The sequence below is a fragment of the Sorangium sp. So ce375 genome, assembly GCF_051473855.1.
Taxonomy (GTDB): Bacteria; Myxococcota_A; Polyangia; order Polyangiales; family Polyangiaceae; genus Sorangium.
The window spans coordinates 4,455,245-4,512,915 of record NZ_CP150335.1 but is presented as its reverse complement, the minus strand read 5'-3'; the positions used below and the strand labels follow the sequence as shown (position 1 = coordinate 4,512,915).

The following is a 57,671-nucleotide window of genomic DNA, read 5'->3' as shown; positions in this document are numbered from 1 at the left end:
GCGGACTACTGCACCCGGAGGAACGGATCTACGGATGGGGTGTCCAGGGAACATTGGAGGACACGCCATGAAGACTGTCATCATTCGCAAGAACGCTTCGGAGTCCGACGCATGGACGCTCGCCGAGCGCCCCGCGCCCAGGCCCGGTCCGGGGCAGGTGCTCGTGCGCGTCCGCGCCGCGTCGCTCAACTACCGTGACCTCATGGTCGTGCGCGGCCTGTACGGCGGCGAGCGCAAGGAGGACCTCGTCCCGCTGAGCGACGCCGCGGGCGAGGTTGTCGCGATCGGGGCCGGGGTGCGGCGCTGGAAGGAGGGAGATCGCGTGATCTCTACGTTCTTCCCGACGTGGGATTCGGGGCCGTTCCGCGGGGAGTACCGCGCCACGGCGCTCGGCGCGGGCGGGAACGACGGGGTGCTCGCCGAGCTTGTGGTGTTCGGGGAGGACGCGATCGTCCGGGCGCCGGCGCACCTCGGGTTCAACGAGGCGGCGACGCTGACGTGCGCCGGGGTGACGGCGTGGACAGCGCTGTTCGAGTCGGGGCCGCGGCCGGCGCCCGGGGCGACGGTGCTCGTCCAGGGGACCGGCGGGGTGTCGCTGTTCGCCGCGCAGCTGGCGCGCGCGGCGGGGCTGCGGGTGATCGGGACGTCGTCCAGCGCGGCGAAGATCGAGCGGCTGCGTGCGCTCGGCGTGACCGAGGCGATCGACTACCGGAAGCAGCCGGAGTGGCACGAGGAGGTGCTGCGGCTGACGGGCGGCGAGGGGGTGGAACGGGTGATCGAGGTCGGCGGCGCGGGGACGCTGCCGCGGTCGCTGCAGGCGGTGAAGACGGGCGGGATCGTGAGCTTGATCGGGCTGCTCAGCGGGCTGGGGAGCCAGATCGATCCGATGCCGATCCTGTTCCGTGCGGTCCGCGTCGAGGGCACGGTGGTCGGGTCGCGGCAGGCGACCGTGGAGCTCGCGGCGGCGCTCGAGCTGCACGGGATCCGGCCGGTGGTTGATGAGGTCTTTCCGATCGAGCGGGCGAACGAGGCGCTCGCGAAGCTCGCGGCGGGGAAGCACTTCGGGAAGGTGGTGATCGGGCTCGAGTGAAGGGAGACGGCGGCGGGGGGCCTCTCATCGCGCTCGAGCACGGCACGGCGCCGAGTAGCGGACCGTGGAAAGGTCACGCAAGATCCCGGACGTGTCCGAGACGCTGGCGCTTGCCGAGATGGATCACGCCCCCAGCCGCCACCTGTCGAGCGGAAGGAGCAGCTTCTCCTTGATGGCCCCCTCGTCCCCGAGCGCGGCGAGATTCAGATCGAAGTAGCGATACGCGTATTCATCTCCGCCGACCCTGACCTTGTGCTCGGCCCCATTCTTCCTGTTGGCAGAGCGCGAGAGCTGGCTCCAGGCGGAGCTCCAATCGGGCTTCTTGGATCGAGTGCGGTGCAAGCCGATCCGGAGCTCGGAGGCCGCCGTCTCGGCGGGCTTGAGCCAGCTCAAGGCCCGAGCACGTCGAGGAGGCGACCGAGATCCGGGCAGCGGCTCAGCACCTCGGCGCGCCGAGCCGGACCTGGCCTGATCCGAACGCGCAGGAGATCCTCGTCGTCGCGCCCCTTCTTGTAGCGTCGCTCGGAGATGATCTGGAATACCCGGTCCAGACACTCCGCCGGCTTGCGGTACTGGACTGCGAACTCCTCGGCGCCGAGCGTCGCTGGAGGAGGGACACACCTGTCCAGCAGCGCTTGAACCTGTTCGCGGCGACCTTCGGCGTGCTCGAGGAGGGCGTCGGGGCACGCGACGAGCAGACTCTCCTTGTTCCAGCGGATACAGCGCACGTACAACCTCGACGACTTCTCCTCCGAGAGCGCAGATTCTCGCACGAGGTGGTCTTTCCATGACGCCTCGAAGGCGAGCACCCATTGGTGCAGCGCTGCGCCGTCCCCTCCGGCGGGCGCTGGCCGCGCGCCCGGAACGAGGTTCTGCGGCCTGTCGGCGTCCGCGAGGCAAACGACGCGATCGGGCGGGAGCTTCGTCTGCTTGAGCGGCGTCCGCAGGAGCCTGGGCGCCTCGTGCACGAAGTTGCCGGTGCCGCGGACCGGTCTCCCCTCCACGATCATCTCGGGAAGACCAAGGTCTCTGCGCATGGCCTTGACGAGCAGGTGCAGCTCTTCGTGGTAGTCGTCCTCGTAGGCGATGACGATCGATCTCACGACGCGGAGGTCCCGTCTTGAGGAGGCGACTCCAGCATGCCTCGGGCACGCAGCTCCGACAGCGAATATTCCTTGAGCCAGGCGTCGAGCAGCTCCCCGTCGAGCGTCTCCACCGTGACGCCGGCGTCGCTCGAAAAGCGCGTGATGCCCAGCGACGCGGCAGGGTCTTCGAGGTGATCGAGCAGGCGGTCGGCGTGCGTGGCCGCCAGGATCGGGGTCTTCTCCGCGCGCGACTCCATCACCTTCACGAGACGCCGCATCGCCCTGGGATGGAGGCTCCGCTCCGGCTCGTCGAACGCGATCAGCGCGGGGCTGTCCGGCGCGTGAAGCGCGGCGAGCATCGCCAGGTAGACGCGCATGCCTTCGCTCATGTCGTCGAGGTAGAGGGTCGCTCCCGAGCGCTTGTCACGCCACGTCAGGGTGATCACGCCTCGACCGGGCCCGGGAGGGAATCGCATCTCCTCGCACCAGGGAAAGACGGCCTGCAGGTCGGCGAGCAGCGCGCTCCACGTGTCAGGGTATTCCTGCGAGAGGGTGTGGAGCGCGTTGAGGAGGTCGCGCCCAGACCGCTTGATGCGGCGCGTCCGCTCGACGGGCCGCGCGTTGATGGGCTCGTGGGCGCCCTCGGCGCCGTCGGGGGCGGCGCCTAGGGCGAACGACGGATAGAAGGCGATGCTCTGCAGTGCCTCCTTGACGTGCATCGGCGTCGGGTAACGCACCTCGTCCGAGATCGCCGCAAGGCTGGAGTTCGTGAGCATGGCGCTGTCCGACTCCACCGAGGCCACGACATCGTTCTTCCTTGTCTGGACATTGGCCGCCCAGGACGCGGCGCCGCCCTTCAGCGCGATGAACGGGCGCTGGTCGAAGCCGTTCTTGTAAACCCGGACTTCCTCGTCGAGGACGGTAGGGCTCGCCCTGACGCTCCCGAAGCGGATCATGTACTCGACCGGCGCCCTCTCCCGCTGAAAGACGGGCGAGCGCTCCGAGAATCGTGCGAGCAGCTCGATCTCGGTGCTCGTGCCGGCCCACGCGACGGCGGCCCATCCGCCCCGATCGAGGATCGCCCGCCCGGCCCGCCCGCCCGCGGCCGCGCAGATCATCGCGACTCCATCCAGGATGGAGCTCTTGCCGCTGGCGTTCTCGCCGATGAGCACCAGCGGTTTGCCTGGAGGCAGCGAGATCTCCACGTCCTTGAGCGCGCGGAAGCCTTGGATGCGGATCTTCTCGAGCATGGCGGCGCTCGCCGTCTATCGCGCGGATACGGTTCGTCGTCCAGATCTCATGCACGCCGAAGCCACCGGGACGGGCCCAGGACCCCCACGCGCTGCGCAGCGGTCGATCGCTCGGAGCGCCGCGACGATCCGTTCGCCGCGTTCGACGAGGCGCCGAGCGCCTCGCAGGACGGGGCGGCGAGCGACCGCGGGTCGCGGGCCTCCTCGGAGACCGCCGCGCAGGCGGCTGCCTCCGGCGCGAAGAAGCCGTGGTTCGCGCGGTGGGCGTACAGCGCCTCGCCCGCGCACACGCTCGAGGGCTGCTCGCCGAGAGCCGGCGCCGGCAGGCCGATCCTTCCCGGTCGGGCGCGCGTCACGCCCTCACGACCACCCCCGCATCCACCAGGTTGAGCCATTGCCGCTCGAGGCTCGCCGCGAACCCCCGGTCCTCGATCGCCACCCCTGCCTCCAGGTTCCGCGTTTGCCCACGATCCGTGAAGTTCGCCGACGTGATGAGCGTGTACTCGTGGTCGATCACGACACACTTCGCGTGCAGGCTGACCGCGCTCTGCCTGTCTGCCGTCCTCGGGTCGAAATAGACGACCGGCCTCGGGTCGCCGAACGGCCACATCAGCCGGAAGAACAGCGCCACCACGGCCTGCCCCCGCGCCACATTCCCCTTCGCGGCCACGAGCGGCGCCGACACCAGGGGCCAGCTCTGCCCTGCGCCCTTCGCCGCCTGCTCCAGCCGCTTGGCGAGCTGATCCACGTCGACGAAGAGATCCGCCGTCACCCCATGGTCGACCATCCCCCGGTGCAGCGACGCGAAGAGCTCCGCGCCGTGGTCGATGGAGTAGCCGGCGACGAGCACGTGCTGCCGCGCCCGCTCGAAGAGCTCGGGCAGGAGGACCCGCGTGTGGCGAGAATGGCTGACGCCCGGGTCGTCGCCCGTCCAGACCAGGGTGAGCCTGGCGGCCTTGCGATGCCGCCGCTCGGCGAGCACGACGTCGACGACCGCGTGAATGCCTTCCCGACCGAGCTTGAGATAAGGCCGCAACGCGTCGACGAGGTGCCCGAAGCCGTTGGCCCGCAGGCCCGTCTCGCTCATCGGCGCGCGCACGTCCCCCCGCTCGAGCGCGGCGACGAGGGCGAGCAGATCCTGCTCCGTGACCGCGGATAACCCCGCCCCCGTCACGGGCGCACCTTGAAGAAGGCGAGCTCGGGATCGTGCCCCATCGCTGGCACGACGAGCGCCCGGTCCAGGTAGCGGTTGAATCGCTCACACGCCGGCTCTGCGACGAACAGGCACCCATGGCAGGCGGCGCCCTCGAGGTGGCGCCCCGACTGGTCCCCGGGCGAATGATGCGCGCAGACCGGATCGTTGGAGCACAGCGAGGCCATGTCCCAGGCGCGACGGAGGTGCCGGCCGATGAAGCGACCTTGCTCGACGAGCCCTCCGAGCGTGCCCTCGGCGCCGCTCGTGCCGGTCATGATGAAGATCGCCGCCATCGGCAGGTCGTCGGTCGCCGACGCACAGTAGATGCGCTCGGAGAGCGCGCTCGCCGAATAGCCGCACTGGAGCGATATCGAGGACACCAGGAGGTGCGAGAGCGAGTGCAGGAGGTAAAACCTGGCTTCCGGAAACTTCGGCCCCCGGTTGTTTCCCTTGAACTCCTGCTTGTACCCTTCCGCGAGCTCCTCGTTGCGACGGATCACCGCCGGTCGGCTCTCCCATTTCCGAACGGCCCCTTCGTCCAGGCAGACAAGCACCCCCTCGCCGAAGATCTCTGCCGCCGGCAGCCAGGTCGGCGTCAGCCCGAGCGGCTGGAGGGTGCTCGTGTCCTCGGTTTCGCCCTGCAGGTTCATCTGCGTTGCCGACAGGCGCGTCAGGCCGATCTGGGCGCGCACCTGACGCACCTTCTTGGCGAGCACGATGCGGCTCACCTTCGGCGGCAAAGGATGTTGCTTCGGGGACAGGCGACAGGCGAAGAAGTCCTCGTCCCGCGGCGGAAGCTGGCCATCCACCTCGTCCTTCGCCTCGAGGAAGACCTTGTACTCCGCGGTCCGGAGCTCGTCCCTCGCCGGCGACTTGCCCTTGCGGATCGTCTCCATCGCGGTCCACACCTGGTCGTCGTCGTAGTCGCGCAGCGCATTGCGCACGGAGGCCACGACCTTGCGCAGCAGCGCGAGCTCCTCGCGCTTGGCCTCCTGCACGACATTCCACACGTCCGCCTCGCTGACCTTGTTCAGGACCTCGCGCGCCTTGTCGGGGATCGACAGCGCGCTCATCCATTGCGAGAAGTAACCGCTGCTCGCCGTGCGGACGAGCAGGTTGAGCTTCTCCTCGCAGCCCTTCTCCTCGCGTCCCTCGAAGCCGAGCCATGGCCTCTCCCCCCGGCACTGGGGCAGGATCTTGGGCTCGCGCGCCTCCGAGAGCTTTCGCTCCGCGCCGCAGACGCCGCAGCATACGCGAATATGGGCGAAGTCGCCGGACGCGTCCTCCTTGAGATGGAGATCCAGCGATTCGCACCGCGTCTCCTGGGATGGATGCACGAACCAGCTCCAGGGGAACTCGTCGAGGTGGCCGCGCTTGCACGTCGCCACGAACCGCACGGGGACGCAGACGCCCTGCTGGGTGTTGGTGCAGCGGTGAACGTAGCGCCCCTTCTCACGCTCGAGGTTCCTCGACGGCCCGAGCGCGCGGCAACGCTGGCAGACGAACCACGACGGGAACTCGGCGACCTGGATACCGTTGGATTGTGACGGCGCGTCGTCGTCGCCCGCGGGGGGTAGCCGGAACGCGCGGTTGATGCTGAGCTCGATCCCGAGCTTCGAGCCGACCCTGGCGAGGATGGCCTCGCGCAGGCGGGGCTCGTCGATGAAGCCCTGATCCTTGTACCTGTCGTAGCGCCAGAAGTCGGTGCCGCCGATGAGGACGGCATGCTCGAGCAGGTCGACCATCGCGCCCGGACCGAACGTCATCACGATCTGGCCCAGCCGGATCTTGCCCTCGGGGGGCTTGTGCCCGCCCTTCGTGGTCTTCTTCGCGATGGCCATCAGCCTTGCCTCCCCAGGCGTCGCCCGACGAGCCAGAGGTGCGCGGTCGACTCGACGTCCCGCAGCGAGGTGGGCGCCGCGAAGCGGCCATCGGGCGTGTCGGGGCCCGGCCGCTCCTCGTCGAGCGGCGTATAGAGCAGCGGCTTGCCGCCGACCTTCTCCCGGTCGAACTTCGAGTACCGGCGCTGCTTCGGCTCCTCGGGGGTCGACCGCACCAGATCGGTCCATGTGTCGAGCAGGTTGTGCCCGCGCATCCGGAGCTCTTCCTCGAGCTTCTTTTGCCCGTCCTGGTTCAGCTCGGGCTGGCCGCTCGCGCGCGCGGCGATCTGGTCGAGGACGGCGTTCGCCAGGTGCCGGTTTGCCGGCAGCCCCATGGCGCCCTTCGGCAGCGTCAGATCGCGAGAGGCGAAGCGGACCATCGCGACGAGCATGCCGACGAGGCCGCGGTCGAGGGCGGGACCCGAGAACGGCGTCACGCTGGTGGCCTCGACGAAGCGGTAGAAGCTCTCGTGGTAGGCGGCGAAGTGCTCGTAATGGGAGCGATCTCGCGGCTTGTGGAGGTTGTACACGGTCACCACGAGCCCCGGCCACCTGTCCTGGCGGCCGACGCGGCTCGACGCCTGGATGTACTCGGCCGTCGTCTTCGGCTGCCCCGCGACCACCATCAGGCCGAGTCGATCGATGTCGACGCCGACCGAGATCATGTTGCTCGCGAGCAGCACGTTGATCCGCTCGGGATCGCTCCAGGGCTTGTTGAGCCGATCCTTGGTGCGCTTCACCGCGTCGGTGTGCTCGCGGCTCGTCAGCTCGACCGGCTCGCCGATATCCCGGTCGGCGAACCAGAGGTGCTTGCCCTTCGCGTTCATCGGCCGCGCCTCTTCCGCCTGCGCGGCGCGGCCGAGCACCTCGTCCTCGACCAGCCGCCGCATCCCTCCGAGCTCCCGGAGGCTATTGAAATAGCCAGCGAGCGTCATATACGCGTCCGCCGTCTGCTCGGGCGACGACGACGGATCGTAGGTCCTCATCGCCCCCGCGAGCAGCGTCCGGTACACCCGCAGGAGGATCGCCTTCATGCTGCGCCCCTGCGCGGCCACGCCGACGTATTTCCGGCCGGGGCTCTTCGTGTCGACGGTCGCGAAGTACGTCTCGGAGTCGTCGATGCCGGGCGGCGGGAACACGCTCACCGTGCTCGCCGGGCGACCGAAGAGGGCCTGTATCTGGGTATCGGCGCGGCGGACCGTGGCTGTCGCGGCCAGCACCTTGGGCCGCACGACGCCGGTGCTGGTCTGGCGCGAGCAGAGGGCGTCGACCGCGGTCTCGTAGAGGCCGACCATGGTGCCGAGGGGGCCCGAGATCAGGTGCAGCTCGTCCTGCACGATGAGCTCGGGAGGGGCGAGGCCGCCGGGGAGGTTCTTCGCCGTGCGCGGTGGCTTCCCGTCCATCGGGCCGTAGAAGCGCCGGCCGTCGCGCGCGCCGACCTTGCCGAACAGCATGCCGGCCTCGCCGCGCCAGGGCATCATCGCGAACTTGTCGACGGTGGCGATGAGGAAGCTCGGCAGCTCCCGGTAGACCTGCTCGTCGACGAAGACGACCGGGATGCCCTCGTCGTTGTTGGCGCGCGAGAACTCGCAGATCTCGCTGGTGCAGCCGACCCGCACCTCGTCGGGCGCGGTCTTCGAGGGCAGGAGCGTCAGGCTGCCCGCGCCGAGCTCCTTGCCGCACCACGGGCAGGTGGGCAGCGGGCAGGGATTGCCGTTCGCGCCGAGCTTGAAGCCTGTGACGAGCTTCGACGCCTCGTCCAGGGTGTTGGCCGTGGCGCTGCGCCCGACCCAGAGGCCGACCGAGAAGCGCGTGTCGCCGAGCACGGCGGGCATCTTCCGGCGCTGGGATTCGAGCGCGCAGACGAGCGTCGCCGCGCGGCCGAGCTGGTCGAGCGTGAGCAGGCGCAGGGTATACCGGAGGAGCACGGCGACCCCGAGCCCGCCGTCGGGCAGCTTCGCCCGCCGCAGGCGGCGGAGGAGCAAGCAATAGGCGATGACGCCGAGGTACGCCTCCGTCTTGCCGCCGCCGGTCGGGAAGAAGATCAGCTCGACGCGCTCGCGATCGGGGTGCTCGCCGCTGGCCACGCCGTGGAGGTTCATCAGCAGGAACGCGAGCTGGAAGAGGCGCCATTCGGGGCGCTCGCCGCCCTGATAACGAGAAGGGCTCCGGTGCCGTGCGGCCTCGGCCATCGCCTCGTTGGCCAGGCAGAACGCCTGACGGATCTGCGCGTCGCTCTCGAGGAGCGCGATGCCCTCCTGGATCCGCCGCCGGGCGTCGTCGGCCTTCCGCATGAGCTCGTCGCGGGTCTCGGCGCGCCTGTCGCCCTCGAGCGCGACGCCTCGCTGCCGCTCGATCCACGCCCCGTAGGCCGCAGGCAGGCGCTGGAGCCGCTCGCGCACCACCTCGGCGCTGTCGAGCTTCGCGAGCTCGTCCATCGCGACGTTCACGTCGTCTTCCTCGTGCGCAACGACCCGCCGCACCTCGTATTCGGGGAGCCATGTGGTCTTCACGCGGGTGACCGAGCTCTGATCCGGGGGCACCACGACAGCGACGCCGTGACCGACCGCGTACTCGACGCGCTCGCGGAACTGCAGATCGGCGACCTTCTGGTCCCACTGGTCGCTCTCCTCGTCGGAGAAGTTCGGCCGCGGGACGATCCCCTCGGCGCACTCGATTTCCATCTCGATCTGGAAGACCATCTGCTCGTCGCGCCGGCCCCTCTCGCCGGCGCCGCGCTGGTTCACGACGAAGAGCGCGAGCGCCTGCGTCCCCTCCCGGAGCCCGCGCGCGTGCTCGACGGCCTTGATCTGGCCGTAGATCACGAGGCCCACCGTGTCCCGCAGGCGGATCCCGTTCTTGAGGATCTGCGGGTCCAGCGGGACGTCCGTGGCGATCGTCTGCCGCGGTGTTCGCTTCCAGACGCGCTGCCCTCGGCCGCGCCCTTCGGGCTTCAGGGTCTCGGGGTGATACTCGGCGAAGCGGACGGTGACCTTGACGTCCCGCGTCTCCCTGGGGACGAGCACGCTCATTCCGATGGATGCCGGCCACAGGTTGGGGCGCTTGTCCTCGGGCTCCTCCCCCTGGGTTTCCTCCTCGGGCTCGTCTGGGCCGGCGCCGAGGCTGTCGTCGGCGGTCGGGTCCTCGGGCTCGCGTTCTTCTTCGGAGGCGAGGAAGCCGGTGAGGTAGTGGCGGGACGGCGGAAGCTCGAGCACCTCCTGCTCGACGATGCCCTCCTCGTCGAGCTGGTAGGGGCCGATCAGGTCGGCGTGCAGGGCGCGGACGAGGTGGTCGCGGGGGCCGGTCGGTTCGAACATGCAGGGTTCCCCATGCGTCGGATTGCGTGGAAAAGGTCGCGGTGCGCCGGCGGTCACAGATCGTCCGCAAGGAGGTGTTCGTATGCGGACTTTCGGCCGGTGCTGCACAGCGGGACGACGTGTTCTTTCAACTCTTCGAGAAACGCGCGCAGCCCAGAAGCCAGCCCCCGCTCTCGCAATTGGTCGAGCGGGGCTTTGGTCGAGCAACGCATCTCGCGTTCGAAGTCATCCGCGGTCAGGAAGCGGACCACACGCTTCGGACTCAGCTTGGCCTGTTCGTCTTTGGCGTGTAGCCTGTGCGCCTCATCGCAGGGACTGAAGCCAAGCTCACGCCGCAGCTCGTCGATCCGGGCGCGTTCCTCGTCCGACTCCGGTTCGAACCCGGCGAGCACCCAGGCCTCGCGCATCGGATCGGGGCAGCCAAGGACGATCCTGAAGGGAGCCCACCGCGAGGCCTCCGCCCGTGCCTGCGCGAGTCCCCGCCTGCGCAGGTCTCCTTGATCGTCCATGTCCCAGACGAGGAAGACCGCATCGACGCCTGTCGACGGTTCCCGCCTCACCAGTTCGCGTACGATGGTGAACGCATTTCTTGCCATCTGCGCCCCGGGTGCACCGGGCTCGCCGTCGAAGTGCCCCTGTGGAAAGCGAACGTTCCCAAGTTGCCGTCTGTAGAGGTCGAGCTTGTGGATGTCGAAGAAGTCCCTCCCCGGGCCGTCCTGGGCCCACTGGAAAACGGCCTCCGGATGGGAAGGCAACAGGTCGGCGACCCAGTCTGGCCCCTCCTCGCGGAGCACACGGTCGACCAGCGCGCTCGTGGTCCGGAAGTCGGCTTGTGCCTCGCAGAACATAAGAAGCTTCACGGAGCGTCCTCCGTGAGCACCCATGCTCGCTCCGGATCCAGGCTCCAGAGCTGTCCGGCCGAGAGAGCGCCCTTCATCTTCTCGGCCTGCGGGTGTTCGGAGAGGCGCTTGAGCGCGACGGTGCCGTCGTCCCGGAGGGCGAAGGCGAGCACCTCGGAGGGGTCGAGCTCGTCGAGGATGTAGGGGGAGTGCGTCGTGGCGACGATCTGGAGCTCGTCGAACTCCTCGAGCATGCGCTTGACCAGCCGCACCAGATCCATCTGCGCCTGCGGGTGGAGCGACTCGGCGAAGTCGTCGAGCAGCAGGAGGCTCGGACGGCTCGGACCGTGGAGCACGGTCAAGAGCGCCAGCGTAATCAGGGTTCCCTGGCTCGCGGCGTGCGCGGGGACGCCCGGGGCGCCGGTGAAATCGAAGAACACCTTGCTCCCCACGACGTTCTCTAGCCGGTTGGGTGCGGCGGGGTTCGGCCGTTGGACGACGGCCTGACGGATGCGGATGCGCGCGACGTTCGGGATGATCCTGCGAAGCGATTGTTCGATGCGCTCGAACTCTTCGTCGTGCCCGAGCTTGATGGAGGCCAGGGTGACGGCCGTGTTGGTTCCGTCGTACGCGACGTCCGGCCCCGGCTGATCGCTGTACGCAGCCGCCGCAATGCGCTCGGCGTTGAGCTTGTAGAGGGCTGTCGGCCTGAAGATCCCGGCGAGTTTCGGCACGATGCCGCGGAGGGGACTCCCGCCCCCAACGGCTTGTCGCGTGTCGTCGCCCTGCTTCCAGTGGATCTTGGCCGATGGGCCCTGGAGGTCGATGCGGCAGCTCCAGTCCCCGTCGTTCCCCTTGCCCTGCGATGTCAGCACGATCGGCCCCGACGCTCCCCGACGCAGGAGGTCGTCGAACGACCAGTCGCCGACCAGGACCTCGTGGGGTGAGCGGTTCGTCAGCTGGCCTTGAACCCAGAGGGCCTCGAGTACGCTCGTCTTCCCGCATCCATTCGGGCCGACGAGCACGGTAAGACGGCCGAGCGGAACGGTGCTGTCCCGGTGACCCTTGAAATCCTGGAGTCGAACGGAGGTGATCATGGGGGATCCTACAAGTCGAGCTGTAACCGTTCACGACCTGGCATGCATAGGCGAAATCGGGGAACGGGCGGTTCGGCCACGGCCACGGATTCCGCTCCGTGGCCAACCCGCCATGTGTCCGTGCCCCGGAGGGTTTCCGACCCGTGAACTGTTACCCCGCTCCCGAGCTCCAGGATGAACGCCTCCAGCTCGCGCGGGATGGCGTCCTCGAGAGCCTCCTCAAAGTAGCGGTCCTGAATGCCCAGGAAATCCAGGACGCAGGGGTCCTCCAGGAGGTTCTCGCGGGTACCCTGGTCCTCGGCCCGCAACGCCGCGAGCTGGGCTTCGACGACGCCCTTGGGCTTGCGGGAGAGCGCGGTCCGCTCATAGAGCATGCTGTCGATCTGCTGGCGGAGCGCGCGCACGCTCCAGCGCTCGACGCGGCACATCTCGGCGTAGAACGCGCGCGCGAGGGGAGCCTCGAGCGGCAGCAGGAGGACGAAATGGCTCCAGGTCGATTGTCGCGACAGCGCCGCGACAATCGGCTCCTCGGGGAAGGCCTCGGCGAGCTGGACCATGCGCCGCAGCGTCTTCTCCGAGAACCCGCGGCCGTAGCGGCGCTGGAGCTGCTCCGCGAGCGCGGCGATCACCCTGTCGCCGTAGGCAGCGCGGGCGTACCGGAGCACCTCGGTCCGGATCCGCGCGCCGATGCGCCAGTAGAGCCGGGTGAGCACGGCGTTCACGGTCACCGCCGCCCGCTGGCGTGCCGCCTCGATCAGGCGGCTGATGTCCCCGACGAGCTTCGAGGGCGCCACGGAGGGCGCGGGCGGCGGCTTCGCGAGCGGGGCCGTCCTGGAAGCGCCCCGGCGAGGTCGTGCCGCGGCTCGCCGGCTCACGGATCGCTCTCGTCCGCGAAGCCGGGCAACGTGGGCGCCGCCGGCTTGGCGCTCGGGGTGCGGGGCTTCTTCGCGGGATCGGCGGGCTTCCTGGCGGCGGGCTTCCTGGCGCCCTTCGCGGGAGGCGCGGTGGCTGCGGCGGCTTGCTTCTCCTGCTCGGCGCGCTCGGCGTTGAGGACGAAGAGGCGGTCGATCACCTCGTCCTCGAAGGCCTGGACGGCGGCGCGGTCCTCGTCGGTCTTCGGGCAGTAGGGGGGAACGGCGATGTCGCTCCAGCCGTAGGCGGCGAGGACGGCGCGGTCCATCTCCTCGTGAAGCGCGCGCAGCTCGATGACGCGGGGGTCGTCGTTGTCGGGGTCCTTCAGGGCGTTGTAGGTCTTGGTGAGCCCCTGGTTGGTGTCGACCATGAAGCGGGCGCGGGTTTCGTAGAGCTTCTCGCCGATGGCTTCGAGTTCGGGGATGACGGTGCGAGGATCGGGCTGCGGGAACGGGAAAGTCTCGAAGCAGTCGGAGGCGGCGTAGCGGAGGTCCGTTCTCATCGAGGACGATAAGAGGCGGGCCCAGAGCTCGTGAATGCGCGACTGGAGGAGCGCAAAGTGCGAACATCTATTCAGCGCAAATAGACAAAGAACCTCACTAAACAGTCTCCCCGTCGGCTGAAAAGAAAAGCACGAATGCTTTGTAACCCTCGATATAACCAAACAGCGCTCGATTGCCCCAATCGACGCAGCCATCTCTGGACGATCGCGACCATAGTACTGCCACCAATACGTCTTCATTCGACGCGCATCAGTGTTGTCGCCAAGCTGTTCACGGGAAGGCTTCACTCTTTCCCGCACAATTTGCAGCAAGTCAGGCCACCGCTCGGCCTCAGCGAGACTCATCGAACCAAAGTGAATCGCATATCGACAAAAGTTCTGCAGCGGATCCGAATTCACCTCTTCGCCACCAATATAAGGAAACACCCGCTCAGAATTTCTAAAATCCCTCTCAATCAAACGAGCTCGCTCTTCGATAGATATAAAGAAACCGGCTCCCCATGGATTAACACCGAGAAAGCTGACCGCGCGATTGGCGACGAGCCGTTCTGGATTCGGACGTTCTGGCCTCGGACGCAATGACGAGTCGACGATCGAGACCACCTTACCATCAAGGCGATAATTTTCCGAAACGATACGCTGCATGGCCCCAGTTGCGACATGGACTACCGAAACTGAAACAGTGGCATCCCCAGGCCATGACATCGTGCTGGTAGCTTCATATATCACATACCTATGAGCTAGTAGCCACTGCAAGGCAACGGTTCTAGTATCACCTTGGGCGATCGTGTTGGTCGCGATCAGGCCAATAGTGCCATTGAACCCGAGAAGTCCGGCACCACGCCGGAAGAAGTGCGCACAAAGGTCTGCACTTCCATGCGCCCCTTCGTGTAGCACCTGAAGCCACGGCAAGTATGCGGATCCGTTGCTCCGTATGACCCCGTTCTTTCCCGCAAACGGCGGATTCCCCACGAAGGCGTCCACCCAAGCCTTCCCCGTGACCTTGTTCTCCTCCAGCGGATCTGCCCTCCCCGGCGCAAAAACCTCCGGAAACTCGATCATCCAGTGGAACGGCACCTGCTCCCGCCGGATCTCCCCCTGCATCCCCCGCAGCTCCGCCAGGATGCCCCCCGCCGTCTCCCCCTCCCCCCGCTTCTCCGCGGCGAGCCACGCCGTCACCCGGTCCAGCCGCCGCGTCCGCTCCTTCTCCCGCTCCTTGTCGCTCTTCTGCCCGAAGAACGCCCCCACCACGAGATCCGCGACCAGCCGCACCCGATCGAGCGCGTCCTCCGCGTCGAACAGCAGCCGCTCCTTCTCCCGCTGCGCCGCGTACGTCCCCACGCCTGCCAGCTCCAGGATCCTCTTCCGGATCCCGATCGCCTCGTCCAGCGCCTCGCTCAACAGCCCCGCCGACAGCTCCACCTGCGCCTGCGGCTTCCAGTGGAACGCCCGGATCTGCTCGAACCCCAGCCCCACCAGCGAGTCCCCGTGCCGGATCGCGTGGTCCACGAACGTGAACGGCTCGTTCCTGGCCATCGTCACGAGCCACAGCGACAGCCGCGCGAGCTGCACCGCGTACGTGTTCTTGTCGACGCCGTACAGGCACCGCTGCGCCACCAGCCGCCGCGCATGGTTCACGACGTCCTCGTGCGCGCTGGCGATCACCTCCAGCCGCCCCTCCCGCGTCCACGCCGCCACCACGCGATCGGCCAGGTACCGGCAGGCCGCCACCAGGAACGCCCCCGACCCCACCGCCGGATCGCAGACGACCAGGTTCAGCAGCGTCTCCGAGCTCGGCGCCTCCCCCATCGCCTTGATCAGCGGCTCCAGCGTCCGCTCCACGATCGGCTCGGTCAGCGTGCGCGGCGTGTAGTGGCTGCTCGTCCTCCGCCGCTCCGGCCCCGGCTGGATCACCAGCGTCCCCGCCCCCGCCCGCTCCGGGGTCCGCCCGCTCAGGGGCTCCATCGCCCCGAGCGCCTCCTCGGCCTTCTTCGCCCCCTTCACCGCCTCGGCGATCTTCGCCGCCACGTTCTTGTCGAACCCGAGCTCGTCCTGGAGCCACCGCTCCCGCTGGTTCGCCGGCACCGCGAGCAGCGCGTCCGCCTCCACCCAGACCCGCGCCGCGCCCTTCTTGCTCCCGAGCCGGATCCGCACCGCGCCGCGCTCGATGCGCTTCACCCCGAAGCCCATCAGCGCCTCGTACACGCTGCCGATCTGCTCCACGTCGAGCGCCTTGTACGAGAGCCGCTGGCCGCCCAGGTAGAGCAGCCGCTCCAGCACCGAGTACACCGTCAGGTCGTCCACGCTGGGCAGCTTCACGGCCGCGCGCGCCTCCGCCTGCGTGATGGGCGCGCTCCCCTCCGGCCCCCAGCCCTCGAGGAACGGATAGGCGTTCGGCTCGAAGAGCTGCCCCCGCCGCGCCGGGATCACGAGCTCCCCGTGCGACACACCGAGATAGACCGCCCGGAACAGCCCTACGAGCCGCGGGTACGCCCCGAAGCGCCGGTGCATCGTGTCCGGGTACTTCCCGAAGTCGGCCTGCAGCGCGTCGAACAGCCCGAGCAGGCTGTAGCTCCGCGCGAACAGCGGGTGCTCCGTCGGCAGGAGCCCCCGGTCCTCGCAGTAGAGCAGGAACACGAGCCGCAGCAGCACCGTGAGCAGGCCCGCGTAGAGGTGGTCGTCCTCCCGCTCCAGCGCGTCCCGGAGCGCGCCCGTGCCGTCCCGCTCCTCGGCCGCGGCGAACCCCGCGAGCAGCGCCTCGAGCGCCTCGAACACCTGGCGCGAGAGCTCGGTGGTGACGTCGGCGTTGCGCTTGCGGCTCTCGGCCAGGATCGCCGGGAGCGACTGCTCTGCCGCCACGCCGAACCAGCGCTGCCGCGAGAGCAGCATCACGAAGGCGTCGAAGATCGGCCGCCCGCTCACGGACGCCATGTCGGCGGCGCGGAACGCGATCCACCCGCTCGACTCGCCGTGCGGCGCGTATACGAGACGGAGCTCGTGGCCGTTCGAGAGGAGCCCGATCGGCACGCGGCACTCCCGGAGCAGCCGCTCGAACTTCGCCTGCGCCGGGTACTCCCACGCGCCGGTGACCTGCTCGGGCCTGTCGAGCTGCTCGACCTCGGGCGGCACCTCCCAGACGAGCATCGCGTACGGCCGCCCCGCCTGCGCCGCGGGCGTGCTGTCCGCGGCGGTGGCCGCCTCCTCCCGCGGCTTGTTCCACCGGAGCGCGCGCGTCGGCCGGAGGAGCTGCTTGCCCTCCACGACGTAGAGCGAGAGCTCCTTCGGGAGCGCCTCGCCCGCGTCGAAGCGCTCGGCGTCGAGCTCGAGCACGGTCGAGAAGAGCCGCGCCAGATCCGGGACGTGCAGCCTCTTCTCGGCGTCCTCCTCGAGGCACTCGAGGAAGGCCAGGTGCGCCTCCCGCGGCAGCTTCTCCGCGCACTGGGCATCGACCAGCACGGGCACCGACACGACGAGCCCCTCCGAGGGCTGCGCCATGCCGATCCATTGCTCGTGGAATCGCTTGTCGGCGTCGCTCATGCTCGTTTTTCGGACCCGCCGATCAGCGCGCGGGCAGACGGGAAGGTACGCCCCTCGAACGACCCGGGGAAGCACGTCCCGAGGGCCGGCGTGCCGGGGAGCGACCTCGGCGCCGGCGCGGCATCGAGATGACCTCTGGCGACATCGAGGCCGGAGGTGGCGCTCAGGGGGCCTTCGTAGACGGGGGAAAGCTGTAGACGAGGGGGCTAGTCGCCGGGATGCGGAGCTCCGAGCGCTCCTGATCGTCGAGGCGCACTTTGCTCTCCAGCTGCTTGAAGACCCGATTGTGGTAGCTCCACAGCCAGATCCAGGCATGCGACGAGCGGTCGAGAACGGTCGCTGAATCGAGCTTACGCGTCACGAGCCGGCGATGGTCCTTGAAGAAGTCGAGGTACAGGGGCGGCTCGTCCACCTCCGACCTGAACGCCCACAGGTAGTCGACGAACAAGAAGCCGTCCGCGTCCGCCCGGAGAAGCTCACGGATGTAACCAAGCTCCTCCATGACTGAATGTTGCGGAGCGCGCAGATCCGCGTTCTGCTCGGCCTCGCGGAGCAGACGCGGATCGACGATGACCCGGGGGACGAGCGCGACCTCGTCGCGCAGGCGCTCTGCTTCCGCGATCCCACGGCCAACGGCGAGATCCCCCTGCGCGGCAACATCGCCGAGCGCGATCGCACCGCGCACGAGCACGCCGAGCGGCACGAGGTCCGCCTGGAGGTGGACGATGCTGAGCGCCTGCCAGAAGAGGAGCCACCCCGCACGCTTGATCGGCGCAACGTGGAGCACGCGAGGTGCCGCGAGGAACAGGCGGCTCTCGTACAACCTCGCGATTTCCGGCTCACCGAGGTGGCGCTGGACGATCGAGAACACCTGGCGCGCCCGCCCCTCGGGCATCTCGGGGTCGTCGAGCCCGAGCAGCTCCAGCGCCGTGACGATGCACGGGCGCGGTCTGGGCAAGGGGGTCGCCTTCACGCAGGCGCCTCCGAGAGCAGGCGGAGCGCGGCGTCCAGCGTGTCCAGCCCGACCCGATCGAGGAGCCCTCCCAGCTCTGGATCGGTGTCGTCGGTCACGAGCATGCAGCCCTCGGCCCGGGCATGGCCGCCGATGTGCCAGTCGACCGTGGCGCCGCAGGTCCGGCCGGTGCCGGGAGCCTGCGCGGCGCTCGGGGGCAGCCCCAGGCATGAAAGGCAGCGGTCGCGCTTGGCGCGCTGCCAGGCCGCGTCGTCCGGGTAGCGCTCACCGAGCCGCGCAGCCGTCTCCAGCGCGTGCCTGGCGTCGAACGGCTGCACCTCGATCCCCTTGGAACGAAGCGCGTCGAGGACGACATCGACGTTGAATGTCCCGCGCCATCGCTGCTTGAGGTCGAACAGCTTCTCGGCGTAAGCGACGGCCGAGATCACGAGGCGCACCGGCGCGCGGCCCTCGACGGCCAGACGGAGGTTGTGCCGCGCGATGCGGTCGCAAAGGTCGTTGAGCCGCCGGTCGCGGTACACAGCGTTTGTGTCGAACGCCAGCATGACGGTGCCCTCGCGCAGGCGCGCCGCGAGCTCGTCGGCCGTCACTGCTGCGGCCCCCGTTCCTCGAACAGGTCGGCATACTGGTCGTTGGTCAGCATCCGGTAGTGCCCATCCGTGCCGCGCACGAACACCACGCCGCCTCCGTGCGACAGACCGAGCCTCTCCTGGACCTCGGGCGGGACCTGCACCACCCCCTCCATCGTCATGTATCCGTGCGGCGCGCGCACGCTAGAGGGCGGCGACGGTGCGGCTGGCTCGGTGAACTCCCAGGCCTCCACGGCAGACACCTTGTGGATGCGCGGCCCGTCGTCCGAGCGCGCGAGCAGGTAGAACGGGGGGTGCTGCTCGAACTGCCCGGAGTGGCTCGTGATAAGCAACTGTGACGGGGCCTCGGGATCGGCGGCGAGCTCGTCCATGACATCGCGCAGCGCGCGCTGCGCCGTCCAGCGCAGGTTCAGCTCCGGCTCCTCGACCCCGATGATGTCCGCGCCCGTCATCACGAGGCGCGCGCAGAGGACCGCGATCTGCTGGATACCGGAGCCCATCAAGCGCAAGGGCAAGAACCCCTCTTCGGTCTCCAGGCCCAGCTCCGCGCGATCGGCGTTGGTGTCGAAGCGCATGCGCCATTGCCCGGGGCCGACCAGATCCCGGAAGCGGCCGAGCGCTGCAACGAAGCGCCTGAAGCGCTCGCGGCGAGCGCCGGTCGCGCTCTCGGCATCGTGCAGCGTCTTGGCGAGCGCGCGGGGGAGCGGCTCACGGCTCGCGAGCGGCGAGGTGCCTTCCGATGCCTCGCGCGTGACGCTGCGATCCGCACGGACCAGCGCAAAGCGCGACACGACGTCCTTTCCGCGCACGCGCTGCCCGAGCCGTTCGAGCACAAGGGCGAACGCGGCGTCCGTCGCGGCCTGGTCCCCCGCTCCGGCCGCGAGATCCACGCCGTCCGCGGTACGCCGGAGCTCGGTGATCCGGACGGTCACCTCCTCCTCCCCGCGCTCGAGGCGAACCTGGGCGACGATCGGCTCATCGAGCCAGGGCGGATCGTCCTTCTCACGATCGAGCCGGAGATGGGCCTCGAGGACAATCGGCCGCGCGCCTCTCAGCTCGAAGATGTCGCCCGGCGGGTACCCTTGAAGGGTGAAATACTCGTACCCGCGCACAGCCTCGCGCAGCGGCCGCTCGTCCGGCGCGGCCTGGGGCGGCGCGGAGCGCGCGTGGCGCTCCTTGAGGCGCGGGCCGCCCCGCGCCTCCTCCCGCAGCGCCTGGATCGCCACGAAGAACAGCCCGATGCTCTCCAGCAGGTTCGACTTGCCAACGTTGTTGTCGCCGTGCAGCACGTTGAGCCGGCCGAGATCGGCGAGGCACACCGGGGCGCGGAGGTTCTTGTAGCCCTGGACCTGGAACCGCTGGAGATGCATCGTCGGGTCCAGGGCATCCTAGGCCACGATCCCGCGAACGGCCAAGCCACGGCCGGGCGGGCCGCGATGGAACCGGCGGCGGTCCGGACGACCCCGCTAGAGACTCGTCGTCGGCCAGAGGTACACGAGCCCGACCGGCGCGAGCCGCTTCAGGCTCACGCGGTAGAGCGCCTCGAGCTCCGCCGGCTCGTCCCGGATCTCGTCCTCGATGCGGCCAAGGCGCTTCCTCATGTCCTCTCGCTCGCTCTCGATCTGCTCCCGCTGCGGCTTCATCGTGTCGCCCTCGAGCTCGCCGAAGAGCGGGAGCTGGACGTTCAGCTGCCCCTCGATCTCGACGCGCTGGGCCCTCAAGATCTGCCGCAGATCCTCGGCTTCCTTGGCGCCGCGGGCCGAGAGGAGCTGCGCGGCCTCGTGCGCCCGGCCGTCGGCCTCGTCCTGCACGTGCCGCCAGAGCACGCCGAAGTCGGCGGCGGCCGTCCTCGCCAGGCGGCGGCGAAGGGGCTCCGGGACGGCCGGGAGGCCGCCGACGCGCGTGAGCAGCTCCTCGAGGTGGGCGACGGCCTGGCGATCCTCCTCGGTGCCCATGGGCTTCAGGTGATCGCCGTCGCCGCTCTCGCGGAAGGGCGCGGCGACGGCGATGAGCTCGTCGTGGAGGCGCGCGGCCCCGGGCCCGAACAGCGAGAGGCGACCGAAGGCGATGGCCCGCGGCTCGCCCGAGCGATCGTCGGGCACGACCGTCACGCGCGAGAGATCCTGGGCGCCGAAGCCCTGGGCCAGGAAGCGCGCCAGGATGCGCTGCACGAACGGGTGCTCCAGGTGCAGGTGGACGCGCTCCTCGCCCATCCGGTCGAGCGCCTTGAAGACGACGGGCTGCGGGGGGAGCTTGCGCCATTCCCACTCGGGCTCGTCCCTGCGGCGAGGGCGGCGCAGGCTGTCGAGCGTGCGGTGCCAGCTCGCCGGCAACGCGGGCAGATCGAAGGCCTGCTGCCCCTCCACCTTCTCGGCGATCGGCGCGAGCGGCGCGGCCCCGGCGAGCTCCAGGCCGACGTCGATGGCGTCGTGCAGGAGCTCCTCCCTGAAGTCCATCACCTTGCGGGATCGGCCGAGGATGCGGCGCGCCTCGTCGATCTCCTTCCTCAGCGCGGCCGGGCCTTCGCGCTGGGTCTCGAGCTCGCGCCGGGTCGTCTCGGCCTGCTCGGGGAGCCGCTCGGCCTCGTCGAGGGCGGCCGCGGTGCTCCGATCGATGCCATGGCTGAACGCGCGCTCGATGCGCTCCATGACGACCTCGCCCAGGCTCCCGAGCTCGGTCTGGATCGTCTCGACCTTGCCCACGAGCTTCTCGAGCACCGCGTCCTCGGCGCGCTCCGGGTAGACGAAGTAGTGGCAGAGGACCTTGCTCGCGGGCTGGAGCGTGCGATCGATGCGGCCGTTGCGCTGCTCCATGCGGGCCGGGTTCCACGGGACGTCGAAGTGGAAGAGATCGGCGCAGTGGTTCTGGAGGTTCAGGCCCTCGCGCGCGGCGTCGGTGGCGATGAGGACGCGCACGGGGTGCTCCCCCGGATCGCCGTTGAACGCCCGTTGCAGCTCCTCCCGCGCCTCGTCGCCCATGCCGCCGTGGAAGATGGCGATGCGCTCGTCGCCGCGGTCGGTGTCCTCGACGGCGGCGCCGAGCGTCTTCCGGAGGTAGCGCATGGTGTCGCCGTACTCCGTGAAGATGATCACCCGCCGGTCACCCCAGGCGCGGCTCGTGCGCTTGCCCCCGTCCGACGCGCCGACCCCTGGGCAGAGCTCCGCGCGCAGCCAGCGCAGGAGCGCCACCACCTTGGCGTCGGGCCGGTGGCGGTGCTGGCGGGAGAGGTCGAGCATGCGCTGGAGCAGCTGGCGGGCGCGCCCCTCGGGGGATGGGAGCGCGGTCGACGCCGAGGCGACCTCGGCCGCGTCCTCCTCGTCGCGCTGCTCGTCGTCGACGCCGTACGGGTCGTCGTCCTCGGGCCGCCTGCGCCCGAGCAGCGGCGCAGGCGCGGGCGCGGCGCTCGCCATTCCTTCCAGATCGAGCTGGTCATCCAGCGCGGCGGTGCGCTCCGCCGAGCGGCGGGGATCGGCGCACGCCGCTCCCTCGTCGACGCGCGCGGCGTGCGCGTTCAGCGTCCGGTGGAACGCTTCGATGCTCGAAAGGAGCCGCTTCTGGAGGTTGATGAAGACGAGCTGCCCACGGCCGCGCTTCGGCTTCATCGTCTCGGTGTACTCGGCCAGGAGGGACGAGAGCTCGAGCTCGGGCGTGCCGACGGGGCCGAGCTCGATCTCCCTGGCGAGCTTCTCCCGCTGGCCGGCCTCGGCCTCGAAGTACCGCGCCCGGAAGCCGTCGCCCTCGCGCGTAAGCGCGATCCGGACGACGCTCCGGACGGGGAAATCGCTCTTGCCGAGCGTCTGGAGGTCGCGCTTGAGCCTGCGGACCATCACGGCGGAGAGCGCCTTCGACCCCGCCTGGATGGGGACGCCTCGCGTGAAGCGCTGGGGGTCGAGCATGGCCATGAGGGCGCTGAAGCTGTTCGAGTGACCGTTGTGCGGCGTCGCCGACAGGAAGAGGCGGTTCTCGAACCTCGGACCGAGCCCGTCGCGGATCATGGTCGTGACGTGGGAGTCGACCGCGTAGAGGCTCGCCGAGGCGGGCGCCGCGGTGTGGGCCTCGTCGAGCACGAGCAGGCTCTTCTTCATGCGCGCGCCGAGGTGGGCGACGAGCGGCTCGCGGTACTCGGTGCGTCGGAGCGTCTGGTAGGAGACGATGAAGCGGTTGTGCGTGCTCCAGGTGTTGACGCCGAAGCCCCGCTCGCGACGCCGGCGGGCGACGAGCTCGCGGCCCATGATCTCGAAGCGCTGGCCGAAGCGCTTTTCCATCTCGCCCCGCCACTGGAGGCAGAGGGAGGCCGGACAGACGACGAGGACGAAGTCCACGCGCTGCCGGAGCTGGAGCTCCTGCATGACGAGCCCGGCCTCGATGGTCTTGCCGAGGCCCACGTCGTCGGCGATGAACAGGTTCGCGCGCGGCAGCTCGAGGGCCTTCTTGAGGGGCGTGAGCTGGTGGTCGAGGAGCTTGATGCCGGCCCGGAACGGCGCCTGGAAGAGGTCGGCGCGCGTGGCCGTGACGCTGCTCCACTTGAGGGCGTGGAAGTAGGCCGCGAAGCGGCGCGGGGGGTCGAGCGAGGCGACCGCGCCGAGCCCCTCGGCCTCGGGCTGCAGGACCTTCGCGCCGAGCTCGATCTCCCAGAGCACCGAGAGGCGGACGCCCTGCGCATCGTCGTCGAGGCAGACGAGATCGACGCGGGTGGCCTCGCTCGGGGCCTCGGGCGTGATGACGTCCTCGACGAGGTACTGGCGCTGCCGGACGAGCGCGATGTCCCCCTTCACGGGCGTGAGGCGGGGGGTGGCGTGGGCCCCGAAGAGGCCCGTCGGAGGGGCGGTCTTGCGATCGCCGAAGGCCTGGAGGAGCCGCTCTGCGAGCTCCTGGCGCGCGCGGCTGGAAGCGTCCAGGCCGTGGGCCTGGCAGGCAGCGCGGAGCTCGTCGCGGCCCATCCATTCGACCACGGCGCGCATGCGGACCTGCTCGGAGCGCGCCAGCGCGGCGACCAGCTCGGCCTTCGTGCCGCGCTGGGGCACGAAGACGCCGAAGTAGCGCGCGAGCTCGATCAAGCGCCCCCGCGAGGGGAGCGACTCGAGGAGCGTGCGAACGGAGGGCGACGAAGCGGAGGGCAAGGACACGGACATCGACATCGGGGTTCCACGCGCCGCGCAGAGCTGGCGGCGCAAGGAAAGGTACGCCTCGGCAACGACACGGTGAAGATTGTTCTGTCGACAGTGCACCGCGTTGCGCGCGAGCGTCGCCCGACCTGCTCCTGGCGCTTACCCTCGGCCTGGACCGAGAAAGAGCAAAGCGGCAGCACTTCGCGCCGACGGCTCCAGCGCGCGACGAGGCCCGATCCACCGAGCGGAGTGATGCGCACGACCAGATCGTGCCCCTCGGATGCCGAAACCAGAGCGCCGATGAGCAGGGCTGGCCGAGGAGGCTCGTAGGGCCGGAGCACGGCCTCTCCACCGCGGAGACGAGTGCCACTCGTCTTTTCTTGGAGCCACGTCCACCGGGAGACGAGTGCTACTCGTCTTTTGTTGGAGCCACGTCCACCGGGAGACGAGTGCTACTCGTCTTTTGCTGGAGCCACGTCCACCGGGAGACGAGTGCTACTCGTCTCCCGCGTGGAGGAGCCGGCTCACCCGGATGGGTTCACGGCATCCCGCCCGCCCCGAGCGGTGGCGCCGGGACGGCTTCGGGCTTTGTGGCGGATGCTCTTCGACGGGGCTTCGCGAGATCGTCGACCATCTCGACGTAGGGCGCCAGCAGGAACGCGGCGAGCGCCTCGCTCCCCGGGATCTCCGGGTCGGCGTGGATCTCGATCTTCTGGATCAGGCTCCGCAGCGCATCCCGAGCTGCGCTCCACTGCGGCCGGCCGTCGGTCGGCCCGCCGTCCTTGGCGAGGACCACGGTCGTGAAGCCGTACGCCTCGCCGAAGCGCGCGTGGGCGGCGACGAGCTGCCGGTAGTGCCGGGTCCCGCCGAACTGCTCGATCACCGCCTGGGCGCGCTCCTCCTCCAGCGTCTTCATCCGCTGCACCATCGCGGCCCACTGGACGCGGGGCCGGCGCGTGATGAAGCGAAGCCCCTCGGGCGCCGGAAAGAGCTGCGCATAGAGCCAGCGCGCCTCGGAGGGCGATGGCGTCTCCCCATCGTCGGAGAGCCCGGCGGCGCCCGCGTTCCACTGCTCCAGCGCGCGCCATCGGTCGTCGCTGTCGGTGTTCGCCGCGCTCCGCTCCGCCTCGCTCGGCGCCGCATGACGCTGGTCGGCCTGCGCGCTCGCCCGCAGGCCGCGGAACCCCTGGAGCTCTGTCGCGGCCGCGTCGAACCGCTTCCACGGCCTGTCGATGTGCGGCGGCAGCGCCGCGACGGGCTCGACCCCCGTGGGCAGCGGCGCATCGCCCTCTTTGCGCTTTCCGCCCTTCGGCCGGAGCACCGCCGCGATCCGCGCGCTCATCTGATCTCGGAGACCGATCACGTCGTCCGCGACGAGCTCCTGGGGGAGGACCATGGTCGAAAACATCGGTAATTCACTCACGGGGTAAACCTCCTGTGATGTCTGATGGGTTCTGGCCTGCCGCCGTGGCGACACGCCGTGGTCTCGTTGCGGCGTGGCGGCATGGCAACAGATGTGCCGGCGCGAGGTGCGTGAATCCCTCGGCGAAACGTCTCAGACAGCAAGGCAGCTGAGCGCAACGTTCTGTCATGCTCCGCAACGGATTGCGCTGTTGCGCAACGCTCCCGTTGGCGCGCCACGAGCGCTTGTGTGTAGGACTCGCGACGCACATGGTTCGCCGATCCGCACGAAGTCGTCGATGTGCCCGAGCGCGTATCCGCCTCCGACGTCGTAAGAACGACCTCCCGGCGCACCGCCCCGTGGCGTACGCTACCGGTCATGGCGCCCTCGATCCCCACGACGACACGCTACCGGCCGGTGGGCCAGGCCCATTTCGACCTCATCGAGGCGGGCGGCTGCCGCCGCTTCCCGCCCCGCCTCCCCGAGCAGCCCGTCTTCTACCCGGTCTGCGACGAGGAGTACGCGACGCAGATCGCGAGCCGATGGAACACTGCCGAGTGCAAGGTTGGCTATGTGACGCGCTTCGCGGTGCGCTCGGACTTCCTCGAGGTGATCGGCGAGCACCGGGCCGAAGGGCACGGCACGACGAAGGAGACGACTGCGCAATGAGCATCGCCCACCTCGCCGACACGGGCCTCCCCTTCAACCGGAAGGAGCGATACTTCACAGGCACCGTGCTCCCGATGCTCGTGTGTGCTGATAATTTCGCGCACTTCGGCCGCCTCACCGAGCTGGTGGGGCTTGGCCGGATCGACGTCGACGCGCGGCCTACCTCGGCCGACGTGCAGTTCTTCACCGAGTACAGCTTCGTGGAGTCGGTCGTCGGCGAGGCGAAGGCTCGCTTCCCGGGCGCCCCGGTGAAGAAGGACACGCCCGACGTGCTGATCCACGTCGCCGGGCCCCGGCGAGCGCTGATCGCGATCGAGGCCAAGATGTATGACCGGCCCACGACCGCCGCGCTGAACGAGCAGCTCGCAGCGCAGGCGGAGCTCGTCCGCTACATCGCGGGGCGGCTCGGCGTCGACTCCGCCAGCATCGCGCACGTCGCGTTGCTGCCAGCGGCGCTTGCCTCCGAGCTCGGCAAGCTCCTGGTGACGACGGTGACATGGGAGCGGCTCTTGGACACGTATGCCGACGTCGCACCGCCGTATTTCATTGAGGTGCTGCGTGTCGCCCTTGCGCGATACGAGCAGCTCGTGTCGCCGCGCCCGAGCTGGGGTGCGAACGCCGAGACGAAGCTGACCGGGGACGAGCTCTACGAACGCCATCACGCAGGCTCGCTCACCACGCCGTGGATGGGACGGCAGGGCGGCCTGGACGGTGCCGAGCTCACGAAGGACATCGCGTCGGGGACGTGGCGCAGCCAGCTCTACGAGTGCCGCTCGACGGCGGTGTCGAACCGAAACTGGTTCACCGTCGCCGCGTTCGCCGCACGCATCGACTCAGCCAGGCCGTGATGTTGCGCGGATTCCAGGAATCCGTACAGTTTTCCACAGCCTCGCCCGGGTACCAGTTCACACCTCTCGGGCATACATTCTCGACATGAGTCAGGCGATCGGAACGCTCGTACGAACCCGCCGGTCGGAGGTGGGTTTCTCGCATGAGGAGCTCGCAGAGCTTGCGCGCGTGCCGCTCGGGACGCTGGAAGCCTTCGAGGAGGGGCAGGGAAACATCACCGCAGCGGCGCTGGACCGCGTCGCGTACGTCCTCTGCGTGGATGCGGGCGTCCTGCGGCAAGGCAGGATCGAGCGCTCGCCGACGGCCGCCCTGTTCTTCCGGCAGGGCGCCTTTGCGGACTTCCGCGACGTCGAGGATCGCCCCGCGGTCGTGGCAACGTTCGAGCGCGCGCTCGCGCTCCGAAAGGTCAACACCCTCCTCGGGAGACCTCCGGGCCTTCGCGAACGGTTCGAGCCGGAGGAGCCCACCCCGGAAGCTTTCAAGGACGGGTACCGCCTCGCCCGCAAGGTACGGAGCGCGCTGGGAGACGAGACAGGCCCTCTGGGAGACATGGCCGAGCTGCTCGAAGAAGAGCTCGACGTCCTGGTGCGGGCCGAGGCGCTGTCGAGCGCTCGGATCGATGCGCTTGCGTTGAAGGAACCGCAAACCGGCGTCGCAGCGGTCATCTTGAACACAGCGAGCAAGCGCCGCTCCAATCCATGGACGGCCCGCGTCGACCTTGCTCACGAGCTCGGGCACATCCTGTTCGATCCTCCGCAGGGAGAGATCAACCTCGTGGTCGATCAGGAGGGTGACGAGGGCAAGGTCGTATGGCACGGCGAGAGGCGAGCGCGCGCATTCGCCGCCGAGCTCCTCATGCCCGCGGAGGGACTGCGGCAGCTCCTGGGTCCCCCGCAGTATGAGATGGCCACGTCCAAGGCGCTCGATCTGCTGGTCCGGACCCGGCAGCACTTCGAGACTCCCATCGAGATCACGGTGAACCATCTGGTCAATCGCGAGTACATCGTCCACTTCCAGCAAGAAGCCGTGATCGAGCAGGCCAGGCGGACGAGCGGCGGCTCGGCGGCAGCCGCCCCTCCGTTGGATCCATCCAGGCACGATGTCCTCACCCGGCGCGTGCTCGAAGCGCTCGATCGCGATCTGATCTCCGCCGGGCGCGCGCGGGAGTTGCTGCAGCTGACCGCCTGGGATGATCTGCCCACGAGCGCGTGAGCCAGAGCGTTCCCAGGATTCGGTACCTCCTCGACACCAACGCGGTGATCCCGTTCCAGCGCGCGGGTTGCCTGAAGGCGCTCGTGGCTGCGGCGAAGAGCGTACCGATGGCCATCGCGGACGACGTGCTCGGCAGGATCATTGGGCTACACGCCCTCTTGCGGGTGCAGGTCGAGCGCGGCGCGCTCTCCGCGGCGCTCGCCAGGGCGGTTGCGGCTTCCCGTGACCTCGATCCTCCGCTCTGGTGGACGGGGTGGACCACCTCGCTCCCACCGGAGAAGCCGTAGCGCCGCACGCCGTCTTCCGGGCCCCGGGGGTCCGGTCGCTGGAGATGCTCGCTAGACGTCGAGCATTCCCTGTCTGTCATCGTCCTCCCGCTTCGACGTCCAAATCGTTGGCTCGCATTCTATTGCTGCGAGCGCTGATAGGTATTCCCGAAGTCGTCCTGCACCACGACGGCGAGCCCGTCCACCGCCTCCACCTCGAGCTTTTCGTCGATCACCCGCGTTCGAAAGGCCCAGCCGGCGGGGAGCGTCAACGTCTCACCGAGCTTCGCGAGCAACGCCTCGTCCTGCTGCACCTCCTGCACGCTGTACGACTGCATGTCGTAGACCGCGCCCTCCGGATCGACGAGCTCGTAGACGCTCTTGCCGGCGTCGTAGCCCCACGTCGTGTCGCGCCGCACGGTGCGTGTCTCGTAGGGCTTCGGCTTGCCCGAGGCCTCGGCGAGCGCGAGCGTGAGCGTGCCCGTCTTGCGCATCTCGATGCCTCCGAGCGTGCGCACCTCCGGATCGAGCACCTTCGAGCCCTCGAAGCTGTCGATCATCCAGTGACGCGGGCCGTTCATGACCACCACGTCCGCCATCGTCTCGGCCTTCACCTCCGCCTCATCGACCGCGCCCCACGCCGCCTCGGGGCATTCGTTCAGGCCTTGCGTGTTGTACACGTCGATCGTCACCGATCGCGCGACGAGATCCGCGTCGCCGAGCAGGATCTCGCAGTAACGGCTCCCGCGCAGGGCGTCCTGCGCGGGCGCGGACGTCTCGGCTTCGACGGGCTCCGTGCTCCCACAGCCGGCAGCGACGAGAAGGAGCGAGAGGAAAAGGGGGAGCGACGACGGCTTGTTCATGGCGTGTACCTCGGGCAGAAGGCGATCGTGGAGCGCGCGGAGCGCGCCCTCCTTCCCTACTCCCGCAAAAGGTCCCGCGAACCCGACACGGCCTCGGTCGATTTTTCCGCGCGCTCCCTCCCGTTGAGTTGGCCTGGATCTCCAGGGAGCGAGGAGAACATCACCTCTCCGCGGACCGGCGACACCCCCTCTCGCCGCTCGCTCCGGCAGCTCCGCCAGCTCCGACGGGCGCCGGTCATCGCGGCGCGACAGCGGCTGTCCGCGCGGCGGTCACCTGTCCCGCTGCGAGGCGGATCAGAGCTCGTCGCCGACGATGCGCTCGAAGCGACCTGCTGATGCAGCCCCGATCGAGTCCGGCACGACGCGGACGCTCCCTGGCCCCTGCTCGATCCTCGGAGGTCCGCCGTCGGGCGGGATCGATACGAGGATATAGCAGTCCGGGAAGCCGGTCGTCCTCGGATCGAAGGAGATCGCATCGTGTGTTCGGAGCTCGGTGAGCGTGCGGGCTTCGGGGCGCCCAGACTGCTCGACATGACGCCGCGGCAACCCGGTGAGGTAGGACGTCCCGCCATGAGACACCACACGGTGGGCGCCCTCCCCGGGAAGAAAACGCGGCAACCGGCTCGGTCCGTAGGGCGTAAAGACCCGCAGCGGCTCGGGCACACGGGCTCTCGGTCGCAACACGTCGTCATGCAGCGCCTGATCCGAGCCGTGATGAGGCACCTTGAGCAACTCGTGGTCGCCGAGTTCGGGCTCGAGCACGAGTGTATGACTCCAGCCGTCGCCGGGGCTCTCGACCAGATCCGAGCCCAGGAGGACACGTCTCCCGCGCCATGTAAGGAGCAGCGCGGTGGAGATGACGTTTCTGTCGAACGATTGCCGCGTTCTCCACAGTTCGAGCTGCTGGGCGCGCACGTCCGCGCGGGGGGAGAGCACACGCAGCGTGGCATCGCCGAGCAGCTCGAGGTCGCCGGCATTGACGTCCCAGCGGCACGCCGGTGATGCGCTCCAGCGCGACTGGACCACGGCGATAGCCTGGCGTGTGACGCCGGCGATGAACCCCGCGGACCTCGCGGCGACGTCGTCTCCCGGCGGAAGCACCATGCCGATGCGAGGCCACGTCTCCTTGCGATCGCGCGGCGTTGAGACCTCAATCACCCTGGCGACACCCCAGCTATGATCATCGTGCGGATGAGTGAGGAGCACGATGCGCGGGCGGGCTCGATACTGCGTAAGCACCTCTATGGCGTAGTGGACCCTTTCGGCGCCGCAGCCGTCCACGACCATCCATGCGTCCGGCGGCACGCGGACCAGAATGAGCTCGCCCTTGCCTGGGCCGAGTACGAGCACGACCAAGTGCTCGGGGGCGAGATCAGGCAAAGGCACGGCGTACGTACCGGTCCAAGGAGGGAAAGAGCCGCGGCAGATAGCTCACGGCGTCGAAGGACGAGGCGCCGCGAGGCCACGTCCGCAGCACCTTCGTCCCGTTCATGAACTCGATCCGCTCCACGAAGGTGCCCACGGCGAGCCAGGCCGACTGCGCGTGCCACTCCACGGACAGGGTGCGCAGATCGAGGATTACCGTGGAAAGCGTCACCTCGGCCCCCTCTGCGAGGCGTTGCGCGACCTGGAGCACGACGCCTCTCGCGTCGCGGCCTATCACCCGCCCTGGCTGCCAGGTCCTCACTTCAAGGGAATCCTGTTCCGCGATCAGGTGTGGACCCTTCCAGCGGTCCTCCAGCGCAACAGTCGGCGGAAAGACGAGCCGCTCGTCGCGATCCTCCTCCAGGCAAACGAGAAGCTGGCGCAGCGCTCGCCACCATGGGAACACCCGTATCGGGTCGGGTACGTCGTCCAGCACGTCGGCTGCGAAGTCAAGCTCGCTCCGCGCCAGCAGATGCCGCGCCACCTGGCCATGGAGCTCCTCGTAGACCGCCGGTGTCAACAAGCCCTCTGTCGCCGCGAGATCGTCCAGCGCACTGTCCCAGGCCGTGCGAGCGTCGCTCATCCAGGCGGTCGTGATCAGAAAGCAGACGTAACGACCATGATACCAGGGATGCGCCGGCTCGATGTCCCGTGCCTGTGTATACTCTCGCTCGACGCGCTCGGGTTCGGTCCCCAAAATATCGAGATTGTAGGCGATGTAATGGTGGGCGTAGGCGTCCCGCTCATCGTGCTCAATGGCCCGCTCGTACGCCCGGACCGCGTCGCGGCGGAGCTTCTCCTCCTGCTCGCGCGGAGCACGGAGCGCCTTCTGGCTCAGGCTCTTGCCGAGCGCGTCATACTGCTCGACGAACTGCAGGGAGCGGGAGAGCAGCGCCGCGGCGTCGCCTGCCTCTGTGAGCTGGTAGATCTCTTCCATGTCCTCGCGGACGGCGGCGACGACGTCCCCGCCGTCACGAGCGGCCTGAAACCGCTCGCGGTGGTACGCGGCTGCGAGGTGGTGCGCATCGCCCTGCGGCTCATCGAGCACCCACGCTGAATTGTTGGTGAGGAGCGATGTACGGATCTCTCGCGCCAGAGCATCCGGAACCACCTTGGATCCATCGTCGAACACCTCGATGAGCGGCTCGATGATCGTCCTCGTCCGGGGGGCGAGCGCCATCAACCCTGCGCGATCGAGCACACTGTCCGAGAACGGTACGCGGAAGGCCGTGAGGCGTATGATGACGCGCCTCCCCCCCGGGTCGTCCAAGAGCAGGCGCCCGAGCCTCGGGACCAGGCGATCCAGCCGGAGGTCATGGGCCGGGAGACGCTCCACGTCGATGCCGCCTGCGGCGAGCGCCTGGAGCACCTGCTGCATGACCGGCGGTACCGCAGGCAGACGGCGGCGATCGCCGAACGACCGGGCGACCGCGTCGCCCGCCCGTCCCAGGGACGGATCTCGAACGAGCGGGAGCCGGAAGCCCGCATCCTCGGCCTGACCTACGGGGATGCGTGGACCTGCGAGCACGAGCGTGCCAGCGCGTATGCCGAGGAACGTCTCGGTCACCTCGACAGCGCGCCTGGTGAACAGCTCGCTCTCGGGGCCCAGAGCCGTCGGGAATCGGGGCCCATCGAGGAGGAGCAGGAGATCCTTCCCGGCGCGAGACAGCGCCCCTCGTATCGCGGCGATCCTGTCGGCCCACGCAACCCGGGCGGGCTCGTGCCGGGGCACAACGCGGTCCATCAGCGTTGCCCCTTCGAGCTGCGCGGCCGCCTCGACGAGCGCCACCAGCGCCGCGTCGTCGCCATCGGGTACCTCGATCCGGACGACGCGCCGGCTTCCGGCGAGCGCGGCGGCGAGCCCGCGGAGGACCGCCGTCTTGCCGAAGCCAGGCGGCGCCTGGATCGAGATCCTCGGCGCGCCGGCTTCGATGCGCTCTCGAAGCTGCTGGATCGCTTCCTCGAGGAGGACGGCCATGCGCCAGCTGATACCATGGGTATTCGCGCGAGCCAAGTTGGCTCAGGTCGACGAGTTTGCCTCGGGCGCTCGACGATATCCGCTCTCCCAGATGTCGAGCTTTCCCTGGCCGTCTGCTTCCCGCTTGCGGCCGCCCTTGCGGGCCGGCATCGGCGTGCCTCGATACCCACACCGAGGCGTCCGGGGACGAGAACCCCGGACATCATTTGCCGCGCACGGGATCGCCGATCCAGAGGCTGGGGGCGCCGGGTCGGCCGTAGACGCGGAGCTCACGCCGCGAGCGCCGTCGCGCGTCGTCGTGGAGCGGGGCGCAAAGAGCAGGCGGTTCACTCGGCAAGGGGCGGTCCTCGATGGGCCTGGGAGTCCGAAGGGAGAACGTGGCGCCCGGCGCGGCGTCGAGGACAACACGGAGCGCTTGCACGAGATCAGTGAGCTGCGCCGTGACGACGACCGTGCGCGGCCGCCCTGCCGCATAGAAAAGGTCGCTCTCCTGCTCGTAGATCTCGAACTCCTCGCGTAGCCAGACGGAGGCATAACGGTCCGTGCCGGGCCCGAGCACGGGCACATGGAACGCATCCGCCAAGGCTCCGCCGACACGCTCGAACGTCTCGAGCGAGAACGGGCGGGACGGAGAGAGGCGGCCTGCGGTGAAGACTCGCTCGAAGTAGCTGGACCACGATGCCGCGACGGGAGAGGGCGGCAGCCCGATCTCCCTTGCGTCCACGTACAACGTGCCTTCTTGATCCAGGTAATAGTTGCTGTCGGTATCCGTCGCGTGGCCCACGTGCACGAGCCGCTCAGCCATCGGCCGCTCGATCTCTCGCAGCGCGAGACCGCGTTTGACGTGGGAATAGATCCCCCAGGAGAGCCCTGCGAAGGTCAATCCTCCGCACGTTTTCTCGAACGCCGCGATCGGCTCGGACAGCTCCATCCCCGCGGCATGGAACAGCGCGGCGAGCTCTCCGGGCGAGCAGGTGTCGCCCGCGTTCCACCGGAGATCGATGGTCGCGTAATAGGCCAGCGTGCGGTCGGAGAGGTACGGGCGCAGCGCCTCGAGCGGGTTCGCATAGTCGAGCACCATGCGGCCGTCGTGGTAGAGCTGCTCCACCTTGAGGACGCGCCCTGCGTGCTCCCGTGACACCTCGATCTCGAGGTCACGGCCCGAGCGCTTGGCGTAGACGTATCCGGCCTGCCCCGGCTCCTCCGATAGGGTCCGAATGGCACCGCGCGCGCGCCGCTCCTCGGGAGAGAGCGGCCGGGGGGCCTCCTCCGGCGGGCGAGCATCCTCGAGCATTTCGAGCCCCGCCACGTCGACGCCGGCCTCCTCGGAGGCGGCGCCGCGAGCCGTCTCGATGCAATGGGCCACGTCCGCGAGCGAGCTCCTCCAGACGAAGGTCTCGCCTGCAAGATCGTCACGGAAAGGGTGACCATCGGCGATCACACCCCCCGGATAGACCCAGAACGTGTGGGAGGCGTCGCTTGCTTCCACCGCCGGCAGCGCGGCCAGCGCCTCCGCGAGCTGTGCGCCGAGGCGCGGGCGAAAGGCGGCACGGAGGCGGTGTGCCTCGACCGGCTCACGATCGGCGAGCAACGCGAGCACCTCGATCAGGCCGCGGGCTGACGCGGCCGCAGGCGCGCCGCTCGCGTGTACCAGGGCTCCTCGCTCATCGGCGAGCAACGGGAAGGTCCGGCCGCCAAGGCTGGCCAGGCCGACGGGGACGGCGAGGATCGCGCCGGATCGGGCACGAAGCGACGGGGCGCGCATCGCCGGATGGTCGGCCCCGGGGAAGAGCCACAGATCCGCCTGTCCGGGCGCGCGCCGGGAACCGATGCTAGCGAGCTGCGCGTGGAGCTCGAAGAGGACGTCCCAGGCCGGCAGCCTCGCTCCTGCGAGATGGCGGCGGAGCTCGTCTGCGCTCATCGACGCGGGCACGTCGCGGGGACCGAGATCGAGCGTGGCGAGAGCGCGCGCAGACAGGCTCTCCAGGAGCTCGTGCTGTTTGGGCTGGACGATCATGCGGTATCGTAGCCGGTCCTCAACGTGTAGCCCTCGCCCCTCGCTCCGCCAGCTCCGACGGACGCCTGTCATCGCGGCGCAACAGCCGCTGTCCGCGCGGCGGTCACCTGTAACGCCCCCGTACCACCTCGCCGAGAGACGCACCGGAGATCCGCCGCCACCACGCCGCTCTCACGCGTGGCACGGCGCATGCTACTTGTCCCCGGCACACAGCGCGGCGATCATGGCCGCTTGTGTCCACGCTCGGCGAGCTCGCCGCTGCCGTCAACGAAGGCTCGAAACTCTCTGGACGAGGAGATCGCGATGAACCGCTCAGTCGGTGTGCACGGGATGGTGATGGGCGTCGGGCTCCTCATGGCGGCTTGCGCGCCGGCGTCGGAGTCGGAGTCGGCGTCGGCGTCGGCGTCGGAGATCGAAGTCGAGCTCGCCGGACCAGGGCTCGAGGCGACGGTGATGAAGCCCGGAACACAGGACCCCAACGGCACCCCCAAGCACGCCTGGCACGCGTGGAAGGAGCCGCTCGTGAAGGCCCTGAAGCACCCGCTGCTCCAGAGCGACCACACGTTCAACCAGGAGATCGTCGACGCGGGGTTCCTCGACGATCCGGAGGGCGAAGAGGTCTTCGATCACGCCTTCCGCTGCGCGGTCGCCAAGGACACCAGCGTGTTCCACGGCGACCGCGAGTACAAGGGGCGAGGGGCGGTGATCGGCGCGTCGAGCTGGGTGAACGGCGGTCTCGACGTCGACGTGATCTACAATGTGCTCGAGTGCGTGATCGCGTTCGTCAACGACAAGACCGACGGGGTCGAGGTCCTGCTCACGGGCGCCAACGTGAACGACGACGGGGGGGATCACACAGGCTTCATCTACAGCGAGGCGATCTGGTGCGCGGACATCGCCCCCGCTTCCCCCCCGCTCCCGAGCCTCGTCGGCGTGGAAGTCTACGCGACGGAGTCCTTCGCGAAGGAGTGTGGATACGACATCGAGGATGCGCTGAAGCGGCGGTACTGCTACGAGGAGGGCTCCTGCGGCCTCGAGTACATGGGGCTCGTGACGAAGAACTCCGTATGTGAGCCCATCGGCCCGGCGGAGGACGGCCATTACCGCTGCAAGGGGAAGCCGTGCACGATGACGTGGCTGACGAACCCCAACCCTCACTGGTGTGGGCCCCACCGCCGTCTCCGTCCCAACTGAGCTCCGGGCGTGCTCAGGGCGCGCCTTCTCAATGCCCCTCGCCCGCGAGCCGCCGCGCCTCGGCGACGCGCGCGCCCACGGTCCGGGCGCGCAGCGGGTTCGCCTGGATCGCCGCCTCCAGGGCCTCGGCCTCCCGCAGCGTGGCCTCTCTCCGGGCCGCCGCGCCGGGCGCCGCCGCGGCGCGCAGGCGAAAGAGCCCGCCCTGGGCCACGAGCGCCCGGTCGAACCGCGGGTTCAGGGCGAGCGCCGCGCCCGCGTGCCGGAGCCCCTCGTCGATCTCGGCCGCGGCGTCCTGCCCGCGGCCCGCCCGCAGCGCGGCGCGGGCCTCGTGGATCTCGGCCAGCAGCGCGTAAATCCGCGGATCGGCGCGCGGCTCGCCGAGCAGCACGGGCCGGAGCGGGACGAGCGCCGCGTCGAGCAGCGCCGCGTCCGGACGGCCCCGCCGCGCGCTCCACCGGAACGCGAGGAGCTCCGCCTCGGCGCGCTGCGCCCGGTCCGCGACGTCCCAGGGCGCCTCGGAGAGCCGGCGATCCAGCGTCTCGCGCGCGATCCGGAGCGCGGCCGCCGGGTCCTCGCCCCGCGCGAGCCGCACGCGCGCCTCGAGCATCGCCAGCATCGCCCGCAGAGACTCGGGATAGGCGGCCGCGCCCGGCGCCATCGCCCGCGCGCTCTCCTGGACGCGCGCCAGCGCCGCGCCCGGATCGACCCCCGCGTCCAGCGCGTGCAGCGCCAGCGCGTGATCCAGCCAGAGCCGCCAGTAGGGAGCCCCGGTCCAGGAAGGATCGCTCCGGCGCGTCGCCTCGATCACCGCGTGCATCCGCTGGACCGCCTCCTCGGGAGAGCGGCCGGCGCGGACGAGGTGCTCGACCTCGTAGAAGCCGATGGTCAGGCGGGAGGTTCGCGCGCTGCCGAACCCTGGATCGAGCGCCAGGACCTGATCGCAGCGCTGCTCGGCGCGCTCGAACGAGCCCTTCGGGTCGAGGCCGCGCAGCGACTCGTAGCGGCCGCGCTCGGCGTGGACGGCGCAGAGCTCGTTGAGGGCCCAGGCGAAGTCCGGCTCGCGCTGGAGCGCGGCCTCGTAGCCCTGGACGGCGCGCTCGAGGGCCTCGCCCTGGTCGCGGCCGATCAGGTCCGCGTGGTAGGCCCGCGCCCGGAAGATCGAGGCGGCCACGTACCGCGCCATGGCGTCGTCCGGGCTCCTGGCGAGCGCCTCCTCGGCGCGCGCGCTCGCCTCGGCGAGGGCCGCGTCCGCGTCCTCGCCCTCCTGCATCCCGCTCGCGACCCACCAGGCGAAGCAGCTGTGGACCCAGGCCAGCTTCACGTACGCCTCGGCGCTCCGCGGGCTCGCCGCGAGCGCCCGCCCGCAGGCCTCCCGCGCCCGCTCGAAGCTCGGGCGCATCGACGCGCCGTGCTTGCCGGCGGCGTTCATGGTCTGGGTCCAGAGCTCGCACGCGCCGGCGTGGACCGAGGGGTCGGATCGGCCGTGATCGGCGGCGATCCGGTACGCCTCGGCGGCGCCATCGAAATGGCCCTTCATCCGCTCGAAATCGAAGGCGGCGTCGTGGCGGTAGCGGCTCCCCATCGCGAAGAGCACGTCGCCCTCCAGCTTCTTCGCCTCGTAGAGCCACGGCGCCCCCGCGAACGCGGCCCGGGCCTTCTCCAGCGCGTCCTCGTGCCTGCCCTCGGCGAGCGCGAGCAGCCCCTCGGCGTACGCGGGCGCGTCGACGGCGCCGCCGAGCGCCGCGCGCAGGTGCAGGGCAGCCGGCGCCTTGAGCTCGGCCTCCAGCGCGGCGATCCGGGCCTCGCGCTGCGCCGGGTTGCGGATGCGCCGGGCCTGCTCCAGGCCGCGGCGGTAGAGCTCGGAGAGCGCCGCGCCGGCGGCGTAGTCGAGCCCCGGCGATCGGTAGCCCGCCCGCTCGGCCGCCCGGAGGTGCTCGAGGGCGGCGGCCGGCTCCTGGAGCGCGAGCAGGCCGCGGCCGAGCGCGTACTCCCCGGGGCCGCGGCCGCTCTCGCCCGCCTGCGCCATCCGGGCCTCCACGGTCCCGAGCCGGGCGCGGACCACGTCGCGCTCGCGCTCGACGTCGTGGAGCGGCATCCCGTGGGCGCCGAGGAGGAAGAGCTCCATCTCCTTCACGGTCTCGCCGAGCTCGCGCGCGAGCTCCGCCTGCTGCGCGGCGGCGCGCCGGCTCCGGACGGCGAGGCCGGCGACGACCAGGGCCGCGAGGACCAGCGCTGTCACACCCGCGACGGCCGCCCGGTGCCGCCGCGCGTGCCGGGCGAGGCGGCGGCCGAGGGAGGCGCGGCGCGCGAGCACGGGGTCGCCGTCCAGGAAGCGCTGCAGATCCTCGCCGAGCGCGCGCGCCGACTCGTAGCGGGCGCCGGGCTGCTTCTCGAGGCAGCGCATCACCACCGCCTCGAGATCCTGGGGGATGTCGCGGTCCAGGGTCCGGAGCGGCGGCGCGTCCGCCTCCAGCACCTGGCGGAGCACGTCCATCACGGTGCCCCCCGTGAACGGCGGGCGGCCGGCGAGCAGCGCGTAGAGCGTCGCGCCCAGGCCGTAGACGTCGGTCCGCCGATCGAGGGCGTGCACCCGCCCCGCGGCCTGCTCGGGCGCCATGTACGCGGGGGTTCCGAGCAGGGCGCCCGTCAGGGTGGGCCCGCTCTCCCCCGCCTCGCGCGCGATGCCGAAGTCCATGAGGTAGGGGCGGTAGGCGCCGTCGCTGCCCCGCTCCAGCATGACGTTGCTCGGCTTCACGTCGCGGTGCACGAGGCCGAGCCGGTGCGCCTCGTGGAGCGCGGCGGCGATGGCCCGGGCCACGCGCACCTTCTCCTCGACGGTCAGGTCGCCGCGGGCGTCCTGGAGGGAGGGGCCGTCGATGCAGCGCATCACGAGGAAGGGCACGTGATCGGCGACGCCGGCCTCGTGGACCTCGCAGACGTTCTCGTGGCGGAGCCGCGCCTGGGAGCGCGCCTCGCGCAGGAAGCTCCCGTCGATCTGCGCGCCCGCCGAGAGCAGCTTGATGGCGACGCGCCGGCCGAGCCGGAGATCCCGCGCCCGGTAGACGACGCCCATGCCGCCGCGGCCGAGGAGCTGGAAGTCCTCGAAGCGGGCGTGGAGCGAGGGCGGGATCGGCGACGGCGCGGCGGGCGTGGACTCGGGCGCGGCGGCGGAGCGCCGGCTCTCCGTGCCGAGGCCGAGATCGGCGGTGGCCTCGGGCGCCGCTGGCAAGGCCTCGAACGCCGCTGGCGAGGCCCCGGACGCCGCTGGCAAGGCCTCGGACGCGGCGGGCGTGGCCCCGGGCGGGGCCGGGCCGGTGAGGGTCGCGTCGTCGCGGCCGCGCCGCGGCCACGGCGGGGCGTCGACGCGGGGATCGTCGGCGTCCACGGGCGGGATCATCGGGCGCGGAGGCCGTGGCGCTGGAGCAGCCGGTGGACGAGCTGGCGGGAGACGCCCATCGCGTCGGCCGCCTGCGAGATGTTGCCCCCGTGCTGGCGGAGCTTCTCGGTGACGTAGGCGCGCTCCAGCTCCTCGAGCACGACCTCCCGCGCTTCGGGCAGCGGCAGCTCGAGGAGCCTGCGGAGGCGGGCGTCCCCGGGCCCTTCCGGCGACGCGCCGGAGGGCGCCGCGCCCGAGGGACCCGGGCGCGGGGGTTCCGCGCTGGAGCTCCCCTGCGGCGCCGGCGGCGCGGCGCCGAGGATCTCGTGGAGCAGCTCGGGAAAGAGGACGAGCCGCGCGACGGTGTTCCGGAGCTCGCGCACGTTCCCCGGCCAGTCGTAGGCCTCCAGCAGCGGGAGCGCGCCCGGCGGCAGGTCCGCGAGCGCGCGCGGCGGATCCCGCGCGAGGAGGAAGCGCTCGACGAGGAGCGGGATGTCGTCCTTGCGCTCCCGGAGCGCGGGGACGTGGACCTCCACCACCGAGAGCCGGAAGTAGAGATCGGCCCGGAACGAGCCGTCCTGGGCCCTCGCGCGCAGGTTCCGGTGCGTGGCCGCCACGATCCGCGCGTCGAACGGGAGCCACTCGTTCGATCCGACCCGCCGGATCTGCCTCCCCTCGATGGCGCGGAGGAGCTTCGGCTGGAGCTCGAGCGGAAGCTCGCCGATCTCGTCGATGAAGAGCGTGCCCCGGCTCGCCTGCTCGAGCAGGCCCGGCCGCGCCGCCGCGGCGCCCGTGAACGCGCCCCGGGCGTGGCCGAAGAGCTCGCTCTCCACGAGGTTCGGGGCGATGGCGCCGCAGTCCACGACAACGAACGGGCCGTCCTTGCGGCGGCTCTGCGCGTGGATCGCCCGCGCCAGCACCTCCTTGCCGGTGCCGGACTCGCCCAGCAGGAGCAGGGTCTCGTCGGTCGGGGCCGCGCGCTCCAGCCGGGCGAACAGCGCGCGCATGGGGAGGCTCCGCCCCGCCGCCTCGCCGAACGCGTCCGCGGCCGAGAGCGGCAGGACCGCCGCGGGGCCCGCGGGGCCGACGACGATCTCGGAGCTGCCGACCGTGGCGGGTACGCCCGGCGGGAGGAAGGCCTCGCGGATCCGGACGTCGCGGATCAGGGTGCCGTTCTTGCTGCCCAGATCGCGCAGGAGAACGCCCTGCTCGGTCAACCGGATCTCGCAGTGCCTGCGCGAGGCGCGTGGATCGGCGAGGACCAGATCGCAGTCGGCGCCCGCGCCGACGAGGAGGGGTCGCAGATCGAGCGGCGCGGTGAGCGTGCGCCGGTCCGGGAGGGCGACGGTCACCGAGACGGCCGGGAGCCGGAGAGAGCGCCCCTCATCGAAGCTCGTGAGCGTGCACGCTTCCCCGGGATCGTCGCCCATGATCGCCATGGTGCCCCTGGAGGGTGCCGCGTCAACCGGAACCGGCGCGCCCGCGGGGCCCGAGCGGCGCCCGCAGCGCACCGTCGGCGTCGGCGCGCGCGCCTGCAGGATCGCTGTCACGCCGCCGCGACAGCCTCCGTCACGCGCGCGCGACAGCTGTCCCGGCGGCGTGTCGGCGGCGTGTCGGCGCGCGGCGGAGCGCTCGCCGGAGACGCGCGGAAGACGCGCGGATCAGCCTGGAAACGCAGCGATCCGCGCTGCAGCCCGAGACCGGCACATGGGTTGCGATGGGCCCCCTCGAACGCGGCGAAACGCGGATTGAGGAGGATACGGACATGACGTCTCGAAACAGCGGCGCGGGCAACGTGGAGCACCAGGGGATCTTCGGCGCGCGGCGCGCGGCGCGGCTCGGGCTCGGGCTCGTCGCGCTCGCCGCGCTGGCGAGCGCCGTCTCGGTGAGCCGCCCTGCGGCCGCGGTGAGCGCCGAGCCCGGGCTGCGCGAGATCCGGCTCGACCCGAGCGGCGCGACCTTCCGCGCCGAGGTGATCGGCGACGAGCACTTCGACTACCTCCGGATGGCGGACGGCACCGCCGTCGTGCGCAACGACCTCTCGGGCGACTACGAGGTCGCCGAGCTCGGACAGGACGCGCGCGGCGCCCTCACGCTCGTCCCCTCCGGGGTGCTGGTCCGCGATCTCCGCGGGCAGGGCGGCCCGGTGGATCCGGCGTTGCTCCAGCGCATCGACGACGAGGCGCTCGATACCCTCTGGGAGGCGGAGATCGCACATTCCCGGGGCGCGCTCTCGTTCGCGGCGCGTCCGACCGCGATCACCGGGATCCGGCGCCCCCTGCTGACAATCCTGCTCGAGTTCACCCAGGGGGGCGGGATCGCCACGCCGGGCGCGTTCACCGGCAGCTTCGCGACCGACATCGCGTACTGGAACCAGACGATGTACGGGAGCCTCCCGGGCTCGGTGAACCATTATTACAACGACATGTCGCGCGGGAAATTCTCCTTCACCCGCGCGAAGGAGACCCAGGGCACCGCCAACGACGGCATCGTCCGGATCAAGCTCCCGTTCGCGCACCCCAACAGCAAGAAGGATTTCTCCCTCCTCCAGCTGTACCTGAAGGAGGCGCTGGTGCTGGCGAATCCCTACGTCAACTTCGCCTCGTACGACACAAATGCAGACGGCAAGGTCCGCGGCGACGAGCTCAATGTGGTCTTCATCGTGGCCGGCTACGAGACAGCGAACACGAGCAAGACGCCATCCATCTGGGCCCACGCGAAGGGCTTCGAGGACCCGATCACCCTCGACGGGAAGGTCCTTACCGGCTACGCGGCGCTCGGCGAACGGCAGGTCCACTCCGTCGGCGGCGTGCCCACCACGATGCCGGCCACCGTGGGTGTCATCGTCCACGAGCTCGGGCACTCGGCGATCGGCCTGCCGGATCTCTACAAGGGCCCGACCCCGCTCGGGTCATGGTGCGTGATGGCGACCGGGAGCTGGGGGAGCACGAGCGGCTCGCCAGCGGGCTCGGTGCCCGTGGCGATGGGCGCCTGGAGCCGGGTCCAGGCCGGGTTCCTGGCGCCGACGGTGATCGAGCCCGGGTCCCCGCCGCAGGACATTCCCCTCGTCCGGACGGCCGGCGCGGAGTTCCTCGGGCAGGGCGTCGCGCCGACGATTTACAAGATCGAGACGTCGGATCCGGACCAGTACTTCCTGATCGACAACCGCCAGAACGAGGGTTACGACCGAGGCCTGCAGCGCTGGTTCGACTTCGATGACGTCTCCGGCGGCGTGGCGATCTACCGCGTCGACGAGGCCAAGAAGGCGGGCGCCGGGAAGATCACGTTCATGGCGAGCAACCCGAGCTCGCCGAGCTCCCTCGCGAACCTCTACAACGAGGAGGGGGGCCGGACCTTCACGCCGTTCACCGACCCGAGCAGCGACGACGCGGACGGGCAGTTCACCGGGCTCTCGGTCACGGGCTTCAACGTATCCGGGCCGATCATGCTCGCGCACGTGAGCTACGTCCCCTTCGACTGCAACGCCATCACCGCGTCCGTGGCGGAGCACGAGATCCACGGCCGCGCCCACAAGCAGATCGTGGACCTCGGGGGCAGCCAGATCTTCCTTGGATACCGCACCACGGGCGCGCAGGAGGCGCTCGGGCTCGACGACGACGAGATCGTCACGCTCCACGTCGAGGCGCCCGGGATGTGGAGCGTCGGGGAGTGCGACTGAGCGGCTCGGCCTCCCGCCCGCGGAAGCTCGTGACCGCCTCGATCAGCGCGCGAAGCTTCGGCTGCTCCTGCGTGCGCGCGGGAAAGTACAGGCAGAAGCCGGGGCCCTTCGTGATGAACGCCTCGAGCACGCGCTCCAGCCGTCCCTCCGAGAGGTCGCGCTCGACGGCCTGGTCGGGCACGTAGGCGAGGCCCGCCCCCGCACACGCGAGCTCGACCATGAGCCCGATATCGTCGGCGACGATGCCTCCGGGAACATCGACGGTGATCGTCTTGCCCCGGCGCTCGAGCTCCCAGCGATAGACGACGCCGCTCGCGATGAGGCGCTGGCGGATCGCGCGATGGCGGATGAGGTCCTCCGGCGCGCGCGGTCGCCCCGCCTTCGCGAGGTAGGCCGGCGAGCCGACGATCGACCACGACGCGTGGCTCGTGATCGGAACCCGCACCATGTCCTTCTCGATCGCGTCGCCGAGCCGGATGCCCGCGTCGAAGCCGGCTGCCACGAGGTCGACGAAGGCATCGTTGAGCGAGACCTCGATCGACAGCTCCGGATACGCCTTCTGCATCTCTGCCACGAGCGGAGCGAGGAGCCACGCGCCGCTCATGCGCGGCGCGGTGATCCGGAGGTTCCCGGAGGGACGCCCGCGGTAGTCGCCGAGCGCGGCGAGCGCGTCCTCGACGTCGGCGAGCGCGGGCTGCAAGCGCTGAAAGAGGCGCTCGCCCGGCTCCGTGAGCGCCACGCGCCTCGTGGTCCGCTGAAACAGCACCACGCCGCACCGTCGCTCCAGGAGCTTGATCTTCTGGCTCACGGCGGTAGGGGTGACCCCGAGCGCGGCCGCGGCGGCGGTGAAGCTCTTGTGGCGGCCCACGGCGAGGAACGTCGTGAGCCCGTCGAGCGCATCGGTCATGCTCGATTATGAACCTATAGTTCATAAAGTATCAACAACTCAGCGTATTTCATTCATGCTCTGGGTGTTGCATCTTCGGTCGTGCGAGGGGCGCAGCGCCCCGGGCCACGAAGAGGAGATCCCCATGGAAACGAGCAAGAACGAGCGGGTGTGGTTCATCACGGGAGCGTCGCGCGGCATCGGCGCGGAGATCGCGAAGGCGGCGCTCGCCGCCGGCGATCGGGTGGTCGCCACCGCGCGCGATCCGAGGAGCCTCACGGACCACTTCGGGCGGCCCGACGCGCTCCTCCCCGTCGCGCTCGACGTGACGGACGAGGCGTCCATCGCCGCCGCGGTCGAGGCGGCCGTCGCTCGGTTCGGCCGGATCGATGTGCTCGTGAACAACGCCGGCTTCGGCGTCGTCGGCGCGATCGAGGAGACCCAGGGCGACGAGGTGCGGCGCGTCTACGAGACGAACGTGTTCGGCCTCCTCGCGGTGACGCGCGCCGTGCTCCCGCAGCTCCGGAAGCAGCGCGCCGGCCTGATCTTGAACATCTCATCGCTCGGCGGCTACCGGGCGGGCGCCGGGTTCGGCGTTTACTGCTCGACGAAGTTCGCCGTCGAGGGGATCTCGGAGGCGCTCCACGCCGAGCTCGCGCCGCTCGGCATCGGGGTGACGGTCGTCGAGCCGGGCTACTTCCGGACGGAGTTCCTGGAGGCGAAGTCCGTCGTCGATGCGGGCAAGGTCATCGCCGATTATGCGGAGACCGCGGGCAAGGTCCGGAGCCGCGCGAAGGAGGTCAGCCTCCAGCAGCCTGGCGACCCAGCGCGGCTCGCGCGCGTGGTCGTCGAGCTCGCCCGCGCGAAGAATCCCCCGCTCCGCCTCCCGCTCGGCAGCGACACAGTCGCCGCGATCGAGGCGAAGAACGCGTTCGTGGCGCAGGAGCTCGCCGCGTGGCGCGCCGTCGCGGAGTCGACGGACTTCCCGAAGTGAAGCGAGGCGCCCCGCCGTAGGCGCGAGCACGCAGGGAGAGGCGGGGATCACGCGCCGGGCGCCTCGATCTCAACCATCTCGACATCGGGTCCGAGATCTCGCGGCGCGAGCCCTCCCGCTCGTTCTCCGGTCGGAAGAACGCCGCCTTCTCGGCCGCGCGCGCCGCTGACTCGTCCGTCATGTCTCCTCGACGCCGTTTGCGCCGGCTCGCCCGTCCTCGCCCTCTCGCGCCTCGCGGAGCTCGTAATGCTGCGCTCGGGCATCGAAACGCGCGAGGATCTGACGCGCCTTCGCTGGCACGTACGCGGCCTCAACATCCTCGCCCGCGAACGCCTTCACGGCCTCGATCGAGTCGAACGACATGATCGTGACGAACTCGACCTCGTCCCCGAGCGGACGCCGGAGCAGCTCGATGCGGCGGAAGCCTCGCACCTGCTTCGCCAGGATTCCCGGGAAGATCTCTGTCTTCAACAGGGCCTCGTACGTAGGTGCGTTCTCGGGGGTTGTCCAGCCGTGCCAGATCCGTCGGATCATGTGACCTCCTGTGGCAGCGCGCGCGGCGTACAGAATCCACGCGCAGCGTACGAAACGTCAAAGCGCCCGCCCGGTCAAGCGCGCCGCGGGAGTCGCCCCGTTCCAGCGTACACGACCCTCTGATAGGCTCTTCTGTTGCGCTCCATGGCGCGTCCCCGGCAGGGGACGGCCGCCCCTCCCCTATCTCTGACGAGGTCCTACCATGTCTGCCATCGGTCATTGTCATCGTGGTCTGGTCCCCTTCCTTTCCCTCACCGCGCTCGCGGTCACCGGCTGCGGTGCCGGGTCGGAGCCCGCACCCCTCGCCGCGGACGCGCTCGAGGAGGCGGCGATCGAGGTGAGCTCGGCGCCGCTGGCCAACCACCACGCGAAGAAGAAGTGCCGCCGCCACGTCGGCGTGCACGCGGAGTGGTCGTCCGTGGCGCCGCTGCCCGTGGCGCGAGAGCGGCACATCGCCCTGCTCATGCCGGACGGCCAGGTGATGGTCGCCGGCGGCAGCGGCGATTACCCCTACCCCACGACGGTCGATTTCTACAACCCCGCTGCTGACACGTGGACGACCGGTGATACGCTGCCCTACCCCATGTCCCCTGTGGGCGCGGCGCTCCTACAGGACGGCAGGGTGCTCTTTAGCCCGGGCGGGCTGGTCTACGATCCGATCACGGGCACGACAGCGAGCGTCCCGCTCACGCCCGCCGAGGCGGCGCGTGGCTGGGAGTTCGCCTATAACGCGCTCACCGTCCTGCCGGACGGGCGGGTATTGCGCACGGGCGGCAGCGACGACGACAGGACCCTCAAGGAGGCCGTGCTCTACGATCCTGCCACGAACACGTGGTCCAGCGCAGGGTCGATGTCGGTGACCCGCTACCTGCACACGGCGACGCTGCTCCAGGACGGGCGCGTGCTCGTCGTCGGCGGGTACACGTTGAACGGCAACGAGATGCCCGAAGGCCGCACCAGCGTGGAGATCTACGATCCGGCGACGGGCGCCTGGACGACGGCGGCGCCGACGAACCTGCCCCGCATGCAGCACACGGCCACGCTGCTGCCGAGCGGGCGCGTGCTGGTGATCGGCGGCGGCGGCAGGATCTACGGCGGCACCGAGGAGGAGATCGAGGTCCTCGTCGATGCGGGCGAGACCGCCGAGATCTACGACCCCGCGAACGACACGTGGACGTTGACCGCTCCGCCGAGCTTCCTCCACACCTGGGCGTCCGCCGTCGCGCCCATGTCCCACGGCCGCGTGATGGCCGTCGGCAGCGACGGCGCCGAGATCTACAAGGAGGCGAACGGCGCCTGGACCACGATCGACGAGCCGATCCAGAGAGGCTTCCACACCGCGACGACCCTTCAAGACGACTCGGTCCTCATCACGGGCGGGTATGACGCGACGTACTTCTCCAATCCGCCAACCCTCGCGAGCGTGGAACGGTACGGGGGCTGCAAAAAGAAGCATTGACAATGCATTAACAATGCATTGACACGCACGCGCCGCTCGTCCTCGCGCGAGCGCGCGAGGACGAGGCGCCCTATCTCACGCCTCGCCCTCGCGCCCGTCGCGGCCGTGCCAGCAGGAGACCTCCAGCCTGTCCCCCAGCGGGATCTCCACCGACCCGTAGCCGCTGCCCGCGCCGCGCACGTACTCCAGGTACGAGCGCAGGTCATCCGGCGCGATGTCGAGATCGTCAGCGACGATGAGCGCGCCCCTCCGCAACCGGGGCTCGAGCACCCGGAGCACCGGCAAATAAAGGTTCTTCCATCCGTCCAGCAGGACGAAATCGATCGGCCCCTCCACCTCCCGCAGCGTCACGAGCGCGTCTCCCTCGCGGATCTCCACGAGCTCACCGAGCCCGCTCTCCTCGAGGTTCTCCCGCGCCCGCCGTACCTTCTCCGGGTGCATCTCGCTGCCGATCACCCGCCCGCCGCCGCCGGCATCGCGGACGGCCGCGGCGAGAAACACCGTCGAGATCCCGAACGACGTCCCGAACTCCACCACCGTGCGCGCCCTCGCAGCGAAGGCGAGCATGTGCAGCAGCCGCCCGACCTCGCGGGAAACCGGCAGATACGCCTCGGCGAGGAGCTCGGCGAGCCGCTCGGCGTCGGGGTGCTGCCCGCGCTGCTCCCAGTCGCCGCGGACGCGGGCGATGATGCGCGGATCGCCGCTGTCGGCGTCCTGGAAGAGGCGGTCGAGGGTCCTTTGAACGCGCGGCGAATCGAGCGTTGTGCTCATGATGGCATGTCTCCTCAGGGCAGGCCCACGGCGACGGCTCCCCCGCCCTCGCGGCTGCCCTTGTCGACACCCAACCTGCGCCCGAGCAGCCATGACTTCCAGTGCATGTACGGTACGTTATGATTGCGTCCCATGCACTCCATGGATCTGAACCTGCTCGTCGCGCTCGACGCGCTCCTCGAGGAGGAGAGCGTCCTCCTGGCCGCGAAGCGGATGCACCTCAGCCCGTCGGCCATGAGCCGCACGCTCGCGCGCGTCCGCGAGGCCGTGGGCGACCCGATCCTCGTGCGCGCCGGCCGGCGGCTCGTGCCCACGCCGCGCGCCGCGGAGCTGCGCCCGCGCGTGCGCGCGGTTGTCGCCTCGGCCAGCGCGGTCCTCCGCGAGCGGGGCGCGCTCGACGTCGCCGCGCTCAACCGCAGCTTCGCCGTCCGGACCAGCGACGGCATCATCGGGCTCGTCGGCGCCCCGCTCCTCGAGGCGCTGAGGGCCGAGGCCCCGCGCGTCACCGTCCGCTTCCTCCCCGAGGGCGACGAGGACGCCGCCGCGCTCCGCGAGGGCCGGATCGACCTCGACGTCGGCATCATCGGCGACATGGGCCCGGAGATCCGGGTGCAGGCGCTCGTCAAGGACCGCTTCGTGGGCGTGGTGCGCCGCGGCAGCCCGCTCGCGTCCGGCAAGGTGACGGTGCAGCGGTTCGTCGAGCACGACCACCTCGGCGTCTCCAGGCTGGGCAAGACCTGGGGCCCTATCGACGACGCCCTCAAGAAGAGAGGGCTCGCCCGGACCACCGCGGCCGTGGCGTCAGGCCATTACGCGGCGCTGTGCCTCCTCGCCAGCTCCGACCTCGTCGGCGCGTTCCCCTCGAGGTGGCTCGCGCACGCCGCCCCGCGCTTCGATCTCGTCACGTTCCCGCTGCCGGTGCCCACGCCGGCCATCACCATCGCGCAGGCGTGGCACCCCCGCTTCGACGCCGACCCCGCGCACCGGTGGCTGCGCGACCGGCTCCGCCGCGTCTTCCGATCGCTCGCGGGGCTCGGGGCGTAGCCGCGCCCGGCCCAGCGGCGCCGCTTCGGGGCGTGTGAACGTCGATCATGTCGACCCGTGGGCGAGCAGCGCTGTGGCGTGGAGGCGATCCCCTTCGACACATGAAAAGATGCTGGGATCACGCGACTTTTCCAGAAGAGCCGGATCGCGGTTGTCACGGTGTCCTCTCACCCCGAGGCAGACCCGGCAGTTGGGACTTGACGCCTCCGAGCGGTTGGATTTCCTTCTCGCCCAGCAGCGTCATCACGTGGACGTCGCCAGCGATGTTCACGCCGAGCGCGTCCTCAGAGGATGCGAGCTCGAACACGAGGACAGCGATGAACTTGCGAATGCTAACGTCTCCAGTCGCATCGGCATGGTTTGCCGTCACGGTGATCGCCTGCGCGCCCAGCAACCAAGGCAACCAGGTCGCCTCTCCCAACCAGGCGGGCACGGCCGCTCCGGCCGGCAGCGCCGCTCCGGCCAGCACCGCGACCCCGGCCGGCACGGCCCAGACGCCCGCGCCGGCGGAGCCTGCGCCCCTCGGTCCGCCGCTCAAGCCCGCTGCCCAGGGAGCGTTCGCCACGGGCGAGTACCGCAACCTGTTCGCCGAGCTGGGACACAAGCCCGCCGAGATCGACGCCAAGATCGCGAAGGCCTACGAACAGCTGTTCCACGGCGATCCCAAGGAGCAGGCCGTCCTGTTCCCGGCGGGAAAGAACGCGAACGGCCCCAAGGCGTACATCATGGACATCGGCAACAACGACGTCCGCTCCGAGGGGATGTCGTACGGCATGATGATCGCCGTGCAGGTCGATCGCAAAGACGACTTCGACGCCCTGTGGAACTGGGCCAAGTCCCACATGTACCACGCGGATCCGAAGCACCCCGGCTTCGGCTATTTCTCGTGGCAGATGCGCCCGGACGGGACGGCCATGGATGAGAACCCCGCCCCCGACGCGGAGGAGTATTTCGCCACGGCGCTGCTGTTCGCGTCCAACCGCTGGGGGAACGGCAAGGGGATCTACGATTACAAGAAGGAAGCCTTCAGCCTCCTCGACGCGATGAAGAACCGGAAGCCGATCACCGGGCCTGTCAACAAGGACAAGCGCAAGACGACGGTGCACCCGCTCTTCAACGCCGAGCACAAGATGGTGCGGTTCACGCCCGACGCGGACAACTTCGCGAAGAACGGCGATCACACCGATCCGTCGTATCACCTGCCCGCGTTCTACGACCTGTGGGCGGCCTGGGGCCCCGAGGCGGATCGCGCGTTCTGGGCGGAGGCGGCCAAGGCGAGCCGCGATTACTTCGTCAAGACGACGAATCCGAAGACCGGGCTCGCCCCGGATTACGCCAACTTCGATGGCACCCCCAAGGCTGCCTCGTGGGACGCGGGGACCGCCAACTTCCGTCAGGACGCGTTCCGCACCGCGATGAACTGGTCGGTGGACGCGGCGTGGTGGGCGAAGGATCCGCGGCAGACCGAGCTGAGCGATCGCATCCTCGCGTTCTTCGAGGCGCAGGGCCCCAAGTACAAGGGCAACTTCACCCTCGAGGGCAAGCCCACCGTCGATTACGACTCGCTCGGGCTCGTGTCGACGAACGCCGTCGCGGCGCTGGCCGCTACCCATCCGCGGGCCTGGCGCTTCGTCGAGGAGCTGTATCAGCGCGAGGCGCCCACCGGCAAGTGGCGGTACTACGACGGCATGCTGTACACGATGTCGCTGCTGCACCTGAGCGGGAAATTCCGCATCATCACGCCGCAGGCGCAGGCACCGGCGCAGGCGAAGGCTGCAGCGCCTGCTGCTGCCGCAGGGAAGAAGTAGCTCGGCAGGCGTGGGGGCGCTCGGATCACGCCGATGATCGCGGGCGCCCAACACCGACTCCCCTCGCAAGGCCTGTCGCCGCCGGGAGGTAGCGTTCCCGGATCTACAGCGGTTTCCGCCCACCTCTGCGACGCGCAGAGCAGAGCGGCGGGCACCCGCACAGGAGACGGGCCCAGATCGGCGTTTTCGGCGCGCAAGCGCACTCCGGTGCGCTGAGCACCGAAAACGTCGAGGTGGGCCCGTATCCGAAGCGGGTGCCCGCCGCTCTCACCGCGCGAGGCCGCGGAGCGCCAGCTCGCCGCCCGGCGAGCGCGCCGCGAGCACCGTGATCGTCGCCGAGGCCGACGGCCCGAACAGCTCGAGCCCCGAGAGCCCGGGGACCTCGGCCGCGGGCGCCGAGAGATCGGCCGGCCTGCGCCGCAAGGACGCCTCGCCCCCATCGGGCCGCTCCACCCACTCGACGAGCTCGCCGCGGACCGCGGGCAGCACGTACGGCGCGCTCGCCATCTCGACGATCGCCGCCACGGCGTCGCCGCTCCCGGGAGCGGTGATGTCCCCGATCAGCAGATCGAACTGCTCGAACTTCGGCTCCGGATGGTTCAGCCCCCATTCGAGATAGGCTATCCGCTCTCCGGCGCCGAGCATCGGGAACGCCTGTTTGCCCTCTCGGGGGCGCGGCGTCGCGCGCCCCGTGCGTCGATCATAAACAACGACGTCCGCGAGATCGCGCGCGTCCTCGTCGAAGCGGCCGTCGGGATCCTCGGAGAAATCAGCGAACGCGACGTGCGTCGCCGAGATGTCCGGAAAACGCTGTTGCCCCGGGCCGGACGCGACGCGGATCGCCTCCGCCTGACCGCCCTCGTACAGGAAGACGTCGGTGTCGCCCGCCTCGTCCGCGGTCAGCCAGCCCGTCAGCACCACCGCGTCCCCCTCCACGCGCGGCTCGCCCGCGTGATCGAACGCGCCGGGGATCGTCAGGATCTCGCCGCCCCGGCGCGCGCGTACCACGCGCCTTCCGTTCTCCGTCGCCTCCCAGACCACGACGTCGCCGGCGAGCGCAGGCCGGCGGGGCTGCTCGGCGGCGGGCGCGAGGAGGAGCTCTTCGCCCGTCGCGAGATCACGCAGCTTCAGATCGCCGCTCGCCTCGCCATCCTGGGGCGCCGCGACGTAGACGAGCGAGCAGCCGTCGATCGCGTAGGGGGGAGCCCCGGGCACCCGCGGGGCGCCTTCGTCGACCTTCGAGGCGGAGACCACGACGCCATCGGCCGCGGAGGCGTCGCACGCAGCGGGCGAGGACGGCGTGGTGGAGGCGCCGCCTTCGCCGTCCGGCAGGTGGGTCGGCGAACCGTCGGCGACCGCAGGCGAGCAGCCCGCGACGAGCAGCGCGAGAGCGAACCGCGCGATCGAACCACGGCGATGGCTCGGTCCTTGAAGGCGGGGACGCGGGGAGTTCGGAAAGAGCGTTCTTCCCGCCGCGCGGCGTTGCTGATGATCCCCCGCAGGCCTCGACCTGCTCGGTGCTCCGGAACTGATGCCCTTCATAAAGAGTCCTCCACTGCTGCGTTTGCCTGCCTCTCCGCCGGCAGCGCCTTCACGAGGTGATCACTCCGCTTTCCTCGTCTGCTTCTGCTTCTGCGCCCCGGAGGGGTCGCGCATGCCGAGGCGCGCCATGCGCTTCTTCAGACCGTGGCGCGTGATGCCGAGGCGCTCGGCCGCGCGGCTGATGTTCCCGCCGGTCTCCGCGAGCGCTCGCCGGATCGGCTCGCGCTCGTCTTCCTCGGCCAGCACGCGGCGTGTCTCGCCCGCGCCGCCCCGCCCCGCGGGCGGCGGCGGGGCGGTACCGGCCGGCGGTCGCGCCGGGGCCGCGGGGCGCTCCGCCGCGGCGGGCGGCCGGCGCGCGCTCGCGCGGATCGCCCGCGGGAGGTGCTCCATCTCGACGCGGGGCACCCCGAGCGCGGCCAGGCGCTGGACCAGATTCGCGAGCTCCCGCACGTTGCCGGGCCACGCGTAGGCGTCGAGCGCCGCCAGCGCGCCCGGCGCGATCTCGACGGAGGCGCCCGCCCGCTCCAGGTACCCGCGCAGCAGCAGCGGCACGTCGCCCTCCCGGTCGCGGAGCGGCGGCACGTGGATCTCGATCGCGTTCACACGGAAGAGCAGGTCCTGCCGGAACGCTCGCTCGGCGACCGCCTGCGCCAGATCCCGGTTCGTGGCCGCGACGATCCGCGCGTCGAACGGCCGCTCGTCGTCGCTGCCCACCGGCCGGTAGCGCCGTGACTCCAGCGCGCGCAGCAGCACCGCCTGCCGCGCGAGCGGCAGCTCCCCGAGCTCGTCGAGGAAGAGCGTGCCGCCCTCGGCCCGGGCGAGCAGGCCGGGACGCGCGCGCTCCGCCCCCGTGAACGAGGACCGCGCGTGGCCGAAGAGCTCCGACTCGAAGAGCGTGTCGGGTACGGCGCCGCAGTTGATCGCGACGAGCTCGCGCGAACCACGCGGGCCGAGCTCGTGCAGCGCGCGGGCGAAGAGCTCCTTGCCCGCGCCGGTCTCGCCCGTGAAGAGCACCGGCAGGTCGCTGTCGATGGCCGCGTCGAGGCGCGCGAGCGCACGGCGCAGCGCGGGGCTCTGGCCCAGGATGCCGGGGAAGGTCCTTCGCAGCGGGGCCACGGGCACGACGGTCGTCTCGAAGCGCTGGAGATCGGGCGCGGGCTCGGCGGGCGAGGCGAGGCCGGCGGGCGCCGGGCCCTCGCGGCGAGGCTCGTCCAGCGCTCCGGGGCGGGCGAAGAGCCGCAGGAAGAGCCCTGCGAGCGACGCCCAGCGAGCGGCGTGCGTCTCCGTGACGGCGTCGAAGCAGGCCGGTCGGAACCGGTGCTCGATCACGACGAGCGCGCGCGCTGGGCCGGGGAGCGCCGGACCTGGCGCGGCCGCGCTCGCGGCATGGGCGCGCGCGCCCATGGCGGCGTGGTCCGCGCCGCCGCGCAGCAGGAGCCGCGAGCCGCGGCCGCCCGGCGTCTCCACGTCGCGCTGGTAGTGGACGGCCGCGGCCTGGCTCAGGGCCAGCTGCGCCAGGTCCGGCGTGATGCGCCGGGCCGCCTCGGCGATCTCCAGCCCGTCGATGTCGGCGCCCCAGGCCGCGACGACCCGCCCCTGCTCGTCGACGACGGCAAGCAACGCGCGCTCCGCCCCCGACTGCCGCACGAGGGCGCGCGCGAGACCGATCGCGGCTTCCGCAGCGCCGTCCGCGGTCGCCTTCGCGCCGTCGCCCCCCGCCGCCACCGACGCGAGCCACGCCCAGAGCGCGTCGTCGTCCCTGCTCGCCGCCACCGTCATGCCTCGGCCAGCATACGCGCCGCCTGCCGCGGCCGGTGCCCCCTGCCGCGCCGAGCGCAGCACGTCGAGCGCCTGGGCTTCCACCTCCGCGAGCATCGCCGCGCGGGCCCGCCGCGCGGCCCGGATCGCCCCCCGCGCCGCCTGCCGGGGCTCCGCCGGCAGCTTGGTGAGGTACACCTGCGCCTCCGCCACCTGCGCCCGCGCGTCCACCAGCGGGTCGCTCGCCCGCACGCCCGGCGAGAGCGCCGCGAGCGCCGCGAGCGCCCTCGGGCCGTCGCCGTCGAGCAACGCCACGTTCGCCCGCGCGATGACGAGATCGGCCTGGATCGCCGCGGGGAGCGACGCCGCGAGCGCCCACGCCTCCGCGATGCAGCGCTCCGCCGCGCGCGCGTCGCCGCGGCGCACCTCGATGTCCGCGCGCGCCGACAGGCACCAGCCGCGCCCCGCCACCTGACCGAGCGACCGCGCGAGCTGCATCGCCTCGTCGAGCGCGCGGAGGGCCTCCTCGTAGCGCGACGCCTTCCCGAGCGCGATCCCGAGGTTCATCAGGCACGAGCGCATCCCGGCTCGGTCCCCGAGGCTCCGCTTGACCGCGAGCGACGCCTCGAACGTCCGCACCGCGTCCTCTACCTGGCCGCGGTAGAGGGCGACGACGCCCGCGTTGTGGTGGAGCCGCGCCACCTCTTCCACATCGTCGGCGCGCTCGCCCGCCGACGGCAGCTTCGCTTGCGCCTCCGCGAGCCATGCCTCCGCCTCGCCCCAGTCGGCGCGCATCAGCGCCACGAGCCCCAGCGTCGACAGCGCGAACGCCTCGGCCGCCCCGCCGCCGAGCCTCCGCGCCGCCGCGAGCGCCGCGAGCGCCTGCTCCTTCGCCGCCGCCGCGTCTCCCTCCCGCGCGCGCTTCTCCGCGCGCCGCCGCAGCGCCAGCACGAGCACCCGCTCGTCCCGCTGCGCCGCCTCGTCGAGCCACGCCACGACCTGCGGGTGCGCCGCGCCCACGCCCGCGTCGCGCGTCAGCCGCTCGAGCCTGCGCAGGAGCCCCGGGGTCCTCCGGTCCGCGTCCTGGCCGAGCGCGAGCAGGGCCTCGATCTCCTCCGACCGCAGCCCGCCCTCGCGCGCTTGCGCCGCGGCCCGCTCGTGGAGCTGCGCGCGGCGGGCTCTCGTGCACGGCGACGCCGCCGCCGAGAGGAGCGCCGACGCAGGCGCGCCGGGATCCGCGAGCAGCGCCGCGGCGACCTCCTCGGCGACCTCGGGCGTGGCGAGCGCCGCGGCGAGATCCCGCGCCAGGGCCGGCGCGGAGAGCGTGTAGAGCGCGCCGGACGCCTCCTCCCGCCTCGCGATCAGCGAGCCCGCGAGCAGCTCGCCGAGGGCCCGCTCGCCGGAGGCGACCGGGTGCCCACCGGAGGCGCCCGGCTGCCCGCCGCCGCGCGCCGCCGCCTGGCCGCCGCGCCCCGCCGCCCCGCCGCCGCGCGCCGCCGCGTGGTCGCCGCGCCCGCCGCGCCCGAACCCGGGACGGCAGAGCGCCTCGGGCAGGGCGCCGCCCGCGATCGCGATGGCCGCGAGCGTCGCGCAGGCGTCGGCCGACAGCCCGCGCACGCGCTCGATCGCCGTGTCCTTCGTGAGCGGCACGCGGCCGAGCGAGGCGAAGAGCCACCCCGGGTTCTTCTCCGACGCCACGGCGGCCTCTCGCACGCTCGCCTCGTCGTCCACGCCGAGCGCGCGGCACAGCGCGCCGAAGCTCGCGTCGCTGAGCGGCCCGAGCGCCACACACGCCGCGCCCTCGGGCGCGCTGCGGGCCGTCGCGACCACCTCGATCGCCGCGGCGCCGGGCGCCGCCGGCCGGCACCGGTACGCGTCGAGCGCGGCGCGGAGCTCGGCCGGGGCCTGGTCCAGGTCGTCCAGCAAGAGCAGCAGCGGACGCACGTCGCCGGGCGGCGTCACGAACGGCGGCGCCCGCTCCACGCCCCGAAAGAACGCGATGAGCTGCGGCAGGAGCGGGTCGGCCTCGCGCGGGAACGCGACGTACCGAGCGCTCCGCCCGCCGAGCAGCGCCCGCGTCACGAGCTCGCGGCCGAGGTGGCTCTTGCCGGCGCCGCTCGGCCCGGTGACGTAGCGCACGCGGCCTGACGGCGCCTCTTGCAGCGCCTCGAGCTCGCGCTCCCGCCCGATGGGTGCCGGCGGCGCCCCGACGGCGATGCCCGCCTCCGCGGCCGCGACGCCGAGCTGGCGGAGCACCTCGCGGGCCTCGGCGGGGCGGTCTCTCGGGTGCAAGGCGAGCAGCCCCTCGATCACCTCGGCGACGCTCGGCTGGACCCACGGGGCGGCGTCGCGCAGCGGGCGCCGCGCGCGAAAGGGCCCGGGCGGGCGGCCCGCGGCCGAGCACCACGCGAGCGCCCCCAGGCTGTAGAGGTCGGACGCGGGCGAGGGCGCGCTTCCGGCGAGCAGCTCGGGGGCGGCGAAGGCGGAGGTGAACGCGACGGCATCGCGCGGCGCGCGCGCCCTCGACACCGCCGCCCCGAGGTCGAGGAGCACGGCCTCGGCGCCGTCCCCGCCGAGGGGCCGCATCCGGACGTGCGCCGGCTTGAGATCGCTGTGCACGAAGCCCGCGTCGTGCAGGGCGGCGAGGGTCCGCGCCACGCCGCCGAGCACGCGCGCGAGCAGCGCCGGGCGTTCGGCGGCCGGGGCCCCCTGCACCCAGGCCGCAGCGTCGTCGCCGGCCACGTATTCCTCGACGAGGAAGGGGGCTCCCGTCCGCTCGTCCCGCCCGAGATCGTGCGCCCGCACCACGCCGGGGACGCGCAGGCGCGCGAGCAGCGCGAACTCGCCGAGCAGGGTGTCCTCGCGGAAGGCGCCCTGACGGAACAGCTTCGCGACGAGCTCGCGTCCGCGCGCCTCGCGGTCGATCACGCGCCCCACGACGCCCTGGGCCCCCTGCCCGAGGATCTCGCCCGGCTCGTACCGAGCATGGGCAACGAAGGGCTCGCGCCGCGGGGCGTGCATGGCGGAGAGGTTACTCGCGCGCGGCGCTCGCCGTCGCTCCGGCTGCGATGCGCGCGAGCAGCGGCTCGCCGTACGCGGGCTCGCCGAGGAGCGCGAGCGCGCGGCGGAGTCGCGGCTCGGCGAAGCGCCCGAGGTCGTCGAAGTGGCGCTCGGCCTCGCCGGCGGTGGACGTGTCCGCGAGCCGCCGCGCCGCGCCGACGTCGGCCGCCTCGGTCTCGGGGGAGAGCACCTCGACGCGGAGCATCATCACGCGCACGACGTCGTCGGGCGTGGGCTGGACGGTGAGCGGGATCGAGGCCTCGGTCCACGCCTGCGGAGCGAGGTAGAGCACCCGGACGCCGGGCGTCCGGAACCACTGGCGCTTCCAGGTGTTCACCATGGCGACGGCCTCGTCGTGGTACAGGCCGGTCGCGTCGAGGGCGTCGGTCACGCTCGCGCCGAGCGCCTCGACGAACTCGTCGAGGGGCGGGGCTCCGTCGAGCGAGGGGGCGCGCTCGACGAGCGTTCCTCCCGCCGCGATGCCCTCGGGGTGCGCGACGAACGCCCCCGCCGAGGCGCCGACATTGAGGACGAAGGCGGTCCCGATCGCCTCGCCGAGCGTGTTCTCGGCGGAGATCGCCCCGCCGGCGCCGGCCGTCACGCGGACGGGCAGGTCGAAGTTGCCGAGCCCTCGATAGAACAGGAAGCGCTCGTGCTGCGGCGCCTCCGTCGCGCCGGGCACGCCTGCGATGCGGAGCGGGTTGGCGCCGACCTGGCGCGCGTGAGCCCAGGTAAACCGATCGAGCGGCGCCTCGGGCAGGGGGACGTCGCTGTCGCGCCCGAGGATCTCGAACGTACCCCACTCGAGGAGGCCACGCGCGTCCGGGCCGTACATCTCCGAGCACATCGGCGAGCCAAAGGGGAACTCGGGGTCGAACGCCGGGTCCGCGTACGTCGTCACGTCGGGAACGGCGTTGGGCACCAAGATGGGCGGGGAAAACTGGCGGACCGCGGGATACCACTGCGTGAAGATCCCTTTGCGGAACGAGACCTGGACGTGCGCGGTGAGCGGATTTTCGACGTAGAAGTAGGTGACCGGCGTCTCCATCTTCACGTTGACGTTCGTCGACATCGAGCCATCGAGCGTGCCGGCTCCGAGCCGGTCATAGACGAAGGCGGGGAGGTCCTCCTCTTCGTGGTGCAGCCCCTGTTGAAGCGAGCCGTCGGAGCCGACGACCACGGTGTCGGTGCCCCATTCGTGGACGATGAAGCCTTTACCGGGGTACGCGAGATCGGGCGCCGAAGGCACACCGGGCGCGGGCTGCTGGCCGGAGGAAACGCCATCGTGAGGCGCTGGGCCGGGCTGATCGGGCGGCGCGCCGCCGGTCGAGCTGCCGCCGTCGGACGTTCCGGAGCACGCGGCGATCAGGGTGGCGAGGACGATGGGAAGCGTGAGGCGGTAGGATGTCGGTTCGGTTACCATGGTGAGGTCTCCTTCCCGGCCCTGAAGCAGCTCTCGGGCCACCGCGCCAAGCCATTGAATTCCAATGGATTGCGAGGGTCGCAACGA

The 57,671-nt window shown here is 70.8% G+C and carries 40 protein-coding genes; 11 read left to right on the top strand and 29 right to left on the bottom strand.

Features of this window, described 5'->3' with window-relative positions; all coding sequences use genetic code 11:
- Positions 1-67: 67 nt before the first annotated feature.
- Positions 68-1,090: a zinc-dependent alcohol dehydrogenase family protein gene (locus tag WME90_RS16775; RefSeq protein ID WP_437282138.1), complete on the top strand. Its 1,023-nt coding sequence runs from the start codon at positions 68-70 to the stop codon at positions 1,088-1,090.
- A 123-nt stretch (positions 1,091-1,213) separates the two neighbouring features.
- Here WME90_RS16775 and WME90_RS16770 read toward each other — a convergent pair whose 3' ends face one another.
- The 16 genes from WME90_RS16770 to WME90_RS16695 form a co-directional block, all read right to left on the bottom strand.
- Positions 1,214-1,483, bottom strand: coding sequence for a hypothetical protein (locus WME90_RS16770; protein WP_437282137.1), 270 nt, complete (start codon positions 1,481-1,483; stop codon positions 1,214-1,216).
- On the bottom strand, positions 1,480-2,193 hold the full coding sequence (locus tag WME90_RS16765; RefSeq protein WP_437282136.1) for a hypothetical protein: 714 nt from the start codon (positions 2,191-2,193) through the stop codon (positions 1,480-1,482). Before WME90_RS16765 ends, WME90_RS16770 begins: the two co-directional genes overlap by 4 nt.
- Positions 2,190-3,425, bottom strand: coding sequence for an AAA family ATPase (locus WME90_RS16760; protein WP_437282135.1), 1,236 nt, complete (start codon positions 3,423-3,425; stop codon positions 2,190-2,192). Before WME90_RS16760 ends, WME90_RS16765 begins: the two co-directional genes overlap by 4 nt.
- A 47-nt stretch (positions 3,426-3,472) precedes the next feature.
- Entirely contained in the window at positions 3,473-3,781 is a 309-nt protein-coding gene (locus tag WME90_RS16755) for a hypothetical protein (protein ID WP_437282134.1), read from the bottom strand.
- On the bottom strand, positions 3,778-4,599 hold the full coding sequence (locus WME90_RS16750) for a phospholipase D-like domain-containing protein (RefSeq protein ID WP_437282133.1): 822 nt from the start codon (positions 4,597-4,599) through the stop codon (positions 3,778-3,780). The genes WME90_RS16755 and WME90_RS16750 overlap by 4 nt, the downstream gene beginning before the upstream one ends.
- A complete protein-coding gene (gene drmB, locus WME90_RS16745) occupies positions 4,596-6,461 on the bottom strand; it encodes a DrmB family protein (protein ID WP_437282132.1) in 1,866 nt (621 codons plus the stop codon). The genes WME90_RS16750 and drmB overlap by 4 nt, the downstream gene beginning before the upstream one ends.
- Complete coding sequence (drmA, locus tag WME90_RS16740) at positions 6,461-9,817, bottom strand: DISARM system helicase DrmA (RefSeq protein WP_437282131.1); 3,357 nt, start codon at positions 9,815-9,817, stop codon at positions 6,461-6,463. Before drmA ends, drmB begins: the two co-directional genes overlap by 1 nt.
- Before the next feature lie 53 nt (positions 9,818-9,870).
- Positions 9,871-10,677: a hypothetical protein gene (locus tag WME90_RS16735; RefSeq protein WP_437282130.1), complete on the bottom strand. Its 807-nt coding sequence runs from the start codon at positions 10,675-10,677 to the stop codon at positions 9,871-9,873.
- On the bottom strand, positions 10,674-11,753 hold the full coding sequence (locus WME90_RS16730) for an AAA family ATPase (RefSeq protein ID WP_437282129.1): 1,080 nt from the start codon (positions 11,751-11,753) through the stop codon (positions 10,674-10,676). Before WME90_RS16730 ends, WME90_RS16735 begins: the two co-directional genes overlap by 4 nt.
- 8 nt (positions 11,754-11,761) lie before the next feature.
- Entirely contained in the window at positions 11,762-12,628 is an 867-nt protein-coding gene (locus WME90_RS16725; RefSeq protein ID WP_437282128.1) for a DUF1016 N-terminal domain-containing protein, read from the bottom strand.
- A complete protein-coding gene (locus WME90_RS16720; protein WP_437282127.1) occupies positions 12,625-16,704 on the bottom strand; it encodes a DNA methyltransferase in 4,080 nt (1,359 codons plus the stop codon). The genes WME90_RS16725 and WME90_RS16720 overlap by 4 nt, the downstream gene beginning before the upstream one ends.
- A gap of 163 nt (positions 16,705-16,867) precedes the next feature.
- Entirely contained in the window at positions 16,868-17,662 is a 795-nt protein-coding gene (locus WME90_RS16715) for a hypothetical protein (protein ID WP_437282126.1), read from the bottom strand.
- An 11-nt stretch (positions 17,663-17,673) separates the two neighbouring features.
- Positions 17,674-18,267, bottom strand: coding sequence for a hypothetical protein (locus tag WME90_RS16710; protein WP_437282125.1), 594 nt, complete (start codon positions 18,265-18,267; stop codon positions 17,674-17,676).
- Entirely contained in the window at positions 18,264-19,637 is a 1,374-nt protein-coding gene (locus tag WME90_RS16705; RefSeq protein ID WP_437282124.1) for an AAA family ATPase, read from the bottom strand. The genes WME90_RS16710 and WME90_RS16705 overlap by 4 nt, the downstream gene beginning before the upstream one ends.
- 96 nt (positions 19,638-19,733) lie before the next feature.
- Positions 19,734-23,405: a DISARM system SNF2-like helicase DrmD gene (gene drmD, locus WME90_RS16700; protein WP_437282123.1), complete on the bottom strand. Its 3,672-nt coding sequence runs from the start codon at positions 23,403-23,405 to the stop codon at positions 19,734-19,736.
- Positions 23,406-23,913: 508 nt separating this feature from the next.
- Positions 23,914-24,771 carry a hypothetical protein gene (locus tag WME90_RS16695; protein WP_437282122.1) on the bottom strand — a complete coding sequence of 286 codons (858 nt, stop codon included), beginning with the start codon at positions 24,769-24,771 and terminating at the stop codon, positions 23,914-23,916.
- A gap of 384 nt (positions 24,772-25,155) precedes the next feature.
- Between WME90_RS16695 and WME90_RS16690 the strand changes: the two genes are divergently transcribed.
- The 4 genes from WME90_RS16690 (at position 25,156) to WME90_RS16675 (ending at position 27,794) form a co-directional block, all read left to right on the top strand.
- A complete protein-coding gene (locus tag WME90_RS16690; RefSeq protein WP_437282121.1) occupies positions 25,156-25,446 on the top strand; it encodes an ADP-ribosylation/crystallin J1 in 291 nt (96 codons plus the stop codon).
- Positions 25,443-26,294 carry a hypothetical protein gene (locus tag WME90_RS16685; RefSeq protein WP_437282120.1) on the top strand — a complete coding sequence of 284 codons (852 nt, stop codon included), beginning with the start codon at positions 25,443-25,445 and terminating at the stop codon, positions 26,292-26,294. Before WME90_RS16690 ends, WME90_RS16685 begins: the two co-directional genes overlap by 4 nt.
- Before the next feature lie 130 nt (positions 26,295-26,424).
- Positions 26,425-27,507, top strand: coding sequence for an ImmA/IrrE family metallo-endopeptidase (locus WME90_RS16680; protein WP_437282119.1), 1,083 nt, complete (start codon positions 26,425-26,427; stop codon positions 27,505-27,507).
- Positions 27,504-27,794: a hypothetical protein gene (locus WME90_RS16675; protein ID WP_437282118.1), complete on the top strand. Its 291-nt coding sequence runs from the start codon at positions 27,504-27,506 to the stop codon at positions 27,792-27,794. The genes WME90_RS16680 and WME90_RS16675 overlap by 4 nt, the downstream gene beginning before the upstream one ends.
- Before the next feature lie 119 nt (positions 27,795-27,913).
- Here WME90_RS16675 and WME90_RS16670 read toward each other — a convergent pair whose 3' ends face one another.
- From WME90_RS16670 to WME90_RS16655, 4 genes are all read right to left on the bottom strand, one after another.
- Complete coding sequence (locus tag WME90_RS16670; RefSeq protein ID WP_437282117.1) at positions 27,914-28,636, bottom strand: hypothetical protein; 723 nt, start codon at positions 28,634-28,636, stop codon at positions 27,914-27,916.
- Between the two features lie 294 nt (positions 28,637-28,930).
- Complete coding sequence (locus WME90_RS16665; RefSeq protein ID WP_437282116.1) at positions 28,931-30,022, bottom strand: hypothetical protein; 1,092 nt, start codon at positions 30,020-30,022, stop codon at positions 28,931-28,933.
- Positions 30,009-32,039 carry a hypothetical protein gene (locus tag WME90_RS16660; protein WP_437282115.1) on the bottom strand — a complete coding sequence of 677 codons (2,031 nt, stop codon included), beginning with the start codon at positions 32,037-32,039 and terminating at the stop codon, positions 30,009-30,011. Before WME90_RS16660 ends, WME90_RS16665 begins: the two co-directional genes overlap by 14 nt.
- A gap of 202 nt (positions 32,040-32,241) precedes the next feature.
- Positions 32,242-34,056 (bottom strand): hypothetical protein, encoded by a 1,815-nt coding sequence (locus WME90_RS16655; RefSeq protein WP_437282114.1) that lies wholly within the window; start codon positions 34,054-34,056, stop codon positions 32,242-32,244.
- A 303-nt stretch (positions 34,057-34,359) separates the two neighbouring features.
- On the opposite strand from WME90_RS16655, the gene WME90_RS16650 reads away from it, so the two are divergent.
- Positions 34,360-35,250: a hypothetical protein gene (locus tag WME90_RS16650; RefSeq protein ID WP_437282113.1), complete on the top strand. Its 891-nt coding sequence runs from the start codon at positions 34,360-34,362 to the stop codon at positions 35,248-35,250.
- Positions 35,251-35,278: 28 nt separating this feature from the next.
- Here WME90_RS16650 and WME90_RS16645 read toward each other — a convergent pair whose 3' ends face one another.
- Together WME90_RS16645 and WME90_RS16640 are read right to left on the bottom strand one after the other, a co-directional pair.
- Positions 35,279-38,635, bottom strand: coding sequence for a protein kinase domain-containing protein (locus tag WME90_RS16645; RefSeq protein WP_437282112.1), 3,357 nt, complete (start codon positions 38,633-38,635; stop codon positions 35,279-35,281).
- 8 nt (positions 38,636-38,643) lie between these two features.
- Positions 38,644-40,056 (bottom strand): sigma 54-interacting transcriptional regulator, encoded by a 1,413-nt coding sequence (locus WME90_RS16640; protein WP_437282111.1) that lies wholly within the window; start codon positions 40,054-40,056, stop codon positions 38,644-38,646.
- Between the two features lie 335 nt (positions 40,057-40,391).
- On the opposite strand from WME90_RS16640, the gene WME90_RS16635 reads away from it, so the two are divergent.
- Positions 40,392-42,305 carry a M6 family metalloprotease domain-containing protein gene (locus WME90_RS16635; protein ID WP_437282110.1) on the top strand — a complete coding sequence of 638 codons (1,914 nt, stop codon included), beginning with the start codon at positions 40,392-40,394 and terminating at the stop codon, positions 42,303-42,305.
- On the opposite strand, the gene WME90_RS16630 is transcribed toward WME90_RS16635, so the two are convergent.
- The gene (locus WME90_RS16630; RefSeq protein WP_437282109.1) at positions 42,253-43,212 is read right to left on the bottom strand and encodes a LysR substrate-binding domain-containing protein; all 960 of its coding nucleotides are present in this window, start codon (positions 43,210-43,212) and stop codon (positions 42,253-42,255) included. The genes WME90_RS16635 and WME90_RS16630 overlap by 53 nt on opposite strands.
- Positions 43,213-43,336: 124 nt before the next feature.
- Here WME90_RS16630 and WME90_RS16625 point away from each other — a divergent pair, with 124 nt between their 5' ends.
- On the top strand, positions 43,337-44,185 hold the full coding sequence (locus WME90_RS16625; RefSeq protein ID WP_437282108.1) for an oxidoreductase: 849 nt from the start codon (positions 43,337-43,339) through the stop codon (positions 44,183-44,185).
- Between the two features lie 177 nt (positions 44,186-44,362).
- On the opposite strand, the gene WME90_RS16620 is transcribed toward WME90_RS16625, so the two are convergent.
- The gene (locus tag WME90_RS16620; RefSeq protein WP_437282107.1) at positions 44,363-44,719 is read right to left on the bottom strand and encodes an antibiotic biosynthesis monooxygenase family protein; all 357 of its coding nucleotides are present in this window, start codon (positions 44,717-44,719) and stop codon (positions 44,363-44,365) included.
- A gap of 202 nt (positions 44,720-44,921) precedes the next feature.
- On the opposite strand from WME90_RS16620, the gene WME90_RS16615 reads away from it, so the two are divergent.
- A complete protein-coding gene (locus WME90_RS16615) occupies positions 44,922-46,178 on the top strand; it encodes a Kelch repeat-containing protein (protein ID WP_437282106.1) in 1,257 nt (418 codons plus the stop codon).
- 75 nt (positions 46,179-46,253) lie between these two features.
- Here WME90_RS16615 and WME90_RS16610 read toward each other — a convergent pair whose 3' ends face one another.
- Positions 46,254-46,949 carry an O-methyltransferase gene (locus tag WME90_RS16610; RefSeq protein ID WP_437282105.1) on the bottom strand — a complete coding sequence of 232 codons (696 nt, stop codon included), beginning with the start codon at positions 46,947-46,949 and terminating at the stop codon, positions 46,254-46,256.
- A gap of 132 nt (positions 46,950-47,081) precedes the next feature.
- Here WME90_RS16610 and WME90_RS16605 point away from each other — a divergent pair, with 132 nt between their 5' ends.
- Complete coding sequence (locus WME90_RS16605; protein ID WP_437282104.1) at positions 47,082-47,993, top strand: LysR family transcriptional regulator; 912 nt, start codon at positions 47,082-47,084, stop codon at positions 47,991-47,993.
- Positions 47,994-48,147: 154 nt separating this feature from the next.
- Here the strand turns inward: WME90_RS16605 and WME90_RS16600 are convergent, their stop codons facing one another.
- The gene (locus WME90_RS16600; RefSeq protein ID WP_437282103.1) at positions 48,148-48,396 is read right to left on the bottom strand and encodes a hypothetical protein; all 249 of its coding nucleotides are present in this window, start codon (positions 48,394-48,396) and stop codon (positions 48,148-48,150) included.
- On the opposite strand from WME90_RS16600, the gene WME90_RS16595 reads away from it, so the two are divergent.
- Complete coding sequence (locus WME90_RS16595; protein ID WP_437282102.1) at positions 48,365-49,801, top strand: glycosyl hydrolase family 8; 1,437 nt, start codon at positions 48,365-48,367, stop codon at positions 49,799-49,801. The two genes, WME90_RS16600 and WME90_RS16595, sit on opposite strands and share 32 nt — an antisense overlap.
- Positions 49,802-50,068: 267 nt before the next feature.
- On the opposite strand, the gene WME90_RS16590 is transcribed toward WME90_RS16595, so the two are convergent.
- The 3 genes from WME90_RS16590 to WME90_RS16580 form a co-directional block, all read right to left on the bottom strand.
- Positions 50,069-51,055, bottom strand: a complete 987-nt coding sequence (locus WME90_RS16590) for a hypothetical protein (RefSeq protein WP_437282101.1) — start codon at positions 51,053-51,055, stop codon at positions 50,069-50,071.
- Positions 51,056-51,403: 348 nt separating this feature from the next.
- Positions 51,404-56,122: a sigma 54-interacting transcriptional regulator gene (locus tag WME90_RS16585; RefSeq protein ID WP_437282100.1), complete on the bottom strand. Its 4,719-nt coding sequence runs from the start codon at positions 56,120-56,122 to the stop codon at positions 51,404-51,406.
- A 10-nt stretch (positions 56,123-56,132) separates the two neighbouring features.
- Positions 56,133-57,584 (bottom strand): hypothetical protein, encoded by a 1,452-nt coding sequence (locus WME90_RS16580; protein ID WP_437282099.1) that lies wholly within the window; start codon positions 57,582-57,584, stop codon positions 56,133-56,135.
- Positions 57,585-57,671 lie beyond the last annotated feature (87 nt).

What these genes read in the sequence shown, in the direction of transcription:
- WME90_RS16775 (WP_437282138.1), top strand. Translation starts at nt 68, where the DNA reads ATGAAGACTGTCATCATTCGCAAGAACGCTTCGGAGTCCGACGCATGG.
- WME90_RS16760 (WP_437282135.1), bottom strand. Translation starts at nt 3,425, where the DNA reads ATGCTCGAGAAGATCCGCATCCAAGGCTTCCGCGCGCTCAAGGACGTG.
- drmB (WP_437282132.1), bottom strand. Translation starts at nt 6,461, where the DNA reads ATGGCCATCGCGAAGAAGACCACGAAGGGCGGGCACAAGCCCCCCGAG.
- drmA (WP_437282131.1), bottom strand. Translation starts at nt 9,817, where the DNA reads ATGTTCGAACCGACCGGCCCCCGCGACCACCTCGTCCGCGCCCTGCAC.
- WME90_RS16730 (WP_437282129.1), bottom strand. Translation starts at nt 11,753, where the DNA reads ATGATCACCTCCGTTCGACTCCAGGATTTCAAGGGTCACCGGGACAGC.
- WME90_RS16720 (WP_437282127.1), bottom strand. Translation starts at nt 16,704, where the DNA reads ATGAGCGACGCCGACAAGCGATTCCACGAGCAATGGATCGGCATGGCG.
- WME90_RS16705 (WP_437282124.1), bottom strand. Translation starts at nt 19,637, where the DNA reads ATGCATCTCCAGCGGTTCCAGGTCCAGGGCTACAAGAACCTCCGCGCC.
- drmD (WP_437282123.1), bottom strand. Translation starts at nt 23,405, where the DNA reads ATGTCGATGTCCGTGTCCTTGCCCTCCGCTTCGTCGCCCTCCGTTCGC.
- WME90_RS16695 (WP_437282122.1), bottom strand. Translation starts at nt 24,771, where the DNA reads ATGGTCCTCCCCCAGGAGCTCGTCGCGGACGACGTGATCGGTCTCCGA.
- WME90_RS16690 (WP_437282121.1), top strand. Translation starts at nt 25,156, where the DNA reads ATGGCGCCCTCGATCCCCACGACGACACGCTACCGGCCGGTGGGCCAG.
- WME90_RS16685 (WP_437282120.1), top strand. Translation starts at nt 25,443, where the DNA reads ATGAGCATCGCCCACCTCGCCGACACGGGCCTCCCCTTCAACCGGAAG.
- WME90_RS16670 (WP_437282117.1), bottom strand. Translation starts at nt 28,636, where the DNA reads ATGAACAAGCCGTCGTCGCTCCCCCTTTTCCTCTCGCTCCTTCTCGTC.
- WME90_RS16660 (WP_437282115.1), bottom strand. Translation starts at nt 32,039, where the DNA reads ATGGCCGTCCTCCTCGAGGAAGCGATCCAGCAGCTTCGAGAGCGCATC.
- WME90_RS16655 (WP_437282114.1), bottom strand. Translation starts at nt 34,056, where the DNA reads ATGATCGTCCAGCCCAAACAGCACGAGCTCCTGGAGAGCCTGTCTGCG.
- WME90_RS16650 (WP_437282113.1), top strand. Translation starts at nt 34,360, where the DNA reads ATGAACCGCTCAGTCGGTGTGCACGGGATGGTGATGGGCGTCGGGCTC.
- WME90_RS16640 (WP_437282111.1), bottom strand. Translation starts at nt 40,056, where the DNA reads ATGGGCGACGATCCCGGGGAAGCGTGCACGCTCACGAGCTTCGATGAG.
- WME90_RS16635 (WP_437282110.1), top strand. Translation starts at nt 40,392, where the DNA reads ATGACGTCTCGAAACAGCGGCGCGGGCAACGTGGAGCACCAGGGGATC.
- WME90_RS16630 (WP_437282109.1), bottom strand. Translation starts at nt 43,212, where the DNA reads ATGACCGATGCGCTCGACGGGCTCACGACGTTCCTCGCCGTGGGCCGC.
- WME90_RS16625 (WP_437282108.1), top strand. Translation starts at nt 43,337, where the DNA reads ATGGAAACGAGCAAGAACGAGCGGGTGTGGTTCATCACGGGAGCGTCG.
- WME90_RS16620 (WP_437282107.1), bottom strand. Translation starts at nt 44,719, where the DNA reads ATGATCCGACGGATCTGGCACGGCTGGACAACCCCCGAGAACGCACCT.
- WME90_RS16615 (WP_437282106.1), top strand. Translation starts at nt 44,922, where the DNA reads ATGTCTGCCATCGGTCATTGTCATCGTGGTCTGGTCCCCTTCCTTTCC.
- WME90_RS16610 (WP_437282105.1), bottom strand. Translation starts at nt 46,949, where the DNA reads ATGAGCACAACGCTCGATTCGCCGCGCGTTCAAAGGACCCTCGACCGC.
- WME90_RS16605 (WP_437282104.1), top strand. Translation starts at nt 47,082, where the DNA reads ATGCACTCCATGGATCTGAACCTGCTCGTCGCGCTCGACGCGCTCCTC.
- WME90_RS16585 (WP_437282100.1), bottom strand. Translation starts at nt 56,122, where the DNA reads ATGCACGCCCCGCGGCGCGAGCCCTTCGTTGCCCATGCTCGGTACGAG.
- WME90_RS16580 (WP_437282099.1), bottom strand. Translation starts at nt 57,584, where the DNA reads ATGGTAACCGAACCGACATCCTACCGCCTCACGCTTCCCATCGTCCTC.